50 protein-coding genes, 1 tRNA gene and 1 pseudogene (2 of these 52 only partly in view) are annotated in these 57,003 nt (G+C 72.1%); 27 read left to right on the top strand and 25 right to left on the bottom strand.

The annotated features are described in order from the left end of the window. The 3 genes from ACFY01_RS20890 to ACFY01_RS20880 all read left to right on the top strand — a co-directional run. Positions 1–58 carry the 3' portion of an alpha/beta hydrolase gene (locus ACFY01_RS20890; protein WP_390737205.1) on the top strand. The gene continues 1,610 nt to the left of window position 1, outside the view, so only the last 58 of its 1,668 coding nucleotides appear in the window; its start codon lies off the left edge, out of view; its stop codon occupies positions 56–58. Positions 59–178: 120 nt separating this feature from the next. Continuing rightward, positions 179–255: transfer RNA gene (locus ACFY01_RS20885), tRNA-Thr, on the top strand. Between the two features lie 130 nt (positions 256–385). Next, positions 386–3,547 (top strand): ATP-binding protein, encoded by a 3,162-nt coding sequence (locus ACFY01_RS20880; protein ID WP_390737204.1) that lies wholly within the window; start codon positions 386–388, stop codon positions 3,545–3,547. On the opposite strand, the gene ACFY01_RS20875 is transcribed toward ACFY01_RS20880, so the two are convergent. The 4 genes from ACFY01_RS20875 to ACFY01_RS20860 form a co-directional block, all read right to left on the bottom strand. Further along, entirely contained in the window at positions 3,525–4,319 is a 795-nt protein-coding gene (locus ACFY01_RS20875) for an ABC transporter permease (RefSeq protein ID WP_390737203.1), read from the bottom strand. The genes ACFY01_RS20880 and ACFY01_RS20875 overlap by 23 nt on opposite strands. Beyond that, positions 4,316–5,290 (bottom strand): ATP-binding cassette domain-containing protein, encoded by a 975-nt coding sequence (locus tag ACFY01_RS20870; RefSeq protein ID WP_390737202.1) that lies wholly within the window; start codon positions 5,288–5,290, stop codon positions 4,316–4,318. Before ACFY01_RS20870 ends, ACFY01_RS20875 begins: the two co-directional genes overlap by 4 nt. 260 nt (positions 5,291–5,550) lie before the next feature. Further along, entirely contained in the window at positions 5,551–6,237 is a 687-nt protein-coding gene (locus tag ACFY01_RS20865; RefSeq protein WP_390737201.1) for a response regulator, read from the bottom strand. Beyond that, entirely contained in the window at positions 6,234–7,727 is a 1,494-nt protein-coding gene (locus tag ACFY01_RS20860) for a sensor histidine kinase (protein ID WP_390737200.1), read from the bottom strand. The genes ACFY01_RS20865 and ACFY01_RS20860 overlap by 4 nt, the downstream gene beginning before the upstream one ends. 221 nt (positions 7,728–7,948) lie before the next feature. On the opposite strand from ACFY01_RS20860, the gene ACFY01_RS20855 reads away from it, so the two are divergent. From ACFY01_RS20855 to ACFY01_RS20840, 4 genes are all read left to right on the top strand, one after another. Next, on the top strand, positions 7,949–8,650 hold the full coding sequence (locus ACFY01_RS20855; protein ID WP_390737498.1) for an ABC transporter ATP-binding protein: 702 nt from the start codon (positions 7,949–7,951) through the stop codon (positions 8,648–8,650). Continuing rightward, positions 8,647–11,031 (top strand): FtsX-like permease family protein, encoded by a 2,385-nt coding sequence (locus ACFY01_RS20850; protein WP_390737199.1) that lies wholly within the window; start codon positions 8,647–8,649, stop codon positions 11,029–11,031. Before ACFY01_RS20855 ends, ACFY01_RS20850 begins: the two co-directional genes overlap by 4 nt. Before the next feature lie 205 nt (positions 11,032–11,236). Then, positions 11,237–12,130 carry a glycosyltransferase family 2 protein gene (locus tag ACFY01_RS20845; RefSeq protein WP_390737198.1) on the top strand — a complete coding sequence of 298 codons (894 nt, stop codon included), beginning with the start codon at positions 11,237–11,239 and terminating at the stop codon, positions 12,128–12,130. Positions 12,131–12,553: 423 nt separating this feature from the next. Then, a complete protein-coding gene (locus tag ACFY01_RS20840) occupies positions 12,554–15,751 on the top strand; it encodes a BTAD domain-containing putative transcriptional regulator (RefSeq protein WP_390737497.1) in 3,198 nt (1,065 codons plus the stop codon). On the opposite strand, the gene ACFY01_RS20835 is transcribed toward ACFY01_RS20840, so the two are convergent. The 3 genes from ACFY01_RS20835 to ACFY01_RS20825 form a co-directional block, all read right to left on the bottom strand. Then, entirely contained in the window at positions 15,752–17,437 is a 1,686-nt protein-coding gene (locus tag ACFY01_RS20835; protein WP_390737197.1) for a bifunctional 3'-5' exonuclease/DNA polymerase, read from the bottom strand. Positions 17,438–17,472: 35 nt separating this feature from the next. Further along, positions 17,473–18,204, bottom strand: coding sequence for a Clp protease N-terminal domain-containing protein (locus ACFY01_RS20830; RefSeq protein ID WP_390737196.1), 732 nt, complete (start codon positions 18,202–18,204; stop codon positions 17,473–17,475). 61 nt (positions 18,205–18,265) lie between these two features. Then, positions 18,266–18,892 carry a LysE family translocator gene (locus ACFY01_RS20825; protein WP_390737195.1) on the bottom strand — a complete coding sequence of 209 codons (627 nt, stop codon included), beginning with the start codon at positions 18,890–18,892 and terminating at the stop codon, positions 18,266–18,268. A 135-nt stretch (positions 18,893–19,027) separates the two neighbouring features. Here ACFY01_RS20825 and ACFY01_RS20820 point away from each other — a divergent pair, with 135 nt between their 5' ends. Continuing rightward, positions 19,028–20,140 carry a DUF2786 domain-containing protein gene (locus ACFY01_RS20820; RefSeq protein ID WP_390737194.1) on the top strand — a complete coding sequence of 371 codons (1,113 nt, stop codon included), beginning with the start codon at positions 19,028–19,030 and terminating at the stop codon, positions 20,138–20,140. 19 nt (positions 20,141–20,159) lie between these two features. On the opposite strand, the gene ACFY01_RS20815 is transcribed toward ACFY01_RS20820, so the two are convergent. Both ACFY01_RS20815 and ACFY01_RS20810 read right to left on the bottom strand, forming a co-directional pair. Beyond that, positions 20,160–20,675: a DUF4232 domain-containing protein gene (locus tag ACFY01_RS20815; protein WP_390737193.1), complete on the bottom strand. Its 516-nt coding sequence runs from the start codon at positions 20,673–20,675 to the stop codon at positions 20,160–20,162. Between the two features lie 81 nt (positions 20,676–20,756). Next, on the bottom strand, positions 20,757–21,245 hold the full coding sequence (locus tag ACFY01_RS20810; protein ID WP_390737192.1) for a hypothetical protein: 489 nt from the start codon (positions 21,243–21,245) through the stop codon (positions 20,757–20,759). Between the two features lie 156 nt (positions 21,246–21,401). Between ACFY01_RS20810 and ACFY01_RS20805 the strand changes: the two are divergent. Then, a pseudogene (locus tag ACFY01_RS20805) lies at positions 21,402–21,551 on the top strand (SRPBCC domain-containing protein); the annotation flags it as partial. 159 nt (positions 21,552–21,710) lie between these two features. Further along, complete coding sequence (locus tag ACFY01_RS20800; RefSeq protein ID WP_388793180.1) at positions 21,711–21,980, top strand: DUF397 domain-containing protein; 270 nt, start codon at positions 21,711–21,713, stop codon at positions 21,978–21,980. A 93-nt stretch (positions 21,981–22,073) separates the two neighbouring features. On the opposite strand, the gene ACFY01_RS20795 is transcribed toward ACFY01_RS20800, so the two are convergent. Beyond that, positions 22,074–22,586, bottom strand: coding sequence for an ATP-binding protein (locus ACFY01_RS20795; RefSeq protein WP_390737191.1), 513 nt, complete (start codon positions 22,584–22,586; stop codon positions 22,074–22,076). Positions 22,587–22,918: 332 nt separating this feature from the next. Between ACFY01_RS20795 and ACFY01_RS20790 the strand changes: the two genes are divergently transcribed. The 3 genes from ACFY01_RS20790 (at position 22,919) to ACFY01_RS20780 (ending at position 26,022) form a co-directional block, all read left to right on the top strand. After that, positions 22,919–23,743, top strand: a complete 825-nt coding sequence (locus tag ACFY01_RS20790; protein WP_390737496.1) for a helix-turn-helix domain-containing protein — start codon at positions 22,919–22,921, stop codon at positions 23,741–23,743. Between the two features lie 180 nt (positions 23,744–23,923). Next, positions 23,924–25,384 (top strand): aldehyde dehydrogenase family protein, encoded by a 1,461-nt coding sequence (locus ACFY01_RS20785; protein WP_390737190.1) that lies wholly within the window; start codon positions 23,924–23,926, stop codon positions 25,382–25,384. Between the two features lie 101 nt (positions 25,385–25,485). Further along, complete coding sequence (locus ACFY01_RS20780) at positions 25,486–26,022, top strand: DinB family protein (RefSeq protein ID WP_390737189.1); 537 nt, start codon at positions 25,486–25,488, stop codon at positions 26,020–26,022. A 16-nt stretch (positions 26,023–26,038) separates the two neighbouring features. Here ACFY01_RS20780 and ACFY01_RS20775 read toward each other — a convergent pair whose 3' ends face one another. Then, complete coding sequence (locus ACFY01_RS20775; protein ID WP_390737188.1) at positions 26,039–27,451, bottom strand: glutamate decarboxylase; 1,413 nt, start codon at positions 27,449–27,451, stop codon at positions 26,039–26,041. Between the two features lie 41 nt (positions 27,452–27,492). Then, positions 27,493–28,782, bottom strand: coding sequence for an ion channel protein (locus ACFY01_RS20770; protein ID WP_390737187.1), 1,290 nt, complete (start codon positions 28,780–28,782; stop codon positions 27,493–27,495). Positions 28,783–28,894: 112 nt separating this feature from the next. Between ACFY01_RS20770 and ACFY01_RS20765 the strand changes: the two genes are divergently transcribed. Beyond that, positions 28,895–29,656, top strand: a complete 762-nt coding sequence (locus ACFY01_RS20765) for a MerR family transcriptional regulator (protein ID WP_390737186.1) — start codon at positions 28,895–28,897, stop codon at positions 29,654–29,656. 16 nt (positions 29,657–29,672) lie between these two features. On the opposite strand, the gene ACFY01_RS20760 is transcribed toward ACFY01_RS20765, so the two are convergent. Beyond that, complete coding sequence (locus ACFY01_RS20760; protein WP_361446074.1) at positions 29,673–30,038, bottom strand: YbjQ family protein; 366 nt, start codon at positions 30,036–30,038, stop codon at positions 29,673–29,675. 140 nt (positions 30,039–30,178) lie between these two features. Between ACFY01_RS20760 and ACFY01_RS20755 the strand changes: the two genes are divergently transcribed. Further along, on the top strand, positions 30,179–31,138 hold the full coding sequence (locus tag ACFY01_RS20755; RefSeq protein WP_390737185.1) for a DedA family protein: 960 nt from the start codon (positions 30,179–30,181) through the stop codon (positions 31,136–31,138). A 3-nt stretch (positions 31,139–31,141) separates the two neighbouring features. Here the strand turns inward: ACFY01_RS20755 and ACFY01_RS20750 are convergent, their stop codons facing one another. Beyond that, on the bottom strand, positions 31,142–32,803 hold the full coding sequence (locus tag ACFY01_RS20750; RefSeq protein ID WP_390737184.1) for a threonine/serine exporter ThrE family protein: 1,662 nt from the start codon (positions 32,801–32,803) through the stop codon (positions 31,142–31,144). 120 nt (positions 32,804–32,923) lie between these two features. After that, a complete protein-coding gene (locus tag ACFY01_RS20745; protein WP_046730908.1) occupies positions 32,924–33,415 on the bottom strand; it encodes an inorganic diphosphatase in 492 nt (163 codons plus the stop codon). Positions 33,416–33,494: 79 nt separating this feature from the next. Between ACFY01_RS20745 and dacB the strand changes: the two genes are divergently transcribed. The 6 genes from dacB (at position 33,495) to folE (ending at position 41,223) form a co-directional block, all read left to right on the top strand. Next, positions 33,495–35,126 (top strand): D-alanyl-D-alanine carboxypeptidase/D-alanyl-D-alanine-endopeptidase, encoded by a 1,632-nt coding sequence (dacB, locus tag ACFY01_RS20740; RefSeq protein WP_390737183.1) that lies wholly within the window; start codon positions 33,495–33,497, stop codon positions 35,124–35,126. A gap of 155 nt (positions 35,127–35,281) precedes the next feature. After that, entirely contained in the window at positions 35,282–36,409 is a 1,128-nt protein-coding gene (locus tag ACFY01_RS20735) for a zinc-dependent metalloprotease (protein ID WP_390737182.1), read from the top strand. A 192-nt stretch (positions 36,410–36,601) separates the two neighbouring features. Next, positions 36,602–37,630 (top strand): tRNA lysidine(34) synthetase TilS, encoded by a 1,029-nt coding sequence (gene tilS, locus ACFY01_RS20730; protein ID WP_390737181.1) that lies wholly within the window; start codon positions 36,602–36,604, stop codon positions 37,628–37,630. 75 nt (positions 37,631–37,705) lie between these two features. Continuing rightward, positions 37,706–38,266 carry a hypoxanthine phosphoribosyltransferase gene (gene hpt / locus ACFY01_RS20725; RefSeq protein ID WP_132856523.1) on the top strand — a complete coding sequence of 187 codons (561 nt, stop codon included), beginning with the start codon at positions 37,706–37,708 and terminating at the stop codon, positions 38,264–38,266. A 195-nt stretch (positions 38,267–38,461) separates the two neighbouring features. Beyond that, entirely contained in the window at positions 38,462–40,501 is a 2,040-nt protein-coding gene (gene ftsH / locus ACFY01_RS20720; RefSeq protein ID WP_390737495.1) for an ATP-dependent zinc metalloprotease FtsH, read from the top strand. 116 nt (positions 40,502–40,617) lie between these two features. Next, positions 40,618–41,223 (top strand): GTP cyclohydrolase I FolE, encoded by a 606-nt coding sequence (gene folE / locus ACFY01_RS20715; protein WP_390737180.1) that lies wholly within the window; start codon positions 40,618–40,620, stop codon positions 41,221–41,223. 9 nt (positions 41,224–41,232) lie between these two features. On the opposite strand, the gene ACFY01_RS20710 is transcribed toward folE, so the two are convergent. From ACFY01_RS20710 to ACFY01_RS20685, 6 genes are all read right to left on the bottom strand, one after another. After that, on the bottom strand, positions 41,233–41,721 hold the full coding sequence (locus ACFY01_RS20710; protein ID WP_390737179.1) for a DUF3180 domain-containing protein: 489 nt from the start codon (positions 41,719–41,721) through the stop codon (positions 41,233–41,235). Between the two features lie 53 nt (positions 41,722–41,774). Then, positions 41,775–42,386, bottom strand: a complete 612-nt coding sequence (gene folK, locus ACFY01_RS20705; RefSeq protein WP_390737178.1) for a 2-amino-4-hydroxy-6-hydroxymethyldihydropteridine diphosphokinase — start codon at positions 42,384–42,386, stop codon at positions 41,775–41,777. Beyond that, on the bottom strand, positions 42,383–42,742 hold the full coding sequence (gene folB, locus ACFY01_RS20700) for a dihydroneopterin aldolase (protein WP_390737177.1): 360 nt from the start codon (positions 42,740–42,742) through the stop codon (positions 42,383–42,385). The genes folK and folB overlap by 4 nt, the downstream gene beginning before the upstream one ends. Before the next feature lie 247 nt (positions 42,743–42,989). Then, positions 42,990–43,493 carry a nuclear transport factor 2 family protein gene (locus ACFY01_RS20695; RefSeq protein WP_390737176.1) on the bottom strand — a complete coding sequence of 168 codons (504 nt, stop codon included), beginning with the start codon at positions 43,491–43,493 and terminating at the stop codon, positions 42,990–42,992. Beyond that, the gene (gene folP / locus ACFY01_RS20690) at positions 43,490–44,350 is read right to left on the bottom strand and encodes a dihydropteroate synthase (RefSeq protein WP_390737175.1); all 861 of its coding nucleotides are present in this window, start codon (positions 44,348–44,350) and stop codon (positions 43,490–43,492) included. Before folP ends, ACFY01_RS20695 begins: the two co-directional genes overlap by 4 nt. Before the next feature lie 86 nt (positions 44,351–44,436). Beyond that, positions 44,437–46,260, bottom strand: coding sequence for a phosphatidylglycerol lysyltransferase domain-containing protein (locus ACFY01_RS20685; protein ID WP_390737174.1), 1,824 nt, complete (start codon positions 46,258–46,260; stop codon positions 44,437–44,439). Between the two features lie 229 nt (positions 46,261–46,489). Here ACFY01_RS20685 and ACFY01_RS20680 point away from each other — a divergent pair, with 229 nt between their 5' ends. Next, on the top strand, positions 46,490–47,617 hold the full coding sequence (locus ACFY01_RS20680) for an alpha/beta hydrolase (RefSeq protein WP_390737173.1): 1,128 nt from the start codon (positions 46,490–46,492) through the stop codon (positions 47,615–47,617). 78 nt (positions 47,618–47,695) lie between these two features. Next, the gene (locus ACFY01_RS20675) at positions 47,696–48,874 is read left to right on the top strand and encodes a hypothetical protein (protein WP_390737172.1); all 1,179 of its coding nucleotides are present in this window, start codon (positions 47,696–47,698) and stop codon (positions 48,872–48,874) included. A gap of 55 nt (positions 48,875–48,929) precedes the next feature. Here ACFY01_RS20675 and ACFY01_RS20670 read toward each other — a convergent pair whose 3' ends face one another. Continuing rightward, positions 48,930–50,267: a PH domain-containing protein gene (locus tag ACFY01_RS20670; RefSeq protein ID WP_390737171.1), complete on the bottom strand. Its 1,338-nt coding sequence runs from the start codon at positions 50,265–50,267 to the stop codon at positions 48,930–48,932. After that, complete coding sequence (locus ACFY01_RS20665) at positions 50,264–50,776, bottom strand: PH domain-containing protein (RefSeq protein WP_390737170.1); 513 nt, start codon at positions 50,774–50,776, stop codon at positions 50,264–50,266. The genes ACFY01_RS20670 and ACFY01_RS20665 overlap by 4 nt, the downstream gene beginning before the upstream one ends. Before the next feature lie 40 nt (positions 50,777–50,816). On the opposite strand from ACFY01_RS20665, the gene ACFY01_RS20660 reads away from it, so the two are divergent. Beyond that, positions 50,817–51,986: an NADH-quinone oxidoreductase subunit D gene (locus ACFY01_RS20660; RefSeq protein ID WP_390737494.1), complete on the top strand. Its 1,170-nt coding sequence runs from the start codon at positions 50,817–50,819 to the stop codon at positions 51,984–51,986. Positions 51,987–52,001: 15 nt separating this feature from the next. On the opposite strand, the gene ACFY01_RS20655 is transcribed toward ACFY01_RS20660, so the two are convergent. After that, entirely contained in the window at positions 52,002–53,039 is a 1,038-nt protein-coding gene (locus ACFY01_RS20655) for an SAM-dependent methyltransferase (RefSeq protein ID WP_390737169.1), read from the bottom strand. 118 nt (positions 53,040–53,157) lie between these two features. Here ACFY01_RS20655 and ACFY01_RS20650 point away from each other — a divergent pair, with 118 nt between their 5' ends. The 3 genes from ACFY01_RS20650 (at position 53,158) to ACFY01_RS20640 (ending at position 55,853) form a co-directional block, all read left to right on the top strand. After that, complete coding sequence (locus tag ACFY01_RS20650) at positions 53,158–54,363, top strand: sensor histidine kinase (protein WP_390737168.1); 1,206 nt, start codon at positions 53,158–53,160, stop codon at positions 54,361–54,363. A gap of 107 nt (positions 54,364–54,470) precedes the next feature. Continuing rightward, positions 54,471–55,142, top strand: coding sequence for a response regulator (locus ACFY01_RS20645; RefSeq protein WP_390737167.1), 672 nt, complete (start codon positions 54,471–54,473; stop codon positions 55,140–55,142). A gap of 78 nt (positions 55,143–55,220) precedes the next feature. Further along, positions 55,221–55,853: an AAA family ATPase gene (locus tag ACFY01_RS20640; protein ID WP_390737166.1), complete on the top strand. Its 633-nt coding sequence runs from the start codon at positions 55,221–55,223 to the stop codon at positions 55,851–55,853. Between the two features lie 33 nt (positions 55,854–55,886). Here the strand turns inward: ACFY01_RS20640 and ACFY01_RS20635 are convergent, their stop codons facing one another. Then, positions 55,887–57,003 carry the 3' portion of a threonine aldolase family protein gene (locus ACFY01_RS20635; RefSeq protein WP_390737165.1) on the bottom strand. 68 nt of this gene lie beyond the right edge of the window, so the window shows 1,117 of its 1,185 coding nt (coding positions 69–1,185); its start codon lies off the right edge, out of view; the stop codon is at positions 55,887–55,889.

The following is a 57,003-nucleotide window of genomic DNA, read 5'->3' as shown; positions in this document are numbered from 1 at the left end:
GATCAACACCTACCTCCTGCACGGCACACCCCCCGCCCCCGCCAAGCGCTGCGCATAACCCCAGCTCCCGCCCCCACCCCACGCCCCGGAGCCCCCCGCCCCGGGGCGTGTACGAAGCACCCCCGGAAACTGTGTAGACTTACCGACGTTGCTGATCGCACCATGGTGCGCACAGCGCGCCGCTTTAGCTCAGATGGCCAGAGCAACGCACTCGTAATGCGTAGGTCTCGGGTTCGAATCCCGAAAGCGGCTCCATCGAGACCCCAGGTCAGGACCACGACCTGGGGTTTTTGTCGCTCAGGGTTGGGGCCGACTGAAGCTCTTCAGGGCGTGAGCGCCTTGGGCCCGTGGGTGTGGCCGGCGTGCTGCTGGCTAATCTTCAGGCGTGACCACCGAGTTGACCCTGCTGGCGCGGGTCTCCTGCCGTGGGCAGGAGATCACGGCACCTCGGCTGCGCGGGCTGTTGGCGTTGCTGGCCGGGGATCTACGCACCGGGTGCAGCACGGGTCGGCTGGTGGAGGGGCTGTGGCCGGACGAATTGCCGGAGCGGCCGGGCAAGGCGGTACAGGTACTGGTGTCGCGGCTCAGGGCACAGTTGGGTGCTGGGCTGATCGTGAGCACACCGACGGGGTACCGGATCGCGCTGGACGAGGCGCAGGTCGACAGTTCGGCGCTGCTGTCGTACGAGGCCGTGTGCGCCGAGCGCACGCGGGCGGGGGACCACGAAGGCGCCCTGGCGCGGGCCGAGGCGGGCCTGGCGCTGTGGGACGGGAGCCTGGGGGCCGGGGAGGGCGAGGAGCTGCACGATCCGGTGACGGCGCTGCGTGCCGACCGGGCCCCGGCGTTCCGTTCGCTGGTGCGGTTCCGGGCGCTCGCGCTGGCCCGGCTGGGGCGGAAGGAGGAGGCCGCGGCGCCGCTGGCCGAGCTGGCCCGTGCACGGCCGCGCGACGAGGAGGTCTTGGCGGAGCTGCTGGTCTGCGAGGCGGCCACCGTGGGCCGGGCCGCGGCGCTGACCCGGTACGACGCCTATCGGCGCGGGCTGCGCGACGAGCTGGGCACGGACCCGGGGCCGCGGCTCAGGTCGGTCCACCAGGAGTTGCTGCACGCGGACGCCCCGCGTGTCCGCCACGGCGTGCCGCACGAGCCGAATCCCCTGCTGGGGCGGGACGCCGACATCGCCGCCGTCGCCGGGCTGCTGCGCGACGCGCGGGTCGTCACCGTCACCGGCCCCGGTGGGCTGGGCAAGACGCGGCTCTCCCACGCGGTGAGCCGGGCGGCCGAGCAGCCCCTGGTGCACTTCGTCCCCCTGGCCGGTGTCACAGCCGACGAGGACGTGGCCGGCGAGGTGGCCTCCGCCGTCGGCGCCGGGGAAGGCCGACAGTTCGCCGGTGCCGGGGACGCGGTGAGCGGGATCGTCGCCGTGCTGGGCACCGGTCCCGCTCTGCTGGTGCTGGACAACTGCGAGCACGTACTCGCCGGCGCGGCCGGTCTCGTACAGGCGCTGGTGTCGCGCTCGAAGGAGCTGCGGGTGCTGGCGACCAGCCGGGCACCGCTGAGGCTGACCTCGGAGTCCGTGTACGCGCTGCCGGAGCTGTCCCTGGACACATCCGTCGAGCTCTTCGCGCAGCGGGCGAGGGCGGCCCGGCCCGGCGTGGACCTGCCCGCCGACCGCGTGGCCGAGATCTGCCGTCACCTGGACGGGCTGCCGCTGGCCGTGGAACTCGCCGCGGCCCGAGTGCGGGTGCTCTCCGTAGCCGACATCGCCGGCCGGCTGAAGGACCGTTTCGCGCTGCTGCGCGGCGGCGCCCGGGACGCGCCCGAAAGGCATCGCACGCTGCGGGCCGTGGTCGAGTGGAGCTGGAACCTGCTGGAGGACGACGGCCGGGCGGCGCTGCGCGCGCTGTCGGTCTTCCCCGGGGGCTTCACCGTGGACGCGGCGGAGTACGTACTCGGCGAGACCGTGGGCGCGCTGGACCTGCTGGAGCAGCTGGCCGGTCAGTCCCTGATCAGGGTGGAGGACAGCCCTTCCGGGGTGCGCTTCCACATGCTGGAGACAGTGCGGGAGTTCAGCGCCGCCCGGCGGGCGGAGGCGGGCGAGGACGAGGCGGTGACCGGCCGATTCCTCTCCTGGGCCCGGGACTTCGGCCTGGCGCACCACGACGTGGTGTTCGGCGGCGACGCGTTGGCCTCCTTCCAGCGAATCCGTGCCGAGCAGGACAACCTCGTCCTGGCGCTGCGGCACGCCCTGGCCCGGGCCGACGGGCCCCACGCCGACGGGCCGGCCGTCGCCGCCCTCACCGCCGTACTGGCCACCTTGTGGTCCGTCGGCTCCAGCTACACCCGGCTCACCACTCTCGCCGCCGAGACCGGCGGACCGCTGTCCCATTTCCGCCCGGGGCCGGAGAACCCCGAGGGCTTGGAGGCGGCCCGAAGCGCGGCGGTGGTGTGCACGATGGCCCTCTTCATGGGCCACGGCCCGCACGCCCTGCGCCACCTCGTCACACTGCGCCGCCTGCCGCCCGGCCCACCGGACACCGTGCCGCGGGCGCTGGCCGTCGTGCTGTGTGCCGTCCCGGACATGCACCCGCCGCGGTACGCGCGGCTCCAGGAGCTCTGTGACGCCGACGAGCCCATGCTGGCGGGGGCCGCGGCGGGCGTTGCCAGCTACCTGTGGGAATCCGAGTACGAGACGGAGCGCGCGCTCGAGTGCGCTCGCCGGATGCTCGCCGCGCTGGAGCCGCTCGGCAATCCGTTCATGATGCTGGTCAGCCATGGGCGGATCAGCGAGCTGTGCCTCAAGTCCGAGCGCGGCGCGGAGGCGTACGACCATCTGCGGGCCGCCGACGCACTCGGCGAGGTCGGCGGCTGGTCGGACTCGATCGGCGTCCGCTACGGGCTGGTGTCCGCCTGTCTTCAGCGGGGGGAGATCGACGAGGCGGGGTACTGGCTGGGCCTCGCCGTCCCGGACCGGCGGCCGGGGTCCGCCCAGGTCTTCGCTCCCGAAGAACTACAGGCCCGGGCGGAGATCGCACTGGCCCGGGGACTGACCGAGGACGGACTCGGCCTGTGGCGACAGGCGGTGGGGTGGATACGGGAGGAGACCCTGCTGCGGGCCGGTGATCCCTTCATGGAGTCGTGGTTGCTCCAGGTGCAGGCGGGCGCGCTCGCGGCGCACGCGCAGCACGGCCGGCTGGAGCCGGTGTCCCACCTGGTGGAGCGGCTGCGGGAACGGCTGCTCACGATGCTGTCGGGCTCCCCCGGTGCCGGGTATCTGGTGGAACTGCCGGTGTACGGAACGGTGCTGCTGGCGCTCGGCTTCGTCGGGCTGGCCCGTGGCGACACGAGGGCGGTACGGCTGGTGGCGCTGGCGGAGCTGATGCCGGTGATGCGGGACTTCCCCACCCTGTCCTCGGCGCGGTCCCGGCAGGTGGCCGAGAACGCCGACCGGGCGGCCTACGCGGAGGCGAGGTCGGCGTACGCCGCCCTGGAGCGGGAGGAACTGCTGGCCGCGGCCCTGCACGAGCTCACTGCCGCGGCTCGCGGTTGAACAGCGCCTTGGCCCACAGGTAGCCCAGCAGGGTCAGTCCCAGGCTCCAGGCGGCGGCGAGCACCGCGTTCGTGGTGCCGATCCCGCTGCCCAGCAGCAGCCCGCGCAGGGTCTCGATGGCGGGCGAGAACGGCTGGTACTCGGCGAACCAGCGGAACCCGTCCGGCATGGTGCCCACCGGCACGAACGCGCTGGACAGCATCGGCAGCATCGTCAGCGGCAGCCCGAGGTTGCTGGCCCCCTCGGGGTTGGGGCTCACCAGCCCGATACCGACCGCGATCCAGGTCAGCGCGAGGCTGAACAGAGCCATCAGCGCGGCCGCCGCGAGCCATTCCACCGGCGTCGCGTCGGGCCGGAATCCGATGGCCAGTCCGATGCCCAGGATCAGCACCAGAGCCAGCATCGTCTGGATCACGCTGCCGATCACATGGCCGATCAGCACGGAGGCGCGGGAGATGGCCATGGTGCGGAACCGGGCCATGATGCCCTCGGTCATGTCGCTGGACACGGACACCGCGGTGCCGAGCGAGATCATGCCCACGGTCATGAGAAGGATGCCGGGGACCAGGTAGGCGACGTAGCCGGCACGGTCCGCGTGACCGCCGTTGATGCCGGCGCTCATCGCGCTGCCGAGGACGTAGACGAACAGCAACAGCAGCACGACCGGGGTGAGCAGGACGTTCAGGGTGAGGGAGGGGTATCGGCGGGCGTGCAGGAGGCTGCGCCGCAGCATGGTGAGGTTGTCGCGCAAGGCGTGGGCGGGGGTGCTCATCGGGCGGTCTCCTTCTCGGCGGCGGGGGCAGCGGCGGGGACGGTGTTCGCGGTCAGGGCGAAGAACACGTCGTCCAGATCCGGGGTGTGCACGGACAGCTCGTCGGCCTCGATGCCGGCGGCGTCGAGCCAGTCGAGTACGGCGCGCAGTTCGCGCTGGCTGCCGTCGCTGGGAATCTGCAGGCTGAGCGTCTCGTCGTCGCGGCTCGACCCGCGCAGTGCGGTGGCCGCCCGCTCGTACGCCCCCGGGTCGGAGAAGCGCAGCCGGACATGGCCGCCGGGGGCGAGCCGCTTGAGCTCCTCGGCACTGCCCTCGGCGACGAGCCTGCCACCGTCGAGCACGGCGATGCGGTCGGCGAGCTGGTCGGCCTCGTCCAGGTACTGGGTGGTGAGGAAGACGGTCGTACCGCCGGCGACGAGCTCGCGGATGATCTGCCACATGGTGTGCCGGGAGCGCGGGTCGAGGCCGGTGGTCGGCTCGTCGAGGAAGATGATCCGCGGTTCGCCGACCAGGGTCATGGCGATGTCGAGGCGGCGCTGCATGCCGCCGGAGTAGGTGGAGGCGGGCTTCTTCGCGGCCTCCACCAGGTCGAAGCGCTCCAGCAGCTCGGCGGTCACCCGTCGGCCCTCGCCACGGGGGAGGTGGTGCAGGTCGGCCATCAGGAGCATGTTCTCCTCGCCGGTGATCAAGCGGTCCACGGCGGAGAACTGTCCGGTGACCCCGATGGCGGCCCGTACCGCCTGGGCCTCGGCGGTGAGGTCGTGCCCGGCGATCCGCGCCTGTCCGCCGTCGGCGGAGATCAGGGTCGACAGGATGTTGACCGCCGTGGTCTTGCCCGCACCGTTCGGCCCGAGGAGGGAGAAGACCGTGCCGGCCGGCACATGCATGTCGATGCCGTCGAGGACGGTCTTGCCCCCGTAGGACTTGCGCAGCCCGGTGGCCGCGATCGCGAGTTCGTGGTCCGTCGTCATGCCGTGGAGCTTGCGGCCGAGGCGGTTCAGCGTGGCTTCAGCGTGGTTTCAAGCGGTTGCCAGGAGACGCGGCAGCAAGCTGACCGCGCCTTCACCGACCTGCCGGAGGCTCGCTGCGGAACGTGCCCCGCGTGCGGTCTGCGCGGCACTCGTGACCGCCGGTTCACCGGCCGGCCGTGCGGACTCGTATCCATCCTCGCTCACGCGCGAGCAGCGCGGCCTGCGGGCGGCTCGCGGCGTCCAGGATCCGCGGGATGCCGTCAGGCCTCCTGTCCCCGCCCCGCCCCCGGCACGATCAGCCCCGTCTCATAGGCCACCACGACCGCCTGGGCGCGGTCGCGTAGGTGGAGTTTGGCGAGGATGCGGGCTATGTGGGTCTTCACGGTGGCCTCGCTGAGCTGGAAGCGGGTGGCGAGTTCGGCGTTGCTGAGGCCGGTGGCGAGGGTGCGGAGAACTTCGAGTTCCCGGGGGGTGAGGGCCGCCAGGTTGCGGTGGAGGGTGGGGGAGGCGGGGTCGTGGGAGACGAAGCGTTCGATGAGGCGGCGGGTGATGGCGGGGGCCAGCAGCGCGTCGCCGTTGCGGGCGAGGCGGACGGCGGCGACCAGGTGTTCCGGGGTGACGTCCTTGAGGAGGAAGCCGCTGGCGCCGGCGGTGAGCGCGGCGTAGACGTAGCGGTCGAGGTCGAAGGTGGTCAGCATGATGACGCGGGGCGGCTCGGGCAGGTCGCCGGACAGGATGCGCCGGGTGGCCTCCAGGCCGTCGGTGCCGGGCATCCGGATGTCCATCAGGACCAGGTCGGGGCGGGTGCGGTGGACGGCGTCGATCGCCTCGTCGCCGTCGGCGGCCTCGGCTACGACGTCGACGCCGTCCGCGGTGAGGATCATGCCGAAGCCCGTGCGTACCAGCGCCTGATCGTCGGCGATCACCACGCGTGGCGGTGGGGTCATGAGAGCTCCTGGGCCGGTAGGGCGGCGGGGATGACCGCTCGGACCCGGAAGCCGCCGAGGGGGCGTTCGTCCGCCTCCAGCGTGCCTCCGTAGACGGCGAGACGTTCGCGCAGGCCGGTCAGGCCACGGCCGCCGCCGGGGCCGGCCGGTGCCGCGGGGGTGCCGCCGGTGTCGGACACCTCGATGTGGACGGCGTCCGGGGTGTGGTCGACGGCGACCCGGACACGGGCGCCGGCGGCGTGCTTGACCGTGTTGGTCAGCGCCTCCTGCACCACGCGGTACGCGGCCAGGTCGGCCCCGGCGGGCAGTGGCGCCGGGGTTCCGGTGACGTCGAGTTCGACGGGCACGCCGGTCGCCCGCATGCGCGCGGTGAGGGCACCCAACTGTGCCAGGCCCGGTTGCGGCGCCAGCTCGGCGTCCGGCGTCCGGTCCGGGGGAACGTCCGCGTCCGCCATGGTGAGCAGGCCCATGACATGGCGCAGTTCGGCCATCGCGGTGCGCCCGCCCGCCTCGACGGCGAGGAGGGCCTCGCGGGCCCGGTCCGGCGCGGCGTCCATCACCTTGCGGGCCGCGCCCGCCTGGATGACCATCACGCTCACATTGTGGGTGACGATGTCGTGCAACTCGCGTGCGATACGGGAGCGTTCGCGTTCGACGGCCAGCAGGGTGGCGGCCCGCTGCTCCTCCCGCAGGACCCGCTGCTCCTCTCGCAGGAGGAGTACGCGCTGTCTCCAGGCCTGCACCGCCCCGGCACCGAACCCCACTCCGAGCAGCGCGAGGAACGGCAGCAGACCTGGCGTGAGGTGCGGGAAGGTCTCGTCGCGGAACGCGGCGAGCAGGCCGGCGCCGGCCACCACACCGGCGAGGGCGCTCACCCTGCGCGGGCTGTAGACGGCGGCGCTGTAGGCGGCGACCACACAGGAGAGGAAGGTGTACACGGTCGCGTCGCCCCCGCCCAGGCGCCGGCCGAACGCGAAGCTCACGGCGGTCACCGCCCAGAACGAGGCCAGCGGATACCTTCTCCGCGCCATCAGGGGCAACGCCGTCAGGGCCGCCAGCACCAGCAGCCCGGGCGAGGCGGCCGCCGTCGGTTCGAGACCCCGTACGCCACCGGGCACCGGCGGCGGGCTCGGGGGAACGGGCGCATCCGGCGGAACCGGAAACGTGCCGTAGCCCTGCCGCTGCGTCGCGGCGACCGTACAGGCGGCGAGCACGGCGGCCAGGATGCCGTCGGCCACCCAGGTCCACCGGGACGGACTCAGCAGCGGACCCCGGCCCAGCAGCGGCACCGGGCCCCGGCCCAGCAACGGCACCGGCCCCCGCAGCGGAACCCGAGCCAGTGACGGGCCGATGCCCGACCGCCACCGCTCCGCGACGCCCGACCGCCACCACATCGCGGCGCCCGACCGCCACCACATCGCGACCCCCGTCCCCCACCGCCCCGCGATCCTCGCGATCCCAGCGATCCCCGCCCCCACAGCCCCGGCCATGCGCCCAGTGTGGCAACCCCCGCCCCCGCCCACATCCCTCGCGGCGCGGACGGCACGGGCAGGGCGCTGCAACACCCGCGTACATCGCGAGGATGACGCGCCCGCCGGGTCATCCGGAAACGGCAGCCGGGTTCGCCGTCGCGGCCGACGCCCCGGGCACCGTCCGGCGCCTACCTTCGGGCCGTTCCCGACGCCGCCCCGCCTCTGGAGGCCCCATGACCATGACCACGAACCCGCCCGTCATCGACATCCGGGACGCCACCAGAACGTACGGCGAAGGCCCCCCGGCGCTCGACGGCGTGACCCTGAGCGTGTGCGCCGGGGAGGCGGTCGCCGTTCTCGGGCCGTCCGGCAGCGGCAAGTCGACGCTGCTCAACCTGATCGCCGGGCTCGACCGGCCGAGCGCGGGCAGCGTCACGGTCGACGGTCTGCGGGTGGACGAACTGAGCGAGGCCGGGTCGGCGCGGTACCGGCGGAGCCGCATCGGCATGGTCTTCCAGTTCTTCAACCTCCTCGACGACCTGACCGTCGCCGACAACGTGCTCCTCCCGGCGCAACTGGCCGGCCTGTCCCGGGCCGAGGCCCGCCGACGTGCCGCCGGGCTGCTGGAGCACCTCCGCATCGACCGGCACGCCGACGCCTACCCCGGCAGGCTGTCCGGCGGTGAACGGCAACGGGTCGCCGTGGCCCGGGCCCTGATGAACCGTCCGGCCCTGCTGCTGGCCGACGAGCCGACGGGCGCGCTGGACACCGCCGCCGGCGAGGACGTCCGCGAGCTGCTGACCGACCTGAACGCGGAAGGTCAGACGATCGTCCTCGTCACCCACGACCTGGGCCTGGCCGGCTCCTGCGCCACCCGCACCGTCGAACTGGTCGACGGCCGTATCGTCCGCGACAGCGCCCCCGCGAGGGTGGCCCGATGAGCGCCCTCGGCCGTGTCGTACGCACCGGAGTGAGCCGGCGCCGCGTCCAGACCGCCGTGCTGATCCTGACCACGTTCATGTCCGTCACGGCCTCCGTCCTCGCCGCCGGGCTCCTCCTGGCCTCCCGGGCGCCCTTCGACCACGCCTTCGCCCAGCGCGACGGCGCCCACCTGACCGCACGGTTCGACGGTACGAAGGTGACGCCGGCGCGGCTCACGGCGACCGCGCACGCGGCCGGGGTGACCGACGTGGCGGGCCCCTTCGCGACCCTCTCGGTGCGCCCCCGCACGGTCTCCGCGTCGGACATGCTGCCCGCCGATGTCGACCTGCCGCCGCTGACCGTCGTGGGCCGGGCCGCCGCGGGAGGTCCGGTCGACCGGGTCACCCTCGCGGAGGGCACCTGGGCCACCCGCCCGGGCCAGATCGTGCTGGCGGCCGGCACGGATCCGCTGAGCCCGGGCGCCCGGCTGAGGATCCCCGACGCACCGGGCAGCCCGACCCTGACCGTGGTGGGCGTCGCCCGTTCGGTGACCGGCACCGCGGACGCCTGGGTGACCCCCGCGCAGGCCGAGGCCCTGGCCGGGACGGGCAGCGCGCCCTCGTACGAGATGCTCTACCGCTTCCGCCACGCCGGTACGGAGGCCGAAGTGGCCGCCGACCGGGCCGCGATCGCCGCGGCGGCGGGGAAGGGGGCGATGACCGGGGCGCAGTCGTATCTGACCGTCCGGCAGCGGGAGACCGCCAACGCGATGGCGTTCGTGCCCTTCATGGCCGCCTTCGGTGTCCTCGGGCTGCTGCTGTCGGTGCTGGTCATCGGCATCGTGGTGGGCGGCGCGGTGGGCGCCGCGACCCGGCGTATCGGCATCCTGAAGTCCCTCGGCTTCACTCCGGGGCAGGTGGTGCGGGCCTACGTCGGGCAGGCGCTGATCCCGGCGGGGGTCGGCTGTGTCCTGGGGCTGGCGCTGGGCAACCTGCTGGCCGTCCCGGTGCTCGGAGACGTCGGCGAGGCCTTCGACGGGCCGTCGGCGTCGATTCCGGTGTGGATCGACGTCGCGGTGCCCGCCGCCGCCCTGGTCCTGGTGGCCCTCGCGGCGCTGCCGCCCGCGCTGCGTGCCGGCCGGCTGCGCACCGTGGAGGCGATCACGGTGGGGCGCACGCCCCGCGCGGGACGGGGGCGTGCGGTGCGGCGGCTGACGGGACGGCTGCCGGTGCCGCGTGCGGTCGGGCTGGGTCTCGCGCACCCGTTCACCCGCCCGGCGCGCTCGGCGACGACGGCCGCCGCGGTCGTCTTCGGGGCGGTCACCGTCACCTTCGGGGTCGGACTCGCCCTGACGCTCGGAGAGGTCCGGTCGGGCCGCATGCTCGACTCGGCCGGTTCGGTGGTCATCGCGGCCGGCGGCTCGCAGGCGCCGGCGGGCGCCCAGGCGGTCCCCGCCAACGGCGGGCAGGACCAACCGAAGGCCGACCCGGCCCGGGTCGCCGCCGCACTCCGTACCCAGCCCGGCACCGACCGCTTCTACGGCACCGCCCACGGGCAGGTGAACGCGTCCGGGATCACCGGCGCCACGACCGTGGTCGCGTACCAGGGCGACGCCTCCTGGGCCGCGCCCCGCATGGTCTCGGGCCACTGGCTCGACGGCCCGGGGCAGGCGGTGGTCACCCGGCGTTTCCTCGACGCCGCCGGGATCCACGTCGGCGACACGGTGCCCCTGACCGAGCAGGGGCGGCACACCTCGGTGCGGATCGTCGGCGAGGCGTTCTTCACCGAGGGCGAGGGCATGGAACTCCTCACCCCTGCCTCGACCCTCGCGGACCTGGGGCTCGACGCGACACCGGGCCGGTACGACGTGCGGACGGAGCCGGGTACGAACCTCGCGCACTACCTCGCCTCGCTCCAGAGCGCCCTCCAGCCGGTCGGCGCGGTCGCCATGGCCAACACGGAGAACGAGTCCGACGTGATCATGACCATGGATGCGCTGATCGGCACGCTCACCCTGATGCTCGTCGCGGTGGCGGGCCTGGGCGTCCTCAACACGGTCCTCCTGGACACCCGCGACCGCGTCCACGACCTCGGCGTCCTCAAGGCCCTGGGGATGAGCCCGCGCCAGACCGTGGCCATGGTCGTCACCTCGTTCGCCGGGATCGGGCTGCTCGCCGGTCTGGCGGGGGTTCCGGCGGGGGTCGCCCTGCACCGATTCGTCACACCCATGATGGGTGACGAGGTCGGCCTGACCCTGCCCCCGTCGGACATCGCCGTCTACCACGTGCCCCAGCTCGTCCTGCTCGCCCTCGGCGGGCTGGTCATCGCGGTCGCGGGCGCGTTGCTGCCGGCCGGGTGGGCGGCCAGAGGGGACACCGTCGGCGCGCTGCGCACCGAATGAGCGGGCGCGCGTCCGGGGCCGTACAGGAGTGTGAAGCGGGCGTGCCCCCGGTGGCAGCCGGAAAAACACCGCCAAAACCGGAGCAAAGCCGCCGCAAAGTAAAGGGGAATCAGGAGAACAGGATCCCCTGAGGCAACATCTTGGTGAACGGTGGACCTCGCGCGTGAGGGCGTGGGGCCGCCGCCGGCCGGATGAGGTGAGGGACGTGGTGGAGCCGAGGATCGCCGTCGCCGTGGTGACCATGGGCAACCGGCCCGCCGAAGTCGACGCCCTGCTGGAATCCGTGGCCAAGCAGGACCTCGCCCCCGCCCGGATCGTCATCGTCGGCAACGGCTGCCGGCTGCCGGAGTTCGCCCGGCGGCTGTCACTGCCCGGCGAGGTCACCACGATCGACGTGGACGAGAACCTCGGCTGCCCCGGCGGGCGGAACGTCGCCCTCGCCCGGCTGCGGGAGTTCGGCGACGTGGACGTCGTGGTCGACCTCGACGACGACGGACTGCTGGTCGACGCCGACGTACTGCGCCGGGTGCGGGACCTGTACGCCGCCGACCCGCGCCTGGGCATCGTCGGTTTCCGCATCGCCGACGAGAACGGCGAGACCCAGCAGCGGCACGTGCCCCGGATCGGCTCATCGGACCCGATGCGGGGCGGGTACGTGACCGGGTTCCTCGGCGGCGGGCACGCCCTGAGCATGCGGATGCTGGCCGAAACCGGTGACTGGCCCGCCGAGTTCTTCTTCGCGCACGAGGAGACCGATCTGGCGTGGCGGGCCGCCGACGCCGGCTGGAACATCCTCTACGCGCCCGAACTGCTCCTGCGACACCCCAAGACCTCGCCCGCCCGGCACGCCATCTACCACCGGGTGACCGCCCGCAACCGCGTCTGGCTGGTCCGGCGCCGGCTGCCCCTGCCGCTGATCCCGGTCCACCTGGGCGTGTGGACGCTCCTCACCCTCGTCCGCACCCGGTCGGCCGCCGGTCTCAGGGCCTGGTTCGGCGGATTCGTGGAAGGGCTGCGCGAACCCGCCGGGGAGCGACGGCCCATGCGCTGGCGGACGGTGTGGCGCCTGACGCGCCTCGGACGCCCGCCCGTCATCTGACGGGAAGCCGAACGGCGGAGGCCGACGGGGGCGGCGGACGGGACAAGGACCCCGGTCGTTCACCTCCGACGACCGGGGCCCTCTTGCGTCCCCGGATCCGGCCTGCGGCGACACTCCCCCGAGTTACGCGTCGTACGCGCGCGCCGTCGGACCAGATCCGATGGAACGATCACATCAGGACGCGCCAACGGATCGCTAACATGTGGCCAACGGTTTCTTCTGAGGCAGTTGATCGGATGGCGTGAACTCGCCGGACGACGACGGTCGTAGGCCGGAACCGTAACGGATTCCTGCGGTAACCAACAGAGGACAGGTGGCGGGAAACCGTCGGGGACAGGGCGGAATTCCGCCACGGACGGCGGGCGCGCGCCCGCCGCGTAGCACGGTCCGGCGTGACCGCGCGGAAAGGCAGTGAACGGGGAGATGCGGCGGTGCGAGCTGCGGTTCGGACTGCTGGGACCACCCGTTCTGTATGACCGTGCGGCGTACGGTATTTCGTACGACGCCGTGGGGGACGCCGACGCCCCACTCGTCCACGAACCCCGCACGAACCGCAGCCCCGACACCGGCGACCGCAGCGGATCGGCCCCCTCGGTCCGGCCGATCGGCAGCCCGAAGGTGCGCGCCCTGCTCGCCGCGCTGCTGATGGAGGCCGGCCGGGTCGTGTCGGTCGATTCGCTCGAGGACGCGCTGTGGGGCGGTGCGCCGCCCGCCTCCGCGCGGGCCTCGCTGCACAACCACGTCACCCGGCTGCGCCGGATCCTCGATGATCCGGAGCGGCTGCGGGCCGTACCCCCGGGATATCAGCTGCGCGTCCGGGACGGCGAGTTGGACGTGCATGTCTTCGACGCGCGGGTGACCGAGGCGCGGGCCGCGCACGGCCGCCGGGACTGGGCGGCCGTGCTGCGCGCCTGCACGGCGGCGCTCGCGCTGTGGCGGGGCGTGCCGCTGAGCGGGCTGCCCGCCGGAATCGGCGGATACGCCTTCGCCCAGCGCCTGGAGGAGGCACGGCTGCTCCTGCTGGAGTGGCGGTACGACGCCGAGCTGGCCCTCGGTGGCCCCCGACTGCCGGCCCTCGTCCCGGAGTTGGCCGCCCTGGTGGCCGAGCATCCCCTGCGCGAGGCCTTCCACCGCCAGCTCATGCTCGCCCTGCACCGCACGGGCCGCCAGGCCGAGGCCCTCGCCGTCCACCGCGACCTGCGCACCCGCCTGGTCGAGGAACTGGGCATCGAGCCGGGCCCGGCGATCCGCAAAGCCCATGTCGAGGTGTTGCGGGGGGCCCCGGAGGGCGAGCGGACGGACGCCGGGCGGACGGCCCCCGGGCGGGCCGACGCCGCAGCGGCCATCGTGCCCGTGGGCCGGGAGGCCGAGGACAGCGCGCCGTCCCCGGAGAACGCCCCCGGTCCCTCGCACACCCCCGCGATCACGCGCAAGGACACCCTTCCGGCGGCTCAGACACCCCGGCCCGCCCAACTACCGCCGCCACCGGCCCATTTCACCGGCCGCACAGCCGTGCTCCAGGACCTGCGCGTCACCCTCGCCCGTCCCGGTGCGGACGACGCCCACGCACGTACCCCCGTCGTCGCCGTCATCAGCGGCATGGCCGGTGTCGGCAAGAGCGCCCTGGCCCTGCACGTGGCACACCAGCTGCGAGAACGTTTCGCCGATGGGCAGTTGTACGTCAACCTGCACGGCGCCACCCCCGGTATGTCCCCGCTGCCGCCCGCCCAGGCCCTCGGCGCCCTCCTGCGTGACCTCGGCGCCGACCCCCGCAGCATCCCCGAACACCCGGACGCGGCCGCCGCGCTGCTGCGCTCCCTGCTCGCGCCGACCCGCACCCTGATGGTCCTGGACGACGCCGCGAACGCCGCGCAGGTACGGCCGCTGCTGCCGGCCGGCGCCGGCTGCGCGGTGATCGTCACCAGCCGCTCCCCGCTGACCGCCCTCGACGGCGCCGCCCGCTTCCCGCTCGGGCCGCTGACCGGTGAGGACAGCGCGGCGCTGCTGCGCACCGTCTCCGGCCGCGACGGGCTCGACGCCGGGCACCCGCTCGTCGAGCTGACCGGCCGTCTGCCACTCGCCCTGCGGGTGGTCGCCGCCCGGCTCGCCGCCCGGCGCGCCCTCACCCCGGACGTCCTCGCCAGCCAACTGGCCGCCACCGAGGGCCGCCTGCACCACCTGGAGTACGACGACCTGAGCGTCCGCCGCTCCCTGGCCGTCGCGCACGACGCGCTCGCCGCATCCGTGCGCGAGGCCGACCGGGACGCGGCCCGCGCCCTGCGCCGCATCGGCGCCCTCGACCTGCCCGCGTACGGCGCGCCCCTGATCGCCCGTCTCACCGGCACCGACGAGCGCCGGGCCGAAGCCGCCCTGGACCGCCTGGTCGACGTCGCCCTGCTGGAGGAGACCGCGTACGGCCGCTACGCACCCCACGACCTCGTCCGCGACTTCGCCCGCGAACTCACCGCCGCCGGCGAGGACACCACCGCCGCCACCACCGCCCTGCGCTGGTACGCCGCCGTCGCCGAGCGCGCTCTCACCGCGATCGTGGAACGGGGCCTCGACCAGGACGACCGCCGCCGCCCGACGGCCGCCCAGTCGGCCGCGCACGCGGCGGAGGTACGGGCCGTACCGCCCTTCGCCTCCGCCGAGGAGGCCTTCGCCTGGGGCGACGAGGAACTGGAGAGCGTCGTCGCCCTGGTCGAGCGGTACGCCGAGACCCCCGACGACCGGCAGGCCGGCCATCTCGCCACCCTCCTGCGGTTGTTCTTCCCCTATCTCCAGCGCGGCGGCCGGGTGGCCGAGATGGAGGTGCTCGGCCGGTCCGCCCTGGGCGTGGCACGGCGGCTCGGCGACCAGGCGGCCGAGGCGTACGCGCTGGGCGACCTCGCGGGGCTGCACTTCCTGACCGGCCGGCAGAACGACGCCCTCGCCCTCACCGACCAGGCCCTGACGATCTGGCGGCGGCTGGGCACGGTCTCCTGGATCCGGCGCTGCCTCAACAACCGGGGCCTGCTGCTGGAGAGCCTCGGCCGGTACGCGGAGTCCGGGGAGGCGCTGCGGCAGAGCCTGGAGTACTCGCGGCAGCTCGACGATCCCTACGGTGAGGCCATCACCTACAGCCACCTCGGCAATCTGTACGAGCACACCGACCCGCGTGCCGCCATCGAGCAGCACCGGCGCTCGCTGGCGATCGGGGACGCGATCGGCGCCGTCATCGTGCAGCACTCCGCGCACTGCAACATCGGCTACGCCCACCTCGCCCTGGGCGAACCGGCCGCCGCCGCCACGCACTTCGAGGAGAGCCTGCGCATCCTCGGCGGTCACGGCGACTGGCACGGCGAGTCCCAGACCCGGCTCGGCCTGGTCCGCGCGCTCCGGCAGCTGGGCCGCGTGGCACGCGCCGGGCGCGAGTGCGCCGAGCTGCTGAGCCGCGCGGACGCCCGCGCCGACCGCTACATGGGCGGCCTCGCCCGCCACCAGCACGGGTTCCTGCTGCGCGAGGAGGGGCGTGTTCCGGAGGCGTACGAGGTCTGGCGCGAGGCGCTCGCCGCGCTGGACGGCACGGACGAGAAGGCGGTCGTGGCACAGCTGCGGGAGCTGCTCGCGGGCAACGGGTGATCACTTGGCGTCGGCATAGCACTCCACCACGGCGGTCGTGAACGGAAACCTGACCGGTGTCCGGCCGAACGTCAGCCGTCCCGCCAGGTCCGCCGCCTCCCGGATCGCGTCCACCACCGTCTCGGCCTCCTCCTCGGGGCAGTGCACGATCACCTCGTCGTGCTGGAAGAAGACCAGCTCGGCCGCCATGTCCGCGCAGGTCCGGCGCAGCGCGGCGAGCAGCAGCAGGGCCCAGTCGGCGGCGCTGCCCTGCACGACGAAGTTGCGGGCGAAGCGACCACGGGCGCGGGCGTTGGTGGAGGCGTACCCGGGGACCCACTGCTGCCCGTCGGATTCCTCGTCCCCGACCGGGATGCCCGCCTCCTCCGCCGCGTCCTGGCCGGCCCCGGCCGCGGGCGGGCAGGTCCGCCCCAGCCAGGTGCGCACCAGCCGCCCCTCCTCGCCGGCCCGCGCCGCGTCGTCGACGTACGCCACCGCCTTGGGGAAGCGGCGTCTGAGCGCGGCGAGGTTCTTCAGGCCGTCCCCGGAGGTCTGGCCGTAGACCGCGCCGAGCACGGCGAGCTTGGCCTGCGCCCGGTCGCCGGAGAAGGCCCGGTCGGAGACGGACTGGTACAGGTCGCTCGCCCGGCCGGCCACCTCCATCAGCCCCGGGTCCCGGGAGATCGCCGCCAGCACCCGGGGCTCCATCTGGTCGGCGTCGGCGACCACCAGCCGCCAGCCGGGGTCGGCGACCACCGCCCGCCGGATCACCTTGGGTATCTGGAGCGCGCCCCCGCCGTTGGTGACCCAGCGTCCGGTGACCGTCCCGCCCGCGAGGAACTCCGGCCGGAACCGCCCGTCGCGCACCCAGTCCTGGAGCCAGGCCCAGCCGTGCGCGACCCAGATGCGGTACAGCTTCTTGTACTCCAGCAGCGGTTTCACGGCCGGGTGGTCGAGGGAGGCGATCTCCCAGCGGCGGGTGGACTTCACCTTGATGCCGGCCTGGGCGAAGGCCTTGACCACGTCGGCGGGCAGGTCGGGCCGCACCCGGCGGCCGAACGCCGCGGAGACCTCGTCCGCCAGCTCGGCGAGGCGGCGGGGCTCGCCCCCGCCCGCGTACCGCTCGCCGAGCAGGTCGCGCAGCAGCTCGCGGTGGACGCCGGCGCTCCACGGCAGGCCCGCGCGGTTCATCTCGGCGGCCACCAGCATCCCCGCCGACTCGGCCGCCGTCAGCAGCCGCATCCGGTCGGGGTGCGCGGCCCGGTCGTGCCGCCGCTGCTGCTCGGCGTAGACCGCGAGGAGGTCGGCAAGCGGCAGCCGGGTGCCCTGCGGCTCGAACAGCGGGGACTGCGCGCCCGGTTCGGCGGCGCGCTGCGGTGGATCGGGCGGTACGGGCCCGCCCCGGAGGCGGGCCAGCGCGGCGGCGGCCGAACGCGGTTCGCCGGACCGCCCCTCGTGGCCCAGCAGAAGTGTCTCGGCGTCCTCGATGTCGTAGCAGCGCTCCACTCGCACCCCCGTGGCGAGCAGACGCGGATAGACCTCGGCGGTCGAGCGCCACACCCAGCGCGTCACCTCCGGGCGGCTCCGCACCGCCCCGGCGAGATCCGGCTCCCGCCGCACCGGCCCGCAGGGCAGCCCGTCCGGGCCGAGGGGGGCGAGCTCCACGCCGCCGTCCTCGGCCGGGGCGAGTGCCCAGCGGTCGGTCATGACTGCGAGTGTGGCAGGGGGGTCTGACAACGGCCTCAGCTCGGCTGGGGCGGGGCCTGGAGATACTTCCCCAGGGCCTCGGCGAGCTCGGTCTCCACCGGCTCCTTCTCGATGCCGAGGCCGGACAGGACCCCGGTGCCGTGCTCGAACTCCAGCAGGGCCAGCAGGATGTGCTCGGTGCCGATGTAGTTGTGGCCGAGGCGGAGGGCCTCGCGGAAGGTGAGTTCCAGGACCTTCTTGGCGTCGGAGCTGTACGGGACGAGCTCCGGGGCCTGCTCGGCGACGGGCGGGAGCGCGGCGGTCGCGGCCGCCCGCACGGCGTCGGCGGAGACGCCCCGGGCGGCGATCGCCCTGGCGGCCAGGCCGTCGGGCTCGGCGAGCAGGCCGAGGACCAGATGGGCCGGCACGACCTCGGTGTGGGGAGCGGCCTTGGCCTCGTTGTGCGAGGTCATCACCACGTTGCGGGCACGCGTGGTGTACCGCCCGAAGCCCTGGTTCGGGTCCAGGTCGGTGGACTCCTTCGGCACGAACCGCTTCTGCGCGGCCTGCCGGGTGACGCCCATGCTCTGGCCGATGTCGGTCCAGGACGCACCGGAGCGCCGCGCCTGGTCCACGAAGTGGCCGATCAGGTGGTCGGCGACCTCGCCGAGGTGATCGGCGGCGATCACCGCGTCCTGGAGCTGGTCGAGAGGTTCGGTGTGAACCTTCTTGATCGCCGCGATGAGGTCGTCGAGACGTACGGATGACGTGGTCGGGTTCGTCGACATGTGTCAACCCTAGGTTGACATCATGGGGGCGTCAACCCGAAGTTGACAGTTGCCGGGTTCATTACTTGGGCGCCGCCACCAGCCGCACCGCCAGCCCCGCGAACACCGTCCCGCTGAACAGGTCCAGCCCCCGCGCCACCCGCCGGCTGCGCCGCAGCAGCCCGGCGAGCTTCCCCGACAGCAGCCCGACCGAGCCGTCCACCACCAGGCCCATCACCGTGATCGTGACGCCGAGCAGGAGGAACTGCTCCCGCACATGGCCCAGCCCGGGGTCCACGAACTGCGGCAGGAAGGACACGTTGAAGAGGATCACCTTTGGGTTCAGCAGATTGGTGACGGCCCCCCGCCAGAAGGCCCGCCGCCTTCCCGCGCCCGCGGGCCCGTCCGCCTCGGCCGGCACCGAGCCGCCGCGGAACGCCTTGACCGCGAGGTACAGCAGATAGGCGGCGCCCGCCCAGCGCAGCACGTGGTAGAGCAGCGGCAGCGTCAGGAACAGCGCCGACAGCCCGAGCGCCGCGGCGACCGTGTGCACGAACATCGCGCAGGCGACCCCGACGGCGGCCGTCACCCCCGCCGAGGGACCGCCCCGGCCGCCCATCGCCACGATGAACATCATGTCGGGACCGGGAGTGACACAGAGCGCGAAGGCGGCGACGAGGAAGGCCGCGTAGAGAGATGTGTCGACCATGGCGACCATGCTTGGGGCGGGTCCCGGGGCGGGTCGACCGAATTTCGGGGAGTGGGACGGAACGGGAGGCGGCCGGTTGTCCACAGGCTGTGGACGGCCGCCGCCGCTGTCGGCGGCCCATGGCACGATCGACGGGTGAGCAGCGAGACCAGCACCGTCGAGCGCGCCTTCCGGGCCGCCCTGTACGACGACTCCGACCCCGGCCTGGACACGGGCGCGTCCCTCCTCGCGGCCGACCCCGGCGCGGACGCCGAACTGGCCCGGCGTGGAGCGGAGCTGGTCGCGGCGGCCTGGCGGCGCGGCTGGCAGCCCGCCGACGTCGTACGGCTGGTGCGGCGCGAGCTGGACGACGCGCATGTGGCACTGGCGGCGCGGCTCATCCGGGCCCAGGTGCCGGACGACCGGCCGCGCGGCCGGCGCTGGGCCGCGCAGCTCGAGGAACTCCCGGCCCCGGACGGACCCGCGCGCGTGGCCGACCGTTTCTCGCACGCCACCGCCGTCCTGGAGCTGTACCGCCTGCTGCTGCGGCTGCCCGCCCTTGAACCCCTGGAGGAGCCCCGCCAGGAGCAGCACCGGCCCGCCTCCCGCATGCTCACCCGGATCCGTGCGCTGCTCGCCAAGGCGGAGGCGACCGGGTACCCGGAGGAGGCGGAGGCGCTGAGCGCCAAGGCGCAGGAGCTGATGGCCCGGCACAGCATCGACGAGGCGCTGCTCGCGGCCGGGGCGCCCTCGGCGGACGCGCCCGGCGCCTGCCGGATCGGCGTCGAGCCGCCGTACGAACAGGCCAAGGCGGTCCTGCTCGACGCGGTCGCCACCGCCAACCACTGCCGGGCGGTGTGGAACGAACCGTTCGCCTTCTCCACGGTCGTCGGCTTCGAACCCGACCTGGAGGCGGTCGAGCTGCTCTACACCTCACTCCTCGTGCAGGCCACGCACGCGATGACGAAGGCCGAGGCGGCCCAGCGCGCCGGCGGCCGGAAGCGGACGAAGACTTTCCGGCAGTCGTTCCTCGCGGCCTACGCCCACCGCGTCGGCGAGCGCCTCGCGGCCGCCGCCGAGGCCCAGGTCACCCAGGACCTGCTCCCGGTCCTGGCCACCCGGGACATAGCCGTCACCGACCGTCTGGAGAACCTGTTCCCGGAGACCACCACGACCCGGCTGCGCGGCGTGAGCGACGCGGCGGGCTGGACGGAGGGCGCACGGGCGGCGGACCGGGCCCAGGTCAGGGCCCGCCCGCGCCTGGACTGAGCCCCGGCCGGGCCGGGCGTCAGTCGCCCACCTGCTGGAAGGCGCTCACCGACGCCTGGTCGCCGGCCTTGGTCTTACCGGCCACGGGACCGTACTTCCAGGGGAAGCTCTGGGCGGCGCCGCCGCCTGGCAGGGTGACCTTCACGGTCTTGGCCGCGAGGCTGTTCTGACCGCCCGCCGCGCCCCGTACATAGGTGATGGTGAAGGACGCGGAGTCGCCCTTGGCGAGCTTGAGCTTCTGCGCCTTCGCGCCCTGCTGGGCGGACAGGCTCACCGAGGCCCCGCCCCCCTCCAGCGTGATGCCGGGGAAGTGCTCCAGGGTGCACGGGGCGCTCTGGTTGGTGATGCTGACGGGCACCTCGCCCGTGTCCCCGGCGGCCGGCGCCACACTCGCGGAGCCGATCTGCACGGAGACCCCGCCGATCTCGCAGGCGGAGCTGTTCTTGCCCTTGTCGCCGCTGCCGCCGCCGTTGTCGCAGGCGGTCAGGGCGAGGGCGGCGGCGAGGGCGGTGACGGTGAGCGGAATGGCGCGCATGATGGGTGTCCCTGTCGAGAGCGTGACGGTGCCCCAGCATCATCGCGCCCGCGCGCGGAGTCCCGTCGCACGCCCCACCGGTCAGGACGCGGGGAAGCTCGCCGTCGCCAGCCCCGACGGCAGCTTGCCGCCCTCGGCCTTGGTGTACGTCTCCTTGCCGGCCTTGCCCGACCAGGTGATCTCCAGTGAGTTCTTGCCGACCGAGTCGACCATCCCGGTCGCCCGGTCCTTGCCGCCGTCGGCGCAGCTCAGGTGGATCATCTCCATCCCGGCCTCCTCGCCCGCGGTGCCGCTGCACACGGTCCCGCCGGTCGAGAACAGCCCGGCCTTCTTGCCGGTGACGATCAGGGCGACGGGCTTGCCGTCGGTCGTGGCGAGCCAGCTGCCCTGGAGCTTGCCGGACGATCCCGTGACGCCGCCCGTGCCGCCCCCGGTTTCCGCGGCCGAAGAGGCCGAGGCGGACGTGCTCGGGGCCGTCGAGGAGTCGTCCTCGGAGTCGCCGCCGCCGCACGCGGTCAGCGCCAGCGCGCCCGCCAGCCCCGCCGCCACGGCCGCTGTCCGTACCCTCATGGGCGCCCTCGGCGCCACTTTCCTGGTCGGCGAAGTCACTGCGTGCTCCCAAGCTGTAGCCGGAAACGGCCGCCGGTCGGTCGGCGGGACCGCAGCAAGCTACCAGTACTTACCAGGGGGAACTCTGTGTGCCCGGCGCGGATCCGCTGTGATGCCGGTCCCACGGACCGGACCAACACGTGGACGCTGGAACAGTAAGGGCGCGGTACGCGTCTCTTCCTAGTGCACGAAGGATTCGATCCGGACGGGGGCCGGCGTTCGCATGTCCCACAAGCTCTGGGGCAGGCGCTGCAACGGCTTCGGTGAAACGGTCGGTAAAGCACTCGTCAAAGCTGTAACCGGAGGAACACCCCGCGTGCACGTGCATCTGCTCATGCATCTGCACGTGAACAAGGTTATGATCCGGGTCAGTTGACCACCGCATCTATGGCCACAACAGCCAAGTGCACCACCGGGGAGCGACCTGTGGACCGCGACGTTGACGGCGTGTACGGGGGGTACGACGTGTACAACGGCATGGCTGCCACGCAGCTGGACGGAGTGGCCTGGCAGAAGAGCAGGCACAGCAATTCGCAGGGTTCCTGCGTGGAGTTCGCCCGGCTGCCCGGGGGAGACGTCGCGGTGCGCAACTCGCGCTTCCCGGACGGCCCCGCGCTCGTCTACACGCGCGCGGAGATCGAGGCGATGCTGTTGGGCGTCAAGGACGGTGAGTTCGACCACCTGATAGCCGGCTGATCCGTTCGCACCGGCCGCCCATCCGCCCGCGCATGTGGAAAGCGCTTGCGTGGACGCGCGTAGAAACGCGGCGTCAGGCGACGCCGCGTCGCGTTAGTCGCCCGACGGCACTTCGGCCGGCCGCAGCCGGAACAGCGCCCAGACGACCTTGCCGTTGAGGGTGCCGGCCAGCGGGTGCCAGCCCCAGCTGTCGCTGAAGGAGTCGACGAGGAACAGGCCGCGGCCCGACTCCGCCGAGAAGTCGTCCGAGTCGCGCGCGACCGGGGTGTCGTGGCTGGGGTCGCGGACCGCGCACACCAGCCGCTCGGTCCACCGCATCAGGTGCAGCCGCACCGGCGGCGCCTGGTCCTGGCACCGCCCGGCGTCGCCCGGAAGCGCGTGCCGCAGGGCGTTGGTCACCAGTTCGGAGACGACCAGGCATATGTCGTCGAAGCGGTCGCCCACGTCCCACTGGTCGAGCGTCCGGCGGGTGAACCCACGGGCTTCGCGCACCGCTTCGTAGCGGGCGGGCAGGGCGCAGGAGGCGGCGCTGGACACGGCCGCGGGATCCAGCGGCGGAAGGCCCTGCCGTAACGGCTCGAGCATGGTCGATCCATTCGTCCCCATGCGAGGCACTCCCGGGAATTCGCGGTCGTTGCGATGCAGCGGTGGCGCTGCACCATGGTTTCGGATGCGCACAGCAGATGCAAGGGCAGATGCACGTGCACGAGACCGAATTGAGCCGCCCCGTACCGCTTGTTGGCCATTTTTTCCGCCAACCTCATGCACGTCCCACACCTCTCCCTTGCAACTTTCTGTGCCAAATCAATGGTCTCTTTCCGTTTCCGTAACCGGACGAGTACTGCTCGAAGTGTTTTAGTGGCAGACTGCGGCCCCTGAAGACGTTGGGGAGGCTGGCGAACGTGAGCGCGGGAGAGCCGGGATCGGTGGTGCGGCGCATGCTGCTCGGATCACAACTCAGGCGACTGCGTGAAGCGCGGGGGATCACGCGCGAGGCGGCGGGTTACTCGATCCGTGCCTCCGAGTCGAAGATCAGCCGGATGGAGCTGGGCCGGGTGAGCTTCAAGACGAGGGACGTGGAAGACCTGCTGACGCTGTACGGCATCACGGACGAGGCCGAGCGCGAGTCCCTGCTCTCCCTCGCCAAGGAGGCCAATGTGGCCGGGTGGTGGCACAGCTACTCCGACGTGCTGCCGAGCTGGTTCCCCACCTATGTCGGCCTGGAGGGCGCGGCCTCCCTGATCCGGGCCTACGAGGTGCAGTTCGTGCACGGCCTGCTCCAGACCGAGGAGTACGCCCGCGCGGTGGTGCGCCGCGGCATGAAGGGCGCGAGCACCGCCGACGTCGAGCGGCGCGTGGCGCTGCGCCTGGAGCGGCAGAAGTACCTCGTCGCCGAGAACGCCCCCGACGTCCACATCGTGCTCGACGAGGCCGCCCTGCGCCGGCCGTACGGCGACCGCGAGGTGATGCGCGGGCAGCTCCAGCACCTGATCGAGATCTCCGAGCGGCCCAACGTCCGGCTCCAGATCATGCCGTTCAGCTTCGGCGGCCACTCGGGCGAGAGCGGGGCCTTCACCATCCTCAGCTTCCCCGAGTCCGACCTGTCGGACGTGGTCTACCTGGAGCAGCTGACCAGCGCCCTGTACCTGGACAAACGCGAGGACGTCGCCCAGTACGAGCAGGTCCTCAAGGAGCTCCAGCAGGACAGCCCCGGACCGGACGAGAGCCGGGACCTGCTGCGGGGACTGCTCCAGCTGTCCTGACCCGTCCCGGGCTCCCTCCTGGCACGAGGCGCCCTTGACATCTCATGGCGTCGTATCCCCAGGTGGCACCCCAACTCCCCTGAATCACAAGTACGATGACATGTGATCAGTCTCATCGGACCGTGCAGTTGATCGGGTGTCTGTCTCGACTGCTTCGGCAGCAAGGGATCGAGGGATCACATGTCGTCCTGCTTCACCGACCTGGCCCAGCAGTACATCGACGGTGAGTGGCGCCCGGGCACCGGCTCCTGGGACATCATCGACTTCAACCCGTACAACGGGGAGAAGCTGGCCTCGATCACCATAGCCACCACCGACGAGGTCGACGAGGCCTACCGGGCGGCCGCCCGCGCCCAGCGGGAATGGGCCGAGACCAACCCCTACGCCCGCCGTGTCTTCTTCGAGAAGGTCCTGCGCCTCCTGGAGGAGCGGGAGGCCGAGATCACCGAGATGATCATCGCGGAGCTCGGCGGCACCCGTGTGAAGGCGCAGCTGGAACTGCACCTGGCCAAGGAGTTCCTGCGCGAGTCGGCCCAGTTGGCGCTGCGCTGCGAGGGCCGGTTCCTGCCGTCGCCGGTCGACGGCAAGGAGAACCGTCTCTACCGCGTCCCGATCGGCGTGGTGGGCGTCATCAGCCCCTTCAACTTCCCGTTCCTGCTGTCCGTCAAGCCGGTCGCCGCGGCCCTCGCGCTCGGCAACGCCGTCGTCCTCAAGCCGCACCAGGACACCCCGATCTGCGGCGGCACGCTGCTCGCCAAGCTCTTCGAGGACGCGGGCCTGCCGCCCGGCCTGCTGAACGTGGTGCTCACCGACATAGCCGAGATAGGCGACGCCTTCATCGAGCACCCGGTCCCCAAGCTGATCTCCTTCACCGGCTCCGACAAGGTCGGCCGGCACATCGCCACCGTGTGCGCCGCGCAGCTCAAGCGCACGGTCCTCGAACTCGGCGGCAACAGCGCGCTGGTGGTGCTGGACGACGCCGACATCGACTACGCGGTCGACGCGGCCGTCTTCAGCCGGTACGCCGACCAGGGCCAGGTCTGTATGGCCGCCAACCGCGTCCTGGTGGACCGCTCGGTCGCGGACGAGTTCACCGAGAAGTTCGTCGCCAAGGTCAGAACGCTCAAGACCGGCGACCCGAGCGACCCGCAGACGCTCATCGGCCCGGTCATCAACTCCCTCCAGGCGAACACCATCTCGGCCGCGATCGACCAGGCCGTGGCCGAGGGCGCCACACTCCTGGTGCGCGGCTCGACCACCGACAACCTGGTGGAGCCCTCCGTCCTGACGGACGTGCCGTCCGGCTCCTCCCTCCTGCACAAGGAGATCTTCGGCCCGGTCGCCCTGCTCGTCCCCTTCGACGGCGAGGAGGAGGCGGTCCGCATCGTCAACGACACGCCGTACGGTCTGAGCGGCGCCGTCCACACCGCGGACGTCGAACGAGGGGTGTCCTTCGCCAAGCGCATCGACACCGGCATGTTCCATGTGAACGACGGCACGATCCACGACGAGCCGCTGGTCCCCTTCGGCGGCGAGAAGCACTCCGGGATCGGCCGGCTGAACGGCGAGACGACGCTCGACGCCTTCACCACGCTGAAGTGGATCTCGGTGCAGTACGGGCGGAGCGTGTTCCCTTTCTAGTTCCGGGACACGGGGAGCTCGCGGACAGAACCTGACCGCAAGGGTCCGTAACGTCGTCGGTGTCAGGCAGCAGGAGCCAACCCGACGAAAGGCGGCCGGTCATGGTCACTCACGTGAGCGCAGAGGTGCGGGGCGACGAGCGTGGAGCGCTGCTCTCCTTCCTCGCCGAACAGCGCGGCGGCATCCGGCGGGCGGTGCTCGGGCTGACGGACGAGCAGGCCGCGAGCCGGCCGAGCGCGAGTGAGCTGTCCCTGGCGGGGCTGGTCAAGCATGTCGCCGAGGTGGAGCAGGGCTGGGTGGCCCGGGCCAAGGGCGAGCAGCCGGCGGTCAAGCGGGACGAGTCGAACTGGCACGAGTGCTTCCAGCTGGTCGACGGCGAGACCCTCGCCTCCCAGCTGGCGTACTGGGAGGAGGTCGCGGCCAAGACGGAGGCCTTCGTGCGGTCCGCCCCGAGCCTCGACGACACCTTCCCGCTGCCCAACGACCCCTGGTTCCCGCCGGACGAGGCCGTCTCGCTGCGCTGGCTCTGCCTGCACCTGATCCGGGAGACCGCCCGGCACGCGGGCCACGCCGACATCATCCGGGAGTCGCTCGACGGCAAGACGGCGTTCGAGCTGGTCGCCCTCGCCGGAGACTGAGCTCCGGCGCGAGGCTCTAGTGGTGGAACCCGGTGGCCGCATCCTTGTTCCGGGTCAGCGGATGCGGCTGCCGGCGCAGTTCCGGCAGCAGGCGGCCTAGGTCCTCGACGAACATCTCGGCGAGGTCGGCGGAGAAGCCGTTGCGGCACACCACGCGCAGGACGGCCAGGTCCTCCCGGTTCGGCGGGAAGGTGTAGGCAGGCACGAGCCAGCCGCTCTCCCGAAGGCGCCGGGAGACGTCGAACACGTCGTACGCCGTGACGTCCTCGGCGGTGGTGAAGGCGAAGACGGGCAGCTCGTCGCCCCGGGTCAGCAGCCGGAAGTCGCCCAGCGCCTCGATCCGGTCGGCCATCTGGCGCGCGACGTCACGCGTGGCCTGCTGCACCGCCCGGAATCCCTCCCGGCCCAGCCGCAGGAACGTGTAGTACTGGGCCACGACCTGGGCGCCCGGCCGGGAGAAGTTGAGGGCGAAGGTCGGCATGTCGCCGCCCAGGTAGTTGACGCGGAACACCAGCTCCTCCGGGAGGGCCTCCTTGTCGCGCCACAGCGCCCAGCCGACGCCCGGGTAGACCAGCCCGTACTTGTGCCCCGAGGTGTTGATGGAGGCGACCCGCGGCAGGCGGAAGTCCCACACCAGGTCCTCGTCCAGGAAGGGCGCCACCATCGCGCCGGACGCGCCGTCCACGTGCACCGGTACGTCCAGCCCGGTCCGGGCCTGGAGGTCGTCCAGGGCCGCGCACAGGTCGGCGATCGGCTCGTAGGACCCGTCGAAGGTGGAGCCGAGGATGCCGACGACCCCGATGGTGTTCTCGTCGCACAGCTCGGCCGCCGCCCGCGGGTCGAGGTGGTACCGGTCGCCCTCCATGGGCACCAGGCGGGCCTCCACCTCCCAGAAGTTGCAGAACTTCTCCCAGCAGACCTGGACGTTGACGCCCATGACGAGGTTCGGGCGGGCGTCCGCCGACGGGTAGCGGTCGGCGTTGCGCCGCATCCAGCGCCGCTTGAGCGCCATCCCGGCGAGCATGCACGCCTCGCTGGAGCCGGTCGTCGAACACCCCACGGCCGCCGCCGGATCCGGCGCGTGCCACAGGTCGGCGAGCATCGCCACACAGCGCCGCTCCAGTTCGGCGGTGCGCGGGTACTCGTCCTTGTCGATCATGTTCTTGTCCCGGCACTCCGCCATCAGCAGCCCGGCCTGCGGCTCCATCCAGGTGGTGACGAAGGTGGCCAGGTTCAGCCGGGCGTTGCCGTCCAGCATCAGCTCGTCGTGCACGAGTTGCGAGGCCGTGGTCGGCGGCAGGGGCCCGTCGGGGAGCCGGTGCTTGGGCGGGGCCTCGGTCATCTCGACGACCGGGTTCGCCTCCCCGAAGAAGGGATTGACGGACATGGGGCGTTCGTCGGGCTTCCCGGTGCCTTTGTGCAGTGCCATGGGTGCCTTCCTGTCTTCCTGCCTTGCTGAGGGAACGGGGTTCAGCGGATGGAGGTTCCGTCGTCGCGCAACTGCATCTGGGGCCGCCCCGTCACCAGCAGCCACGCCGGCAGCGAGGCGATGCACAGCAGGGCGATGATCGTCGGTGAGGCCACGAGGACCGCGGCCGTGAACAGGCTCACCCAGCCCTGGCGGGTGACGGCGAGGAGCATGCCCAGCACACCCGCGGCCACGCCGACCGCCGGCTGCACCCCGGGCACGAGGGCGTGGGCGGTGAGCCCGAAGGCGGAGCCGATGAAGATCGACGGGAAGATCCGCCCGCCGCGGAACCCGCAGGCGGCGGAGACGAGCAGCGCGGCCAGCTTCACCACCGTCATCGTCGCGAACTGCCCCGCCGTCCAGCCGTCGGGACTCTTGGCCAGCTCCTCCACCTCCGCCAGCCCCTTGAAGAGCGTCAGATGGCCGCCCAGGGCCCCCAGGAGCCCCAGGACGAACCCGCCGGCGGGAAGCGCCAGCATCGGGTGCCGCAGCCGCCGGAAGGCCCTGTGGACGTACGGGAAGGCGTACACGGCGCACATGCCGAACAGCGCGGCCAGCGGGGCGACGACCAGCACGGCCGACACATCGCCCCAGCCGGGGTGGCCGGTGACCGGGGGCAGCCCGAGGTCGAAGGTGGGGTGGGCCACCAGCGTGGTGGTCATGGCGCCCACCGCGCCCGCGGTCAGCGGTGCGAAGAGGTTGTCCCACAGGGCGCCCCTGAGCTGCCGGCCGGCCAGCGCCTCGGAGAAGATCAGCGCGGCCGCCACCGGCGTGCCGAACAGGGCGCCGATCGTCGCCGCCTCCCCGAGCATCGGCCACGTCGCCCCCGGCAACCGCGGGATCAGCCTGCGGCCGAGCCAGAAGGCGAGTGCCACGTTCACCGCGATGATCGGGTTCTCGGGGCCGAGGCTCGGGCCGCCCGCCAGCATCAGCGCGGTCGCCAGCAGCAGGCCGGGCAGCACCACGGGCGGCATCACCGTGGCGTTGAGCCCCAGGGTGGCCGGATCGGGGCCGGCGTGGCCGGGGACCTTCCACACCACGAGCCCCACCGCGATCCCGGTCGCGGTGAGCATCACCAGCATCCACAGCACGGAGTACGGGCCGATGCCCAGCGCGTCGGGCAGCGGCCCCCAAAGGACGCCCTGCAGTCGTTCGGCCAGCCCGCTCACCAGCAGGTACAGCAGACTCGCGCCGGCGCCGACGAGGACCGCGGGCAGGATCAGCGGCAGCAGGTCACGCGCGGGCGTCGCCGGCGCGGTAGGGGGCGCCTGCGGCGCGGTGTCCTGGGCCACCCGCCCACCATAAGTGGGCAAAGCGGACGGAACATCCGGAAGCGTCGTGGGCTTGCACCTCACGTGGCGTGAGGGCCCAGCCTGGGGCCGTACCGAGAAGGGAGCGGACGAAGTGAGCTACTCAGTGGGACAGGTCGCCGGCTTCGCCGGAGTCACGGTGCGCACCCTGCACCACTACGACGACATCGGCCTGCTCACCCCGAGCGAGCGCAGCCACGCGGGCCACCGGCGCTACAGCGACGGCGACCTCGACCGGTTGCAGCAGATCCTTTTCTACCGCGAGCTCGGCTTCCCGCTCGAGGAGGTCGCGGTCCTGCTCGACGATCCCGAAGCGGACCCGCGCGCGCACCTGCGCCGCCAGCACGAACTGCTGACCGCCCGGATCGAGAAGCTGCGCAAGATGGCCGAGGCCGTGGAACACGCCATGGAGGCACGAAAGATGGGCATCAACCTCACACCCGAGGAACGGTTCGAGGTCTTCGGGGACAAGGACCCCACGCAGTACGCCGACGAGGCGGAGCAGCGCTGGGGCGGAACCGAGGAGTGGGCCGAGTCGCAGCGCCGCGCCGCCCGCTACACCAAGGACGACTGGAAACGCCTACAGGCCGAGGCCGACGCCTGGAGCGAGCGCTACTCCGCCCTGATGGAGGCCGGGGAGCCGCCGGCCGGCGAGGCGGCCATGGACCTGGCCGAGGAACACCGGCAGCACATCACCGGGTGGTACTACGAGTGCGGGTACGAGATGCACCGCTGCCTCGCCGAGATGTACGTCTCCGACGAGCGCTTCAAGGCGTTCTACGACTCCATGCGGGAGGGCCTGGCCGAGCACCTCAGGGAGGCCATCCTGGCGAACGCCGACCGTCACACCGCGTGATCGCCTGGCCCGGGGGCTACTTCCGGGCCAGGACCACCGCCGTCCCGTACGCGCACACCTCCGTGCCCACGTCCGCCGCCTCCGTCACGTCGAAGCGGAACATCAGCACCCCGTTGGCCCCACGCGCGCGTGCGTGCTCGACGAGCCGCTCCATCGCCTGGTTGCGGGTCTGCACCAGCGTCTTCGTGAGCCCCTTCAGCTCGCCGCCGATCATCGACTTCAGGCCCGCACCGATCTGACTGCCCACGTGCCGGGAGCGCACGGTCAGCCCGAAGACCTCGCCCAGTACCTCCTGGACCACGTATCCGGGCACGTCGTTCGTGGTCACCACCAGCACGTCGGGCTGGGGCCCCTGGCCACCGCCGTAGTCGTCGATTCCCATGGCTCACAGCTTTGTGCCAGTCGCCGCACAGTGCATCCTGGAGGCACCGGTGGAACCTGGGGCGGACACATCGCGTTGATAGCTTTGTGCGGGCGCACAAGGACGCCGCGATCGACTTCACCCCTCAGGAGCCCGGACCCGTGATGACACTCGCCCTCGGCCCGAGCTGGCTGGACCCCAACTATCTGCTCGACACGTACAGCGTCTGGGGCCTGCTCCTCATCGTCTTCGCCGAGTCGGGCCTGCTCATCGGCTTCTTCCTGCCGGGTGACTCGCTGCTGTTCACCTGCGGCCTGCTGATCACGACGAACGACCTGGACTTCCCGCTGTGGGGTGCCATCGCCCTGATCTGCCTCGCCGCGGTCCTCGGCGACCAGGCCGGCTACATGTTCGGCCGGAAGGTCGGCCCGTCCCTCTTCAACCGGCCCGACTCCCGCCTGTTCAAGCAGGAGAACGTCACCAAGGCGCACGAGTTCTTCGAGAAGTACGGCCCCAAGTCCCTGGTCCTGGCCCGCTTCGTGCCCATCGTGCGCACGTTCACGCCGATCATCGCCGGCGTCAGCGGCATGCGGTACCGCTCGTTCCTGACCTTCAACGTCATCGGCGGCGTCCTGTGGGGCGCGGGCGTCACCCTGCTCGGCTCCTGGCTCGGCAAGCACGCGCTGGTCAGGGACCACATCGAGACGATCCTCATCCTGATCGTCCTGATCTCGGTGATCCCGATCGCCATCGAGTTCCTGCGCGCCCGCTCCAAGGCCAAGAACGCCCCGCCCGCCGAACAGCACCAGCCGCTCCAGCAGTCCCCCGCCATGGACGACGCGACGACCCGGCTGCGCCGCATCGAGCCGGAACACCCGGAGTACGAGGAGCAGTCGTACGGTCAGCAGCAGCCTTACGGTGAGCCCCAGTCTTACGGTCAGCAGCAGTCGTACGGTCCCCAGGACCCGTACCACGGCCAGCAGCAGTACCCGCAGGGCTACGGTCAGCAGCAGTACCCGCAGGAGTACGACGAGCAGCAGTACGACCAGCAGCAGTACCCGCAGGACTACGGCAGGCAGCAGCAGCCGTACGGCTACGACCAGGGCAACTACCGCCAGTAGCGCTCAGAAGCCGCGCGTCCGCTTGGCCGCCCGGCGTCCCTCCGCGGAGCCGAACCGCAGGAACAGCCGGGAGATCTCCGACCCGAGGTTCACCCCGATCGCGATGGCCATGGCGAGCGACGCCGCCTTGGCCAGCGACACCAGGCCCTCGTCCACCTTGTTCTGCGCCATCGACAGCAGCCCGAAGTAGGTGGCCGAGCCCGGCAGCAGGGGCCCGATCGCGGCGGTCGTGTACGGCAGGGCGGAAGCGAACCGGTAGCGGGAGAGCAACTGCCCGAACAGGCCCACCAGGCCCGCCGCCACGGCCGTGGAGGCCACCGGGGAGATACCGCCGACGGAGTGCATCGCCCCGTACACCGACCACGCGACACCGCCGTTGAGGGTCACCGCCAGCACGGTGGACCGTTCCTGCTGGAGCAGCACCGCGAAGGTCAGCGACAGCAGCATCGACGCGATGATCTGGATGACCGGACGCCCGGCGATGTTCACCGCCGCGTCCGGATCGAGCTCGGCCCCCACCTTCACGCCGAAGTACAGCACCACCAGTACGCCGGTGACGATGCCGACGAAGAAGTACATGACCTCCAGCAGGCGCGCCGAGGCCGTGATGTAGAAGCCGGTCAGCCCGTCCTGCACGCCCGCCACCAGCGCCCGCCCCGGCAGCAGCGCGAACAGCCCACCGGTGATGACCGCGGAGGCCACCACGTCGACGTGGATCACCGTGAGCGCCACGCCGATCGCCGCGGGCGGCATCGCGGCCACCGTGAACTGGTAGAACTCCGGCAGCCCGCGCCCCGCGCACAGCCACGCCAGCCGGTCGCCGAGCATCGCGCCCAGCGCGGCGGCCACGAACACGATCGCGTCACCGCCGACGAGCAGGGAGGCCGCCCCCGCCAGCAGCCCCGCGGCCCCGGTGAGCGCCCAGCCCGGGTAAGGGTGCCGGTTCCGGCGGATCTCGGCGAGGCGCCGGTAGGCCTCCTCCAGCGAGATGTGGGTCTCCGGGTCCGACAGGTCGTCCACCAGCCGGAAGACGGCCGACAGACGCGTGTAGTCGGTGCCCCGGCGCCGCACCGTCCGGGACGCCGTCACCGGGTCGTCCACCAGGGAGGGCTGGTGCGAGATGGACAGCAGCGTGAAGGTCACGTTCGGCTCGCACCGGTCAAGACCGTAGGAGCGGCACACCGCGAACATCGCGGCCTCCACGTCCTCGGCGTTCTCACCGCCCGCCAGCAGCAGCTCACCGATACGCAGGGTCAGGTCCAGCACGCGCGGGACGGCCGGACCCTCCTCCTCCACCTTCTGCACCAGCTCCGGCGCCGGCCGCTCCGCCACCGGCATCCGCAGCATCGCGCGCATCCGGTCCTGCCAGGGCGCGTCCTTCACCAGACTGACCACCGGAATCCCGGTAGCCGGGGTGAAGGCGGGCGGGGCCTGGGCGGCGCTGTAGGTGCTGGGCGTGCTGAACGCCGACCCCTCCGGCTCCGGACTCGGCGACTGCGGCGCGCCCAGCCCCTGGGGCACGGCGAACTCGGACGTCGTCTCGGACTCACCGCCCGTCCTGGGCACCGCGAGCCCGGCCGGAACGGCGAACTCGGACGTGATCTCGGGGTCGTACGAGCTCCTCGCCTCGTCCGACCGAGGCTTTCGGTCCTCCGCCTCCGTCACTCCTCAACGCTCCCTGAACTACACCTTCCGCAAGGCCCCAGTATGCGCATGGGCATACGAACGGGCCGCGCCACCCCACTGAGGGTGCCGCGGCCCGCGATCATCAAACCAGCAGGTGGGTCAGTGACCGCCCTGCTCCTTGAAGCGCTTGTACGACCGCTCGATCTCCACCTCGGCGTCCGTGCGGCCCACCCAGTTGGCACCCTCGACCGACTTGCCGGGCTCCAGGTCCTTGTACACCTCGAAGAAGTGCTGGATCTCCAGGCGGTCGAACTCCGACACGTGGTGGATGTCCCGCAGGTGCTCCACACGCGGGTCGGTCGCCGGCACGCACAGCAGCTTGTCGTCGCCGCCCGCCTCGTCCGTCATCCGGAACATGCCGATCGCGCGGCACTTGATCAGGCAGCCCGGGAAGGTCGGCTCGTCCAGGATGACCAGCGCGTCCAGCGGGTCGCCGTCCTCGCCGAGGGTGTTCTCGACGAAGCCGTAGTCGGTCGGGTAGGCGGTCGAGGTGAAGAGGCGACGGTCCAGGCGGATCCGACCGGTCTCGTGGTCCACCTCGTACTTGTTGCGCGAACCCTTCGGGATCTCGATCGTGACGTCGAACTCCACCGGTGGCTCCTCCATGATCAGCACATAGTTCTGGTGATTAAGTGTCCCTCACGCAGGTGTGTGATCGCGAAAGGGGCTGTTGGTCGTGCCAGAACTGAGGCCTTGGCGTGCCGCGAGACCGCACGTGGTGCGGATCGCGGAGGCCGTACGACCGCGACTGGCACGGGCCGTGACGGCCGCGAAACCGCGGGTCGCGCGGGTGACGCGGGCCGTGGGACCACGGCTGGCACGGATCACGCCGCCCGCGTCCCTCACGCGGTTCCCGGCGCTTCCCCGGCCGGCGGTCCCGAGGAACTGGCGGTACACCGCGGGCGCCGCCACCGCCGGACTGGCGCTGGCCGCCGGTGTGGTGACCGCCGTGGGTCCCTGGGACGCCGACGGTCAGCGTACGGCCGAGCGGGAGCGGGCAACCGCCCAGGAGCGGGCAGGTGGCGCAGATCACGACGACGGCTCCGGTACGAGGGCCGACGGCCCCCGCCCCGCCCCGAGCGCCGCGGCCGTCCTGACCGGCCTCGGCGGCACCGCGACGACCGTGAAGTCGGCGCCCGCCGAAAAGGCCGTCAGGGACCTCCTGGGCCCCCTCCTGGACTCCTCGGCGCTCGGCAGGGTCCACACGGCGTCGGTCGTCGACGCGGCCACCGGCAGGCACCTGTACGACGCCAACGCGGACAGGGCCATGACCCCCGCCTCCACCACCAAGATCGCCACCGCCGTCGCCGCGCTGTCCGCCCTGGGCGCCGACCACCGCCTCACCACCCGCGCCGCGCTCCTGCCCGACACCGGGGAGCTCGTCCTGGTCGGCGGCGGCGACCCGACCCTCACCGCACACAAGGAGGACGGAGGCTGGGCGAGCCTGCGCGCGCTGGCCCGGGACACGGCTGCCGCGCTGAAGAAGCGCGGCGTCCACAAGGTCACGCTCTCGTACGACGCCACCCTGTACGCGGGCTCCGCGCTGCATCCCATCGGCGTGAACGACAACCTCGCCCCCGTCAGCGCCCTGATGGCCGACGAGGGCCGCACCGACGACTCCAGCAGCGGTCCGGTGACCCGGGTGACCGACCCGGCGAAGACCGCGGCGGCCGCGTTCGCGGGGTTCCTCGCGGACGACGGGATCAAGACGACGTCCCCCGGCCCCTCCAAGGCCACCAGCCGTGCGACCACCCTGGCCACCGTCTCCTCGCCGCCGCTGTCCGCCCTGGTCGAACGCATGCTGACCAACAGCGACAACGACATCGCCGAGGCCCTGGCCCGGCAGACCGCCCTCGCCACCGGCAGACGCCCGAGCTTCGACGGCGGCGCCGCGGCGATCGACGCCCGGCTGACCAGGCTCGGCCTGCCGGTCACCGGAGCGGACTTCCACGACGGCAGCGGCCTGAACCGCGACGACAAGATGACGGCGGACCTGCTGACCGCCCTGCTCGCCAAGGCCGGATCCCCTTCCCACCCCGAACTCCGCCCCGTCCTCACCGGCCTCCCGGTCGCGGGCTTCACCGGCACCCTGGCCGACCGCTACACCGACGGCGCGGCCGGCGTAGTCCGCGCCAAGACCGGCACGCTGACCGGCGTCAACACCCTCGCGGGCACGGTGGTCGACCGCGACGGCCGCCTCCTGACCTTCGCCTTCCTGGCCTCGGACACCAAGGACCCGTCCGAGGCCCAGGCGGCCCTGGACCGCACGGCCACGGCACTGGCGGGCTGCGGCTGCGACTAGTGCCCCGGCATCGGCACCCGCCCGCGTGCGGCGCCTGGGCACGGCGGCACGCCGTACGAACCCCGCCCCGCACCAACGGCCTTCAACGGCCCCCCGCGGCCCCGCCGGCCCCGTACGCCCTGCCCCAAGCGGCAGCGCTCACGTACGGTTGACACATGACGAGCATCGGTGCCTCTTCAGGGATGGTCGACTGGAATCTCGCGGTGGCGACCGCGACCCGGCTGGTACGGCCGGGACCGGAGGTCAGCCGCGACGAGGCACGGGCCGTCGTCGCGGAGCTGCGCCGCCACGCCAAAGCCTCGGAGGGACACGTCCGGGGCTTCACTCGTATGGAGACCGAGGAGGCCCACGACACCCCCGTCCTGGTCGTCGACCGGCCCGGCTGGGTCCGGGCGAACGTCGCCGGGTTCCGGGAGATCCTCAAGCCGCTGTTGGACAAGATGCAGGAGCGGCGCGGCGGCACCCCCGGCGGCGCGGTCCTCGGCACCGTCGGCGGCAAGGTGACCGGCGTCGAACTCGGCATGCTGCTGTCCTTCCTGGCCTCCCGCGTCCTCGGCCAGTACGAGACCTTCGCCCCGGCCGGCCGGGACCTGCCGGCCGGCGCGAACGGCGGCGGCCGGCTGTTGCTGGTCGCGCCGAACATCGTCCACGTCGAACGCGAACTCGACGTGGAACCCCATGACTTCCGCCTGTGGGTCTGTCTGCACGAGGAGACGCACCGCACCCAGTTCACCGCCGTGCCCTGGCTGCGCGACCACCTCGAGGGCGAAATCCAGTCTTTCCTGTCCGAGACGGACGTCGACCCGATGACCGTCCTGGAACGCGTCCGGGAGGCCGCCCAGTCGCTCGCCGGGGGCCGCCCCGAAGCGGAGGAGGACGACGGCGGCCGGTCCTTCGTCGAACTGGTGCAGACCCCGGCCCAGCGCGAGATCCTCGGCCGCCTCACCGCCGTGATGTCGCTCCTGGAGGGCCACGCCGACTTCGTGATGGACGGTGTCGGCCCACAGGTCGTACCGACCGTCGCCGAGATCCGTGAGAAGTTCCAGCAGCGCCGCGCCAAGGGCGCCTCCCGCCTCGACATGGCCCTGCGCAAGCTGCTCGGCCTGGACGCCAAGCTCAAGCAGTACCGGGACGGCGAACGCTTCGTACGGGCCGTCGTCGACCAGGTCGGCATGGACGGCTTCAACCGGGTGTGGACCTCTCCCAACACCCTGCCCACCAAGGCGGAGATCGCCAAACCGGCGGACTGGGTCGCGCGGGTGCACCGCAAGGCCGAGTCGTGAACCCCGCGCGGGAGTCGTGAACGGAATCCGGCCGACGGCAGGCGAACGCCCCTCCAATCACCCGTCCGAGGGACCGTGAGCCGTGGGTAGGCGTGCAATGCTCGGGGAACGGCCCGTCTCTGTCACCATTTACATACTCTGAGTGACCGATCCTCGGGCTCACCCCCGAAAACTTCATGAAGGGAACCGGACATGGGTCCCCATCCTGCGGTCGCGGCGATACGCCTGGCGGTCCGCCGCGTCCTCCACGACATCCTCAACGACCAGACCTCCGGCCCGCCCCCGGACGACACGGCCGAGCGGCCCCCCTCCCCGCTCGTGCTCGTCGCCTGCTCCGGCGGCGCCGACTCCATGGCCCTCGCCTCCGCCCTGGCCTTCGAAGCCCCCAAGCTCGGCATCCGCGCCGGCGGCGTCACCGTCGACCACGGCCTTCAGCCCGGCTCCGACCTGCGCGCCCAAGAGGTGGCCCTCAGACTGGGGGAGCTCGGCCTCGACCCGGTGGAGTCCACCGCCGTTACCGTCGGCCGGGAAGGCGGGCCCGAGGCCGCCGCCCGGGACGCCCGCTACGCCGCCCTCGACGCCGCCGCCGAACGCCACGGCGCCACCGCGATCCTGCTCGGGCACACCCGCGACGACCAGGCCGAGACCGTCCTGCTCGGCCTCGCCCGCGGCTCCGGTATCCGCTCCCTGTCCGGAATGGCCGCGGTCTCGGGGGCCGGCGGCCGTTACCGGCGCCCCTTCCTCCAGCTCGACCGGCAGACCGCCCGCAAGGCCTGCATGGTCCAGTCCCTCCCCGTCTGGGACGATCCTCACAACGCGGATCCCGCCTACACCCGCTCCCGGCTCCGCCACGAGGGCCTGCCCGCCCTGGAGAAAGCCCTCGGCAAGGGCGTCGTCGAGGCCCTCGCCCGCACCGCCCGGCTCGCCCGCGACGACGCCGACGCCCTCGACGCCTGGGCCCGCCAGGCCGAGACCGCCGTCCGCGACGCCGACGGTCTGCTGGAGTGCGCCAAGCTGTACGCCCTCCCGCCCGCCGTGCGCCGCCGCGTCCTGCGCCGCGCCGCCATCGAGGCCGGCGCCCCGGCCGGTTCCCTGTTCGCCCGCCACATCGAGGAAGTCGACCGGCTGATCACCGGCTGGCGAGGTCAGGGAGTCATCAATCTCCCGGGCAAAGTCGTCGCCCGGCGGCAGGGTGGCAGACTGGTGATTCGGCAAGGCTGAATCCCGTACCTCCCGGAGAAACCGTCCGGCGGTCTCGGGCAGCCGGCGGCCGTAATTGCGGGACGACCGAAAGTGATGCGGGTGGACGCGAAAGACATGGGTGCCGACCTCAAGCAGGTGCTCATCACCAAGGAAGAGATCGACGCCAAGCTGGCCGAGCTGGCCGCGAAGATCGACGCTGAGTACGAGGGCAAGGACCTGCTGATCGTCGGTGTGCTCAAGGGCGCCGTGATGGTCATGGCGGACCTCGCCCGGGCGCTGTCCACCCCCGTCACGATGGACTGGATGGCCGTGTCGTCGTACGGCGCGGGCACCCAGTCCTCCGGAGTGGTGCGGATCCTCAAGGACCTCGACACCGACATCAAGGGCAAGCACGTCCTGATCGTCGAGGACATCATCGACTCCGGCCTGACGCTGTCCTGGCTGCTGTCCAACCTGGGCTCGCGCGAGCCCGAGACGCTCAAGGTGTGCACGCTGCTGCGCAAGCCGGACGCCGCCAAGGTCGCCATCGACGTGGAGTGGGTCGGTTTCGACATCCCCAACGAGTTCGTCGTGGGCTACGGCCTCGACTACGCCGAGAAGTACCGCAATCTCCCATTCGTCGGTACGCTCGCCCCTCACGTCTACGGCGGCTGAGCCTCACAGGGCCCAAGTACGTAAGACGATCGGGAACCCCAGCGGGTTTCTTACCGTTGGAGCATGCAGAGACGGACAGCGAGCCGTCCGAGCATCTTCAGGCGGCTTCGGGCAACCAAGCTGGGGTACCGTCAGAAGAACTGTCTTATCAAACTCACTATGGCAGGAGGGACGGGGCGGCACCGCTCCGTATGGATGGACGTGAAGCGATACTTCCGTGGGCCGGTCATGTGGATCGTGCTGGCCGTCCTTGCCGTGGTCGTGTTGATGCAGGTCGTCGGCTCGTCCGGCGGCTACAAGACGGTGGACACCGGCCAGGTCGTGGCGGCGATCAATGAGAACAAGGTCGAGTCGGCCAAGCTCACCACCGGCGACGAGCAGACCGTCAAGGTCACGCTCAAGGACGGTGTGAAGGTCGACGGCAGCTCGAAGATCCAGGCGAGCTACATCGGCGACCAGGGCGTGGCCATCGCCAGCACGCTGCAGACCAAGTACCAGGACAAGCAGATTCCGGACGGCTACACGGTGTCGCCGTCCAAGCAGAACCCGTTCCTCGGCGTCCTGCTCTCCCTGCTCCCCTTCGTCCTCATCGTGGTCGTCTTCCTGTTCCTGATGAATCAGATGCAGGGTGGCGGCTCCCGGGTCATGAACTTCGGCAAGTCCAAGGCGAAGCTCATCACCAAGGACACCCCGAAGACGACGTTCACCGACGTCGCGGGCGCGGACGAGGCCGTCGAGGAGCTCCAGGAGATCAAGGAGTTCCTCCAGGAGCCGGCCAAGTTCCAGGCCGTCGGCGCCAAGATCCCCAAGGGTGTGCTGCTGTACGGCCCGCCCGGCACCGGCAAGACCCTGCTCGCGCGCGCCGTCGCGGGCGAGGCGGGCGTGCCCTTCTACTCGATCTCCGGTTCCGACTTCGTCGAGATGTTCGTCGGTGTCGGTGCCTCCCGAGTCCGTGACCTGTTCGAGCAGGCCAAGGCGAACGCCCCGGCGATCGTCTTCGTCGACGAGATCGACGCGGTCGGCCGCCACCGCGGCGCCGGCCTGGGCGGCGGTCACGACGAGCGCGAGCAGACGCTGAACCAGCTGCTCGTCGAGATGGACGGCTTCGACGTCAAGGGCGGTGTGATCCTCATCGCCGCCACGAACCGGCCCGACATCCTCGACCCGGCCCTCCTGCGCCCCGGCCGCTTCGACCGCCAGATCGCGGTCGACCGCCCGGACATGCAGGGCCGTCTGGAGATCCTCAAGGTCCACCAGAAGGGCAAGCCGGTCGCCCCGGACGTCGACCTGGCCGCGGTCGCCCGCCGCACGCCGGGCTTCACCGGCGCCGACCTGTCGAACGTGCTGAACGAGGCGGCGCTGCTCACGGCCCGCAGCGACCAGAAGCTCATCGACAACAAGATGCTGGACGAGGCGATCGACCGGGTGGTCGCGGGACCGCAGAAGCGGACCCGGATCATGTCGGACAAGGAGAAGAAGATCACCGCGTACCACGAGGGCGGTCACGCCCTGGTCGCGGCGGCCTCCCCGAACTCCGACCCGGTCCACAAGATCACGATCCTCTCCAGAGGCCGTGCTCTCGGTTACACGATGGTGCTCCCGGACGAGGACAAGTACTCGACCACGCGCAACGAGATGCTGGACCAGCTGGCGTACATGCTGGGCGGCCGCGCGGCCGAGGAGCTCGTCTTCCACGACCCGACCACGGGCGCGGCGAACGACATCGAGAAGGCCACCGCCACCGCCCGCGCGATGGTCACCCAGTACGGCATGACCGAGCGCCTGGGTGCCATCAAGTTCGGCGGCGACAACACCGAGCCGTTCCTCGGCCGTGAGATGGCTCACCAGCGCGACTACTCGGAAGAGGTCGCCGCGCTGGTGGACGAGGAAGTCAAGAAGCTCATCGAGAACGCGCACAACGAGGCCTGGGAGATCCTGGTCGAGAACCGCGACGTCCTCGACAACCTGGTGCTCCAGCTGCTGGAGAAGGAGACGCTGGGCAAGGAGGAGATCGCCGAGATCTTCGCCCCGATCGTCAAGCGCCCGCCGCGGCCCGCCTGGACCGGTTCGTCCCGGCGTACGCCGTCCACCCGCCCGCCGGTGCTCTCCCCCAAGGAGCTCGCACTGACCAACGGTGCCAACGGCGCGACCCCGGCGATCAGCACGGCGAAGTCCACGGCGACGGAGTCCGCCCCGGCGACCGAACCGTCCCCGGAGGACCGTCCGGAGAGCTGAGACCGTTTCCGGAGCTCAACCGGCCCGGAATGTGAGCCGCGCCCCCCAGGTTCTAGCCTGGGGGGCGCGGCGTTTCACATGCCCGCCGCTGAGTGACGAAGGAACGAGGCTTCACCATGACCGACCCCGTGACGCTGGACGGCGAGGGCACGATCGGCGAGTTCGACGAGAAGCGCGCCGAGAACGCCGTCCGCGAACTCCTGATCGCGGTCGGCGAGGACCCGGACCGTGAGGGCCTGAAGGAGACCCCCGCGCGGGTGGCGCGGGCCTACAAGGAGATCTTCGCGGGGCTGTGGCAGAAGCCCGAGGACGTGCTGACCACGACGTTCGACCTCGGGCACGACGAGATGGTGCTCGTGAAGGACATCGAGGTCCTCAGCAGCTGTGAGCACCACCTCGTGCCGTTCGTCGGAGTCGCCCACGTCGGGTACATCCCGTCGACCGACGGCAAGATCACCGGGCTTTCCAAGCTGGCCCGGCTCGTGGACGTCTACGCCCGCCGCCCGCAGGTGCAGGAACGACTCACCACGCAGATCGCCGACTCCCTCATGGAGATCCTGGAGCCCCGGGGCGTGATCGTCGTCGTCGAGTGCGAGCACATGTGCATGTCGATGAGGGGGGTCCGCAAGCCCGGGGCGAAGACCATAACCTCGGCGGTGCGCGGTCAGCTTCGCGACTTGGCCACGCGCAATGAGGCGATGAGCCTGATCATGGCGCGATAGCCCGTCAGGTCAAGCCACCGGTTCCGCGCCCGGATGGTTCTCGTCGTCGTCCTCGGGGAGCTTGCAGACCCGCTCCAGGAACAGGGCGGCCGCTATGACGGCGATGCCGGCCAGCACCGAGAAGCCCGCGTAGAAGGCCTGGTCGCGGCGGGCGGGGATGTCGAGGAGTTCCAGGAGGAAGACGCCCGTGCCGCCGTACATGCCGGCGACGAGGGCGGCGACCAGCGCGCTGGACTGGCCGAAGACGACCGCGCGGGCGGCCATCATGGGGTCGACGCCCTTGGCTTCGGGGCGGCGCTCGCGCTGGGCCTTCAGACGGGCCCGCAGGGAGAACGCGGTGGACAGCAGCACCACGGCGATCAGGGCGAGGACGATGGGCGCGGCCAGCGGGACGCTGGGCAGGGTCCCGATCGAATTCCACAGGCGGGCGCCCGCCCAGGACAGGACGCCGGCCACGACGAAAACGCCGGCCAGCACCCTGATGCGCAGCTCTCTCACGGTGTCCCTTCAGCTCCTGCGTGCCGGTGTCTCGGTCGTCTTGACCTTAACGACTACTCGGGCAGTCGGAGTTCCAGGTCCCCCCGGGCCTGAACACCGTCACGGGTGACGATGCCGAGGAGGTCGGCGACCGGCCCGCGGCCGGGCAGCTGGGCGTCGGGGTCCACGTCGTGCCAGGGCGCCAGCACGAAGGCGCGCTCATGGGCGCGCGGGTGGGGCAGGGTGAGGTACGGGTCGTCGGAGGTGACGCCGTCGTACGCGACGATGTCGACGTCGAGGGTGCGCGGCCCCCAGCGCTCGTCCCGCACCCGGTTGAAGGCCTCCTCGACGGCGTGCGCCCGCTCCAGCAGGGAGGACGGGGGAAGGGTGGTCTTCAGGACCACGACCGCGTTGTAGTACGACGGCTGGCTGCCGGGCTCCACGCCCCACGGCTCCGTCTCGTACACGGGGGAGACCGCCTTGATGCGGACGCCGGGGGTGTCCTCGAAGGCGTCGATGGCGCCCTGGAGGATCTCCAGGCGGTTGCCGAGGTTGGAGCCGAGCGAGAGCACGGCCCGTTTGGGGTTCTGGAGGGTGGTGTCGGCGGCGTCGACCTGCGCCACGACGGAGGCGGGCACCGGCTGTACGGTCGGGTCGGTCGGACCCTGCGTGAAGAATGCGGTCATACTCGGCTCCGGGTGATGGTGACGGTCACGTCGTCGAAGGGGACCGTGATCGGTGCGTCCGGCTTGTGGACGCGGACCTCGACCTCCTGGACGCCTTCGTGCTTCAGACAGGCGTGGGCGATGCGCTCTGCGAGCGTTTCGATGAGGTTCACCGGCTCGCCCTCGACGACGGCCACGACCTCCTCGGCCACGATGCCGTAGTGCACGGTCTTCGCGAGGTCGTCGGTGGCGGCGGCCGGCCGGGTGTCCAGTCCCAGCACGAGGTCCACGACGAAGGTCTGGCCCTTCTCGCGTTCCTCGGGGAACACACCGTGGTGCCCGCGGGCCCTCAGGCCGCGCAGCGCGACACGATCCACGCGAATCACTCCTGCAGTCGTCGGTACCGGGTGTCCGTACCGTGTGCGGGCGGCACACCGGCCTCGGACGAATCTACCCGCGGACGCGGACAGAGCCGGGCTGCGGGGGCGTGGACCGGCGATGGGACCGGGAGGGTTCATCGCGCGTTTCCCCTGCGGAACCCGGCGGCTCACGGGGTGGTAGCCGCACCTACCCGTGAGTTCGTGATTCCAACCACTTCTTGGTCCCTGCGGGCCGCCTACCCACTCAAGCGGGTGTCTCGTCGTCCTCGTCCTCGTCGTTTTCGGCCAGAACGGGGGAGGCGTGGTGGGACCAGAGTTTCCAGCCGGCGGGCGTGCGGCGGAAGACGTTGGTGGCGACGACGAGCTGGCCGACGAGGGGCCCCAGCTCCTCGCCGCCCTCCGGCGCGGGGCCTCCGCTGAGGATGTTCTCCGTGCAGGTCACGAGGGCGGTGTCGCCGGTCACGGAGACGTGCACGTCGGTGAGGAAGAACTGGATGTAGTCGGTGTTCGCCATGATCAGCGCGTACGACCTGAGGACCTCGCCGCGGCCGGTGAGCACCGGCCAGCCGGGGTGCACGCAGGAGATCACACCGGTGTCCGCCGGGTCGTGGTACGTCTCGTCGACGCCGAGGTCGGTCGGGGTGAGCCAGAGCGAGGACAGCTCGTCGAAGTCGCCGCGCTCCATGGCCTCGTAGAAGGCCGTGTTGGCCTGTTCGACCTGCTCGACGTCGGTGTGGGGAGCGCTCACCGCGCTCCCTCCACCGCCCGCGCCACCCGGACCGCGTCCGCAGTGGCACGTACCTCGTGGACCCGGACGGCCCAGGCGCCGGCCTGGGCGGCGAGGGCGGAGACGGCGGCGGTGGCGGCATCGCGTTCCCGGGCGGGGGGAGGGGCGCCCTCGGGGCCGGCCAGGACGCGGCCGAGGAAACGCTTGCGGGAGGCGGCGACCAGCAGGGGGTGGTCCAGCAGGCGCAGCCGGTCGAGGTGGGCGAGGAGGGCGAGGTCGTGATCGGCACCCTTGGAGAAGCCGAGGCCGGGATCGACGACGATCCGGTCCGGGGCGATGCCGCCCGCCAGGACGGCCTCCACGCGCGCGTGCAGTTCGTCGACGACCTCGGTGACGACGTCCTCGTACACGCCCTTGACGTTGCCGCCCTGGAGGAAGCCCCGCCAGTGCATGACGACGAAGGGGGCGCCCGCCTCGGCCACCACCGGGATCATCGCCGGGTCGGCGAGGCCGCCGCTGACGTCGTTGACGAGTGCGGCGCCCGCGGCCAGGGCCTGCGCGGCGACCGAGGCGCGCATGGTGTCGACGGAGACGACGACGCCCTCGGAGGCGAGACCGCGGACCACGGGGACGACGCGCCGCAGCTCCTCGTCCTCGTCGACACGGGTGGCGCCGGGGCGGGTCGACTCGCCGCCGACGTCCACCAGGTCGGCGCCCTCGGCGACCAGTTCGAGCCCGTGCTTGACGGCGGCCGTGGTGTCGAAGAAGCGGCCGCCGTCGGAGAAGGAGTCGGGGGTCACGTTCACGACGCCCATGACCGCACAGCGGTCCCACGCCGGAAGGCCCGCCACTGTGCCGCGCCCGCTCTGGTTGCTCATACGTTCAGCCTAGGGCCTGCCAGGGAAGCGACCCGAGCGCAAGCCCCCGGGCTCGTGGGTGGGGCTTCCGCTCGGGTCGGTCGGGGTCATGCCGCGCGGATGTCGCGGACCTCGTGCTCCGCGAGCCCGTGGGAGCACGGGCGGGCGGCGGCGGCGGTGCGGCGGCGCAGGAAGCGCGGCAGCGGCAGGGCGAGGTTGACGAAGCCCTCCGCCTGCATGGCGGCGAAGCCGATGCGGGGCAGGTCGCCGGAGGCCCGGTAGACCACGAAGCGCGGCTCCCAGCGCGGCTGGAACTTGGCGTTGAACTTGTACAGGGACTCGATCTGGAACCAGCGGGAGAGGAACACCAGCAGTCCGCGCCAGGCCCGCAGCACCGGGCCCGCGCCGATCTTCTCCCCGCGCGCGAGGGCCGAGCGGAACATCGCGAAGTTCAGTGACACGCGGGTGATGCCGAGCTTCGGGGCCGCCTGGAGCGCGGCGACGATCAGCAGTTCGTTCATGCCGGGGTCGGCCGCGCGGTCACGCCGCATCAGGTCCAGGGAGGCGCCGTCGGTGCCCCAGGGCACGAAGTGCAGGATCGCCTTCAGGTCGCCGTACTCGCCGGGCTGGTCGTCCGCCTTGTGCGCGGTGGCGATCAGGCAGTCGCCGTCCGAGGGGTCGCCGATGCGGCCGAGCGCCATGGAGAACCCGCGCTCGGTGTCGGTGCCGCGCCACTCCTCCGCGGCGCGCCGGATACGGTCCAGTTCGGCCTCGCCGAGGTCACGGATACGCCGTACCCGGGTTTCGTAGCCGGCCCGCTCGATGCGCTTGACCATCTGTCGCACGTTGCGCATCGCGCGTCCGGCGAGCGAGAAATCCGCGACGTCCACCACCGCCTCGTCGCCCAGTTCGAGGGCGTCGAGGCCGGTCTCACGGGTCCAGACCTCGCCGCCCGTCTCCGAGCAGCCCATGACCGCGGGCGTCCAGGAGTGGGCCTTGGCCTCGTCCATGAACCGCTCGATGGCGCCGGGCCAGGCCTCGACGTCGCCGATGGGGTCACCGCTGGCGAGCATCACGCCGGACACGACCCGGTAGGTCACCGCCGCCTTGCCGCTGGGGGAGAAGACGACGGCCTTGTCGCGGCGCAGCGCGAAGTGGCCGAGGGAGTCGCGGCCGCCGTGCTTGTCCAGCAGCGCCCGCAGCCGGGCCTCGTCGTCCTCGGTGAGGCGTGCGGCCGGGTGCTCGGGGCGGAAGGCCAGGTAGATGGTGGTGGCGGCGGTGATCCAGCCGAGGGCGCCGAGGGAGAAGGCGACCGTCCAGGAGGTGTTGCCCTGGTAGTCCACCGGGCCCTCGAAGCCGAACAGGCCGTAGATGACGTGGGTCAGCCGATCGGCCAGGCTCGGGTCGCCGACCATCCGGTCCGGGTGGACGCTGACGATGACCAGGCCGAGTGCGAGGGAACCGGCGCCCATGAGGACGAAGTTGGCGAGCGCGCGCCACCGGCTGCGCGGGTCGGGCAGCGCCTCGAACTCGGTGCGGTGGCGCAGCAGCGGTACGAGCAGCGCCAGTGAGATCAGCGCCCCGACGATGGAGTGCCGGTACACGAACTGTGCCGCCGCGCCCGCCGGCAGCAGCGCCACCGCGGCCCGCCACGCCCGGCGCTTGCGCCGTTTGAGCCCGTGCGCGAGGAGCAGCAACAGCACGCCCGCGCTGAGCGAGAGGGCCGCGGCGAAGGGGCCGAAGGACCCCGGCAGCACCTCCGCGATGGCGTGCATACGGCTGTGACGGAAGCGCGGGAACACGCCCGCGGCAATGTCCAGGAGCCCTACGACCGCGCCGGCCCTGCCGACCAGCGCAGGGACGGCCTCGGGACGCGGACCGCGGACTATGCGCCGCGTCCTGCTTGATCGGCTCGGAACCCCGTCCGACATTTCCCCATCTATCCTGACAGACATCGCATCCCGTAGTTCTGCGAGAGACCTTGAGCCCGGTGCCCCTTTCGGGCATCCGGCGACATTGCGCCCTCTAGGACGGTGTCTCGGGGAAGGAGGTTCCTTCCTTGCCGGAAAGCCGGTTCAAAGCCCAAGGAAAGCCCGGGGCAAGCCATGGCGACGATCGCGTGGGCGAGCTGGGGGCGGAAAGCGCAGGCAGGAACAGCTCATGGGACTCACGAGCAACAAAGTGCTGGTGATGGCGATCGTGCTGGCCGTACTGCTGTTCGTCGGCACGGTGTGGCAGTGGCCGCGGCTGGCGCGAGGCGGCTGGCGGTCCGTCACCGGGCGGGTCGGCCTGCTCCTCGCCACCCAGGTGGCGGTCTTCACCTGCGTGGGCATCGCCGCCAACCAGGCCTTCGGCTTCTACGCCAGCTGGGCGGACCTGTTCGGCCGGGAGACCGCCCAGGGCGTCGTCGTCAACTACGCGCCGGGCGGCGGCAGAACCGGCCCGCTCCAGGTGCGTACCGCCGCGCTGGTGCAAGGGGTGGACGGGAGGCGGCCGCAGACGGCCGGTCAGGTCCAGAAGGTGGACATCGTCGGCCGTACGACCCATATCGCCACACCGGCGTACGTGTATCTGCCGCCGGAGTACTTCCAGCCGCAGTACCGCACGCGCACGTTCCCCGCGTCCGTCGTCCTCACCGGATATCCGGGCACCGCGCAGGCCCTGGTGGACAAACTGCGTTATCCGCGTACGGCGCTGGAACTGGCGAAGAACGGGCGGATGCAGCCGATGATCCTGATCATGCTGCGGCCGACGGTGGCTCCGCCGCGCGACACGGAGTGCATGGACATTCCCGGCGGGCCGCAGACGGAGACGTTCTTCGCCAAGGATCTGCCCGATGCCGTACTGACCCACTACAGGGTGGGCAGAAAACCGGGCAGCTGGGGAATCATCGGGGACTCGACGGGTGGTTACTGCGCGCTGAAGCTTGCCATGCACCACCCGGGCGTGTATGCGGCCGGGGCGGGCCTGTCCCCCTACTACAAGGCGCCGACCGATCCCACGACCGGTGACCTCTTCCATGGCGACAAGAAGCTGCGGAATCGTTCCGATCTGCGATGGTTCATCAAGCACGAGGCCGCGCCGGACACCTCGCTGCTCGTCACCAGCAGCAAGGTCGGCGAATCCAACTACAAGGCCACGCTGAAATTCATAGATCAAGTACGGTCCACGAACCTGACCCGGATCTCCTCGATCATCCTGGACAGCGGTGGCCACAACTTCAACACCTGGCGGCGGGAGATCCCTCCGACACTCCAGTGGATGAGCGGCCGGCTCACCGAGCGCTGAAATGTGAAGACTTCGTCATGGCCGTGTTTTTACGGGGTGGGGCGCCAAGGTTCGCCTACTCGCGGTAAGTTTCTGGCCATGCCACGTGGACGTCATCGCCATTCCCCGCCTCTGCACAGGCTGTTGCCCCCGTCGGCGATCGCAGGCGTCTCCGTCGTCTGCGCGCTGGGCCCCTGGGTGTTCTCGGAGCAGGCGATGCTCCGCACCCTGGCCGCGGCCGCCGCGGCGACGGCGGTCGTCGGTGCGGTCGTCATGCGCCGCTGGGACATCCATGCGGGCAAGGAGGTCGCCGACCTCACGCGCGCGCGGGCGGGTGACGAGTGGCGGTTCGAGGAGCGGGTCGCCGAACTGGAGACCGACCTCGAGGAGTCCCGCGAGGTGCGCGGGAAGCTGGAGCAGCGGCTGCGGGCCAAGCGGGCGGAGCTGGCGGGCCTGCGCAACGAGCACGCCGCGCTGCTGCGGCGGTACGCCACGGCGGAGACCGAGCGGGCCAGCGCGCTGGAGGGGCGGCGGCTGCTCGAGATAGAGGCCGCGCCGACGCCGTCGTCGCTCGCGCTTCCGCCCGCGCGTGCGGCGGAGGGGACTGAAACCGAGGCCGAGACCGAGGCCGAGGCCGCCGAGGACGTACCGGTGGCTTCCGTGGCTTCTGGGATCTTCTCCCCGCAGGGCTCCCAGCTGTTCCTGCGGGCCAGCGTGGCGCTGGCCCGGTTCGGCACCGGTGAGGAGACGGCGGAGGACGAAGCCGTCGCCAAAGGAGCCGGAAAAAGTGTCGAAGGTGGCGAAGTCGCCGCCAAAGGAGAGAGCGTCGGCGAGGACGTGACGGCATCCGCCTCGGAGGACGAGGCGACGGGGCAGCCCGAGGCGGTCGACGGGCACGAGCACGCGGCCGCCGCCACCACCACGACCGCGCCGGCCGAGCCCGCGCAGCCCGCGTCCCCGTCCACGGGGCACTTCACGGTGCCGACCGCGGTGGCCGTCGTGCCGGCCGCGCCCGTGCGGCGCCCGGCGGTCGAGGGTGGCTTCGACTTCTTCGGCACGCAGAAGGAGGCGGCGTCCGGTGCGCTGGACGCCGTGCAGAACGAGGACCTCGCCGACGTGGTCGGCCAGGAGGCCCTCGCCCTCCACAAGGCCGAGTCGGAGGCGGACTTCAAGCCCGCGGACGAGGGGGCCCGTGGCGTCGGCCAGGTCATCGACCTGACGGCCCACGACGAGACGGAGCAGATCGACATACAGGGGCTGCGCAGCGCGGCCTCCTGAGCTCCAGAGGGGGGCACCCCCGGACGGGCTGACAAGAGCGGGCTCGCGCGTGGGGTCAGCTCATCCAGCGGTCCGGGGACGCGTCCCGGCGGCCCGTTCGGGAGCGTTCGGCCTGGGCGTGGAGGAGGGCCGCGGCCTCGTGCGCGTCGCGCAGGCGGGCCGTGACCGTCTTGCCGGCCCCGGTGTCCACGTGGACGTCGGCGAGGCGCCACAGCCGCGCCCAGGGCCCCTGGGTGAGCCGTACGCTCTGGACCTTGGCGTGCGGGACCAGGGAGAGGCTGCGGCGCAGCAGCCCGTGCCGGGTGGCGAAGACGGTGTCCGTGACCGCGATGCCCTGGCCCCGCCACCACACCGGCAGGCACCACCCGGCCCGGCGCGGCGGCCGTACCGGAGCGGAGGGGACCGTCACCCCGGGCAGTATCCGCGCGACGACGGACTCGGCGACCTCGCGCGGAGCGACCGGCACCAGCACGGAGTTGGACGACCCGGCCACGTACAGCTCCACCCGCACCCACCCGCGCCCGCGCCACAGCAGCGGCTCGACGATCCGTACGGTCTGCACCCGCCCCGGCGGCACCGTCTCGTGCGTGCGGTCGAGCAGCCCGTGGTCGATCCGCAGCCCGTCCGGGGACTCGGCCACCGTCCAGTCGTACTGCCCGACGAACCGCCCCACGGTGTGCGCGCCCGCCGCGCCGAGGAACGGCAGCCCGGTGGCGAGCACCGTCCACACGCTGTGGGTGGCGAGCCACAGCACGGGCGGGACGACGAGGGCGGCCGCCAAGGAGCCCCACGTGGCGGCCGTCAGCACCAGCGACACCGCGAGCCCCAGCGGGGGCACGCGCATCAGCTCCCGCGCCGGCGCCTCACCCACCTCGCGCGCCGCCTCCGGCGCGAATCCGGCCGCGCGCGCGAGCAGTTCGGCGCGCAGCGCCCGGGCCTCGCCCTCGCCGAGGAAGGCGAGTTCGTCTTTCTTGTCGGCTCCTACGACGTCGATCCGCAGCTTGGCGACGCCGGCCACGCGCGCGAGCAGCGGCTGGGTGATGTCGACGGCCTGGATCCGCTCCAGCCGGATGTGGGCGGTGCGCCGGAAGAACAGCCCCGTGCGTATGCGCAGCTCGGTGTCGGTCACCGCGAAGTGCGTGAACCACCAGGACAGGAAGCCGTAGAGGGAGGCCGCCGGGACCAGTACGGCGAGCCCGGCCAGGAGCATGGTCGCGGTCAGCCTCGTCAGCTGCTCCTGCGCCTGGTCCGGGTCGTGCGCGGCCCACCCGACGAGCACGGCGACCGGCGCCCAGGCCCGCCGGAACGGCGTCACGGGGTGCAGCCGCCGCTCGGCCACGGGTGGGGCCTGCGGGAGCTGTTCCGTGCCGTCGGCTGCTTCCGGTGTCGTCACAGCCCCGCCGATCGGGCCTCGCCCAGCTCGGTGAGCCGGTCGCGCAGCCGCTCCGCCTCGGCCGGGTCGAGGCCGGGGATGGCCGCGTCGGTCGCGGCGGCCGCCGTGTGCAGCTGCACGCTCGCCAGCCCGAAGTACCGTTCCACGGGCCCGGAGGTCACCTCGACCAGCTGCATCCGCCCGTACGGTACGACGGTCTCCTCCCGCCACAGCACGCCGCGGCTGATCAGCAGGTCGTCAGCGCGCTCGGCATAGCGCCAGGACCGCCAGTTGCGGCCGAGCAGCACCCAGCCCCACGCCGTCAGGGCCAGCGGCAACAGCGCGAACGCGGCCCATCCCGGCCCGGCGAGCAACCCGAGCAGCAGTCCGACGGCGAGCGCCACCGCTCCCAGCCACAGCACCAGCAGCAGCCGCCGCATCCGCAGCAGGCCCGGGGGCAGCCCCCGCCACACCGGCTCGGCCGCCGTCGCCGCGCCGCCTTCCCCGCTCCCCGTGCTCCCCGTCTCCATGCGGTCAGCCTACGTAGGGGAGACTGTGTCCATGACGTCCATGACCCCAGCGACCCCCGCGGCCCCCGCGACGGAGACCACGGTCGGGATCGGCGGCGCCGCGGAGAGCACCGACATGGTGCTGAACATCGGCCCCCAGCACCCGTCCACGCACGGCGTGCTGCGGCTCAAGCTGGTGCTGGACGGCGAGCGCATCGTGCACGCGGAACCGGTGATCGGCTACATGCACCGCGGCGCGGAGAAACTCTTCGAGGCGCGCGACTACCGCCAGATCATCATGCTCGCCAACCGCCACGACTGGCTGTCGGCCTTCTCCAACGAGCTGGGCGTGGTGCTCGCCGTCGAGCGGATGCTCGGCATGGAGGTCCCCGGGCGCGCGGTGTGGACGCGGACCCTGCTGGCCGAGCTGAACCGGGTGCTGAACCACCTGATGTTCCTCGGCTCCTACCCGCTGGAGCTCGGCGGCATCACGCCGGTCTTCTACGCGTTCCGGGAGCGCGAGGTGCTCCAGAACGTCATGGAGGAGGTCTCCGGCGGGCGCATGCACTACATGTTCAACCGCGTCGGCGGCCTCAAGGAGGACCTGCCGGCCGGCTGGGCGGCACGCGCGCGTGCCGCCGTCGCCGCCGTCCGCTCGCGCATGGACGTCTTCGACGACCTGGTGCTCGGCAACGAGATCTTCCGGGGGCGCACCCGGGACGTGGGGACGCTCTCGCCGGAGGCCGTGCACGCCTACGGCGTGAGCGGGCCCATCGCGCGCGCCTCGGGCGTCGACTTCGACCTGCGCCGCGACGAGCCGTACCTGGCTTACGGGGAGCTCCAGGACGTCCTGGAGGTCGTCACCCGGCGGGAAGGCGACTGCCTGGCCCGTTTCGAGTGCCTCCTGGCGCAGACCCACAACGCGCTGGACCTGGCCGACGCCTGCCTGGACCGGCTCGCGGAGCTGCCGCCCGGCCCGATCAACCAGCGGCTGCCGAAGGTCCTGAAGGCGCCCGAGGGCCACACGTACGCGTGGACCGAGAACCCGCTCGGCATCAACGGCTACTACCTGGTCAGCAAGGGTGAGAAGACCCCGTACCGGCTGAAGCTGCGCTCGGCCTCGTACAACAACATCCAGGTGCTGACCGAGCTGCTGCCGGGGACGCTGGTGGCGGACATGGTGGCGATCCTGGGCTCGATGTTCTTCGTGGTCGGAGACATTGACAAATAGGTCAAAACGGGTAGGTCAAAATAGGTCCGGTCCGTCCGGGAGCAGGCCCGGTACGTCCGTGATCCCGACCGGCTGGAGCAGCCACCCGAAGTCCCCGAGGCCGCCCGGCGCGGTCAGCTCGGCGGCCTCACCGGCGCCCGCGAGGGCGCGTACGTACTCCGCCGGATCGGTGGACGCCAGCGTGAGCGGGGGGCGTGCGCCCGTGAGGCCCAGGGCGCGCAGGGCGTCGCGCTGGACCAGCAGATGCGCGTCGGGGAGTGCGCGCGCCGTGGGGTGCGCCGCGCACGCGTCCAGGGCCACATGCGCGGTGATGTCGCACGACCCGTCCGGCACGGGCGCCGTCTCGCGCCCCTCCCGGAAACCGGTGAGCGTCCCGAAGAGCGGACGCGTGGCCGCCGTGTGCGCGTAGTCCACGGCGACCGCCAGCCCCCGCTCGACCCGCGCGACGGCCGACGCCCAGGCGGTGTCCCTGGGCAGCCCGATCTCCGCCCGCAGCCCCTCCTCGGGCGGCAGCGGCCACCACCGCGCCAGCCACTCGGCCTCCACCCCCGACACCGGCTCCCCGAGCCGCTCGCTGCCGTCCTCCCGCACGAGCACCCGCCGGGGCACGCCCGCCGGGTCAACCTCCGCGACCTCCACGGGCACGTTATCCAGCCACTCGTTGGCGAACAGCAGCCCGCGGATCCCCCCGGGCGGTTCGCTCAGCCAGGTGATCCGCTCGTCGAGCCCGGCCGGGCGGTCGGCCAGCTCGACGGCGTACCCACGCGCGCGGGAGGCCACCTCGGGCGGCAGCGCGGCCAGCACACCCGCGACCAGCTCGCCCCGCCCGGCCCCCAGGTCGACGAAGTCCAGCGTCCCCAGCCGCCCCAGCGCCCCGTCCACCCGGCACAGCAGCCGCGCCACCGCCCGCGCGAACAGCGGCGACGCGTGGACGGAGGTCCGGAAGTGCCCGGCCGGTCCCTCGGGCCGCCGGTAGAAGCCGCCGGGCCCGTACAGGGCCGCCTCGGTGGCCGCCCGCCAGCCCCGCCACTCCCCGGAGTTCTCATCCCTCACCGGGACAGACTAGGCGCACGGGCGATCACGTCCTCCACCTTGCGGAGTATGCCGGTCGGGAACGGATCGGCCCTCCGGTTGACCCCCGCACACTTCACGCTTCCCTACGCTGGGTTACGTGCAGCGCCTCTATGACTTCCTCCGCAGGCACCCGACGTGGGTCGACACCTTCTGGGCCGTCGTCCTGTTCGGGATCTCCTGCGTGGGCGTGACCGGCGCCAACGGGGTGCCGGGCCACCACATGCCCCTCGCCGCCGGGCTGGCCGTCTCCGCCGTCCTGTGCCTGGTGGTCGCGCTGCGCCGCCTCTATCCGGAGCCGATGCTGCTGCTGGCCGCCGCGTGCGGTCTCGCCCAGCTGATCCTGGACGTCGAGACGACCGTCGCGGACTTCGCCATGCTGGTGATCACCTACACGGTCGCCACCGTCGGCGCCCGCTGGGCCTCGCGGCTCGCCCTGGGCATCAGCCTGTGCGCGGCGACCCTGGCGCAGATCCGCTGGCCGGCCGACGAGCCCGCCGGCCTGTCCCGCGTCGCGGTCGTGGTGTTCCAGACGGTGCCGTTCGCCCTCGCCTGGGTGCTCGGCGACTCGATGCGCACCCGCCGTGCCTACTTCGCGCAGCTGGAGGAACGCGCCGCACGCCTGGAGAAGGAGCGCGAGGCGCAGTCCAAGGTCGCGGTCGCCGCCGAACGCGCCCGCATCGCGCGCGAGCTGCACGACGTCGTCGCGCACAACGTGTCGGTGATGGTGGTGCAGGCCGACGGCGCCGCCTACGTCCTGGACTCCGCGCCCGACCAGGCGAAGAAGGCCCTGGAGACGATCTCCTCCACCGGCCGCCAGGCCCTCGCCGAGATGCGCCGCCTGCTGGGCGTGCTGCGCACCGGCGAGCACCAGGAGGGCGGCGAGTACGTCCCGCAGCCCGACGTCGAGCAGATCGACGACCTGGTCGAGCAGTGCCGCACCTCCGGGCTGCCCGTCGACTTCAAGGTGGAGGGCACCCCGCGCCCGCTGCCCAGCGGCGTCGAGCTCACCGCGTACCGGATCGTGCAGGAGGCGCTGACCAACACCCGCAAGCACGGCGGGCCCAACGCGGGCGCCAGCGTGCGGCTGGTCTACTTCGACGACGGGCTCGGGCTGCTCGTCGAGGACGACGGCAAGGGCGCCCCGCACGAGCTGTACGAGGAGGGCGGCGCCGACGGCCAGGGCCACGGCCTCATCGGCATGCGGGAGCGGGTCGGTATGGTCGGCGGCACCCTGGACGCGGGCCCGCGCCCCGGTGGAGGCTTCCGTATCAGCGTCCTGCTGCCCCTCAAAGCGGCGCATTGACGCCGACGCACGCCCCGCGTTGACACCTGTCACGCCCGCGCGTGACACACCCGCCCCCACGACCCCCGCCGAAGAACGACTTCTGCTGAAGAACGGAAGAGGCCCCGATGACGATCCGCGTGATGCTCGTCGACGACCAGGTGCTGCTGCGCACCGGGTTCCGGATGGTGCTCGCAGCCCAGCCGGACATGGAGGTCGTCGCGGAGGCGGGCGACGGCGTCGAGGCCCTCCAGGTGCTGCGCTCCACCTCGGTCGACGTGATCCTGATGGACGTACGCATGCCGAAGCTGGACGGCGTGGAGACCACCCGCCGCGTCTGCCTGGAGCCCGACCCGCCGAAGGTGCTGATCCTGACCACCTTCGACCTCGACGAGTACGCGTTCTCCGGGCTCAAGGCGGGCGCCTCCGGCTTCATGCTCAAGGATGTGCCGCCCGGCGACCTGCTGGCCGCCATCCGCTCCGTGCACAGCGGCGACGCCGTCGTGGCGCCGTCCACCACCCGCCGGCTGCTGGACCGCTTCGCGCCCATGCTGCCTTCTGCGGGCAAGGAGCCGCAGCACAGGGAACTGGAGCGGCTCACCGACCGCGAACGCGAGGTCATGGTGCTGGTCGCCCAGGGTCTGTCGAACGGCGAGATCGCCGCCCGGCTGGTGCTGTCCGAGGCGACGGTGAAGACCCATGTGGGCCGCATCCTGACCAAACTGGGCCTCAGGGACCGGGTGCAGGTGGTGGTCCTGGCCTACGAGACGGGGCTCGTCCGGGCCGGCGGGCACGGCTGACACGGCGCCGCCGTGGCCCGGCACGGGCAGGGGGCCGCGCGCCCGGGGCCCCGGCCGGGCGGTCGGTAGGGTCGGCGCATGCTTCTGTGGATCAACGGCCCTTTCGGCGGCGGCAAGACACAGACCGCGCACGAGATACGGCGCCGTCTGCCCGGCAGCGTCATCTGCGACCCCGAGCACGCCGGGTTCGGCCTGCACCGCATGCTTCCGCCCGGCCTCCGCGGAGACTTCCAGGACCTGAGGTCCTGGCGGCAGGGCGTCGTCGAGGTGCTCGACCTCGCCCTGACCGAACACGACGGCGTGGTCATCGCCCCCATGACGGTCACCGACTCCGGTCACTTCGCCGAGACCGTCGGCCGCCTGCGCGAACTCGGCCATGACGTACGGCACTTCACGTTGCTCGCCGAACGCCGGACCGTGCTGAAACGGCTGCGCGAACGCGGTTTCGGGCATCTCCTTCAGTTCGCCGGCGGGAAGAACTCCGGGCTGGGCAGGGAGACCTGGGCGGTGAGCCGGCTCGACCACTGCCTGGAGCGGCTGCGCGAACCGGAGTTCGCCGAGCACCTGTGGACGGACCACACCGGCGTCCCCGAAACCGCGGACCGCATCGCCGGCCTGGCCGGCCTCACCCTGCGCCCCAACCACGAGGGCCCGCTGCGGACCCGGATGAGGCAGGTGGGCGTGGGGCTGCGGCACATCCGGTTCGACTGAGGCCGCCGCCCCCACGCACCCCGTGTCCCGCGGCTACTTCGCCGCCGGCAGCCGGGCCGCGAAGTCCGCGACCGCCGCCTTCACGTCGGCCGCCGTCCACCCCAGGCCGTCGGACTGGACGGTGATCTCGGTGAAGCTCAGCCCCGGCCCGCCGCGCATCCAGCCGATCGGGAACAGCAGCGTCCCCGTCTCCTCGGCCTGCCGCACCGCCGCCTCCGCCGCCACGTCGGGGTCGTACGGCAGCCACACCTGGAACTGGTGCGTGTGCGGCTCCTCGGGGTTCACGCGCGCCCAGGGCACCCCGGCGGCGGCGAACCCCTCGCGCAGCGCCGCGGCCACCACGCGCGCGTGCCGCACGTACTCCGGCAGCCGGGGCAGCTCCCGCTCCAGCCCGACCAGCGCCGACAGGGCGGTGGGGAACTGCTGGAACACCATGCCGCCGTACCGGTGCCGCCAGGTCTTCGCCTCCTCCACCAGAGTCCTCGGACCGGCCAGCGCGGCGCCGCCGAAGCCGTCCAGGGACTTGTAGAACGACACGTAGACGCTGTCGGCGAGCCCGGCGATCTCGTCCAGGGAGCGGTCGAAGTGGACGGTGGTCTCCCACAGGCGCGCGCCGTCGAAGTGCACCACCGCGTCGCGCTCCCGGGCCGCCGCCACGACCTCGGTGAGCTCTTCCCAGGTCGGCAGTACGAAACCGACGTCCCTGAGGGGCAGCTCCAGCATCAGCGCCCCGAAGGGCTCCTCGAAGTCGCGTATCTCCGCGGCCGTGGGGAGCCGGGGCTCGTCGGTCACCCGGACCGGACGCAGTCCGCTCACCTCGCTGAACGCGTTCCGTTCGTGCACCTCGGGATGCGCCGTCGCGTGCAGGGCGACGGTGGGGTTGCCGGTGCGGCCCGCCCAGCAGCGCAGGGCCACCTGCTGGGCCATCGTGCCGGTCGGGAAGAACGCGGCGGCCTCGGTGCCCAGCAGTGCGGCGACCCGCTCCTCCAGGGCGGCCACGACCCCGTTGCCGTACATGTCCGGCCACTCGTCCAGGCCGTACACCTGCGGTGCCGCCTCCTGAAGCCGCGCCAGATGCTCCCCCAGCGTGGTCCGGAAACCCCCGCGCTGCAGCACCCGGGGGGATTTCCGGAACACGGCGGCGCGCCGC

The sequence above is a fragment of the Streptomyces sp. NPDC001480 genome (assembly GCF_042894725.1).
In the GTDB taxonomy this organism is placed as follows: Bacteria; Actinomycetota; Actinomycetes; order Streptomycetales; family Streptomycetaceae; genus Streptomyces.
Note: the sequence above shows the minus strand (reverse complement) of the source record. Positions and strands in the feature narration are given on the sequence as shown.

Coding starts and splice junctions, on each gene's coding strand:
- ACFY01_RS20875 (WP_390737203.1), bottom strand. CDS start 4,319: ATGAGCACCCCCGCCCACGCCTTGCGCGACAACCTCACCATGCTGCGG.
- ACFY01_RS20870 (WP_390737202.1), bottom strand. CDS start 5,290: ATGACGACGGACCACGAACTCGCGATCGCGGCCACCGGGCTGCGCAAG.
- ACFY01_RS20865 (WP_390737201.1), bottom strand. CDS start 6,237: ATGACCCCACCGCCACGCGTGGTGATCGCCGACGATCAGGCGCTGGTA.
- ACFY01_RS20860 (WP_390737200.1), bottom strand. CDS start 7,727: ATGGCCGGGGCTGTGGGGGCGGGGATCGCTGGGATCGCGAGGATCGCG.
- ACFY01_RS20855 (WP_390737498.1), top strand. CDS start 7,949: ATGACCACGAACCCGCCCGTCATCGACATCCGGGACGCCACCAGAACG.
- ACFY01_RS20850 (WP_390737199.1), top strand. CDS start 8,647: ATGAGCGCCCTCGGCCGTGTCGTACGCACCGGAGTGAGCCGGCGCCGC.
- ACFY01_RS20840 (WP_390737497.1), top strand. CDS start 12,554: ATGCGGCGGTGCGAGCTGCGGTTCGGACTGCTGGGACCACCCGTTCTG.
- ACFY01_RS20835 (WP_390737197.1), bottom strand. CDS start 17,437: ATGACCGACCGCTGGGCACTCGCCCCGGCCGAGGACGGCGGCGTGGAG.
- ACFY01_RS20830 (WP_390737196.1), bottom strand. CDS start 18,204: ATGTCGACGAACCCGACCACGTCATCCGTACGTCTCGACGACCTCATC.
- ACFY01_RS20825 (WP_390737195.1), bottom strand. CDS start 18,892: ATGGTCGACACATCTCTCTACGCGGCCTTCCTCGTCGCCGCCTTCGCG.
- ACFY01_RS20815 (WP_390737193.1), bottom strand. CDS start 20,675: ATGCGCGCCATTCCGCTCACCGTCACCGCCCTCGCCGCCGCCCTCGCC.
- ACFY01_RS20810 (WP_390737192.1), bottom strand. CDS start 21,245: ATGAGGGTACGGACAGCGGCCGTGGCGGCGGGGCTGGCGGGCGCGCTG.
- ACFY01_RS20795 (WP_390737191.1), bottom strand. CDS start 22,586: ATGGGGACGAATGGATCGACCATGCTCGAGCCGTTACGGCAGGGCCTT.
- ACFY01_RS20790 (WP_390737496.1), top strand. CDS start 22,919: ATGCTGCTCGGATCACAACTCAGGCGACTGCGTGAAGCGCGGGGGATC.
- ACFY01_RS20785 (WP_390737190.1), top strand. CDS start 23,924: ATGTCGTCCTGCTTCACCGACCTGGCCCAGCAGTACATCGACGGTGAG.
- ACFY01_RS20780 (WP_390737189.1), top strand. CDS start 25,486: ATGGTCACTCACGTGAGCGCAGAGGTGCGGGGCGACGAGCGTGGAGCG.
- ACFY01_RS20775 (WP_390737188.1), bottom strand. CDS start 27,451: ATGGCACTGCACAAAGGCACCGGGAAGCCCGACGAACGCCCCATGTCC.
- ACFY01_RS20760 (WP_361446074.1), bottom strand. CDS start 30,038: ATGGGAATCGACGACTACGGCGGTGGCCAGGGGCCCCAGCCCGACGTG.
- ACFY01_RS20735 (WP_390737182.1), top strand. CDS start 35,282: ATGACGAGCATCGGTGCCTCTTCAGGGATGGTCGACTGGAATCTCGCG.
- tilS (WP_390737181.1), top strand. CDS start 36,602: ATGGGTCCCCATCCTGCGGTCGCGGCGATACGCCTGGCGGTCCGCCGC.
- hpt (WP_132856523.1), top strand. CDS start 37,706: ATGCGGGTGGACGCGAAAGACATGGGTGCCGACCTCAAGCAGGTGCTC.
- ftsH (WP_390737495.1), top strand. CDS start 38,462: ATGGACGTGAAGCGATACTTCCGTGGGCCGGTCATGTGGATCGTGCTG.
- folE (WP_390737180.1), top strand. CDS start 40,618: ATGACCGACCCCGTGACGCTGGACGGCGAGGGCACGATCGGCGAGTTC.
- folK (WP_390737178.1), bottom strand. CDS start 42,386: ATGACCGCATTCTTCACGCAGGGTCCGACCGACCCGACCGTACAGCCG.
- folP (WP_390737175.1), bottom strand. CDS start 44,350: ATGAGCAACCAGAGCGGGCGCGGCACAGTGGCGGGCCTTCCGGCGTGG.
- ACFY01_RS20685 (WP_390737174.1), bottom strand. CDS start 46,260: ATGTCGGACGGGGTTCCGAGCCGATCAAGCAGGACGCGGCGCATAGTC.
- ACFY01_RS20680 (WP_390737173.1), top strand. CDS start 46,490: ATGGGACTCACGAGCAACAAAGTGCTGGTGATGGCGATCGTGCTGGCC.
- ACFY01_RS20675 (WP_390737172.1), top strand. CDS start 47,696: ATGCCACGTGGACGTCATCGCCATTCCCCGCCTCTGCACAGGCTGTTG.
- ACFY01_RS20665 (WP_390737170.1), bottom strand. CDS start 50,776: ATGGAGACGGGGAGCACGGGGAGCGGGGAAGGCGGCGCGGCGACGGCG.
- ACFY01_RS20660 (WP_390737494.1), top strand. CDS start 50,817: ATGACCCCAGCGACCCCCGCGGCCCCCGCGACGGAGACCACGGTCGGG.
- ACFY01_RS20645 (WP_390737167.1), top strand. CDS start 54,471: ATGACGATCCGCGTGATGCTCGTCGACGACCAGGTGCTGCTGCGCACC.
- ACFY01_RS20640 (WP_390737166.1), top strand. CDS start 55,221: ATGCTTCTGTGGATCAACGGCCCTTTCGGCGGCGGCAAGACACAGACC.